Here is a 56,360-nt window from a genome sequence, read left to right as displayed (position 1 = left end):
TGCTGTAGATGGCCACGCCGCTGTAGCCCTTCTTGGTGATGGCGTCGCGGTAGAAGCAGTGGTGGCCGTCGGGGCGGAACATCGGATCGGTGAGCTGGTCCTCCTGCGCCTTGGTTTCCTGGATGCACAGAACGTCGGCGTCCTGGGCCCGGAACCAGTCGAGGAAGCCCTTGGTGGCGGCCGAGCGGATGCCATTGGCGTTGAAACTGATGATGCGCATGCGGATGAACCTACGGCGGGAAACCGGGCAAGCATACCGGTTGCCCGGCGGCCCGCGCAGCCCGCCGGATGGGCCCGGCAGGGCCTTCACACGGGGCCGGACGAGCGCGGAAAGCCCAGCTGGATTAGGATTTGTGCTCCAAATGAAGATGAATCGAGTTTTGATGAGCGACCACCGCCACCGTTTCCTGCAGCTGGCCCTGACCGCCGATGCCCTGCGCTTCGGCCAGTTCACCCTCAAGTCCGGCCGGCTGAGCCCCTATTTCTTCAACGCCGGTCGTTTCGACTCCGGCTCGCTGCTGTCCCAGCTGGGCGCCTGCTATTCGGACGCCATCGACGCCAGCGGCATCAAGTACGACGTGGTCTTCGGCCCGGCCTACAAGGGCATCCCGCTGGCCACCGCGATGGCCTGCGAGCTGGCCCAGCGTGGCCGCGACCTGCCGCTGTCGTTCAACCGCAAGGAAGTGAAGGACCACGGTGAGGGCGGCCAGCTGATCGGCGCCGACCTGACCGGCAAGCGCGTGCTGATCGTCGACGACGTGATCACCGCCGGCACCGCCATCCGCGAAGCCCTGGCCATCATCCGCGCTGCCGGCGGCATCCCGGCCGGCATCGTGGTGGCGCTGGACCGCCAGGAGATCGCCTCGGAAGCCGACCACCGCTCGGCGGCGCAGGCCGTGGCCGAGGAAGCCGGCATCCCGGTGATCGCCGTCGCAACTCTGGCCGATCTGCTTGATTTCGCCTCCGGAAACCCGGAACTTGTGGGCTACCGGCAGCCGCTGGAGGCCTATCGCGCCCAGTACGGCGTCCGTTCCGCACGCTGACCCAGGGGAAGGTCGCATGTTCCGAGTTCCTGCCATCGTTGCCGCCAGCCTGCTGCTGGCGCTGCCAGCCAGCCTGCTGGCCAAGCCGGATACGGCCGACAAGAAGCTGTACTGCTGGAACGAGGGCAACGAGCGGATCTGCAGCGATTCGCTGCCGGCCGATGCGGTCAACAACGCCCGCGAGGAGTTCAACGCCAACAGCGGCGTGCGCAATGCGCAGGTGCAGCGCGCGTTGACCGACGAGGAACGCGCCGCCGCGGCCACCGTGGCGGCGCAGGCCCAGCTGGACCTGATGGCGGCGCAGACCAAGCAGCGCACCGAGCAGGCCATGTTGTCGACCTATGGCAGCGAGGATGCACTGCGCAAGGTGTTCAACGAGCGCCAGGAGGTGCTCGACAACAATCTGAACACCGCCCGCTACAACGTCGCCAGCCTGCGCGATTCGCTGGTGACCCTGCTGGGGACGGCCGGTGATCGCGAGCTGGCCGGCGGCAAGGTGGCCGACAAGCAGGTCGAGGCGATCCGCCAGCGCCACGCCCAGCTGCAGGCGCAGCAGCGCCTGCAGGCCAGCTTCGAGCAGCAGCAGGTCACGCTGAAGGCCGAGATCGAGGCCAGCCTGCAACGCTACCGCGAGTTGAAGGGCATGGCCCCGGGCGGTTGAGGCCCCGGCAACAACGGAATTTATGCACTCTTTACGCGCCGGCCCCGTCCGGCGCGTAGTGCGTTTATGGGGTGCAGGACGACGATGGCGGCCTGAGGTGGAGGGGTTCCACCAGGACGCAATCCCATGTCCCCCTGGCTGTCGTTGTTCTGTGGCGTGCTGGTGCTGGTTGCCGCCGCCTATCTTCTTTATGTCGTGCTGCGGCCCGAGTCGTTCTGAGCGGAGCCTGCCATGACTGAGATGCTTGTGATTCTTGCCGCCAGCCTGCTGCTGGCCTGGCCGCTGGGCCTGTACCTGGCGCGCGTGATGCGTGGCACGCCGATGAAGGTCGACGTGCTGTTCCACTGGATCGAGAAACCGCTGTACCGGCTGTTCGGCGTGGATGCCGCGCGCTCGATGTCCTGGCGCGGCTACGTGCTGGCCTTCGTGCTGAGCAATGTGGTGGTGGCAGTGCTGACCCAGGCGGTGTTCATGACCCAGGCCTGGCTGCCGTTGAACCCGGACCAGATCCCGAACATGCGCTGGGACACCGCGCTGCACACGATGATCTCGTTCCTGACCAACACCAACCAGCAGCACTATTCGGGCCAGGCGCAGCTGTCCTACCTCTCGCAGATGACCGGCATCACCGGCCTGCAGGTGGTGACGCCGATGATGGGCCTGGCGCTGGCGGTGGCCACGCTGCGGGCGCTGTTCGCGCGTGCACCCCAGACCTCGGCCGGTGACGACCGCCAGGTGCCGGTGGGCAACTACTACGTGGACGTGGTGCGCCTGTGCGTGCGCTTCCTGCTGCCGCTGTGCCTGGTCTGGACCCTGCTGCTGACCAGCCAGGGCGTGCCCTCGACGATGGCCGGCGGACCGCAGGCCACGCCGATCGACGCCAGCGCCGGCATGGCCCTGCAGAAGCTGCCGCTGGGCCCGGTGGCGGCGATGGTCGCGGCCAAGCAGCTGGGCGCCAACGGTGGCGGCTGGTACGGCCCGAACAGCAGTTTCCCGCTGGAGAACCCGACCCCGGTGTCGAACATGCTGGAGGTGGTGGGCATCCTGCTGATCCCGCTGGCGGTGATCTTCATGATCGGTGCGTTCACCGGGCGACGCCGCTTCGGCGTCCTGGTGTTCAGCTGCATGCTGGGCATGTCGCTGCTCTCGACAGGCGCGATGATGTGGAGCGAGGGCCACAGCGCCAGCGCGGCCACGCCGCTGCTGATGGAAGGCAAGGAAGCGCGCTTCGGCGCCGATGGCACCGCGCTGTGGGCGGCGGTGACCACCCAGGTGTCGAACGGCTCGGTGAACGGCATGCACGATTCGCTGGCACCGCTGAGCGGTGGCATCGCGATGGTCAACATGCTGGTCAGCGCGATCTGGGGCGGCATCGGCTGCGGCCTGCAGCAGTTCATCGTCTACCTGCTGCTGGGCGTGTTCCTGGCCGGGCTGATGACCGGGCGTACGCCTGAGCTGTTCGGCCGCAAGCTGGAAACGCCGCAGGTGCGCCTGCTGGCCCTGCTGGCGCTGCTGCAGCCGATCACCCTGCTGCTGTTCACTGCGATCACGCTGGCCGTGCCCGGCCTGGCCGGCACCTCCAACCCGGGCTTCCACGGCATCAGCCAGGTGTTCTACGAGTACGTCTCGGCCTATGCCAACAACGGCTCGGGCTTCGAGGGCCTGGGCGATGCCACCGTGTGGTGGAACCTGAGCTGTTCGCTGGTGCTGCTGCTGGGCCGCTTCCCGCTGCTGATCATTCCGCTGGTGGTGGCCGCACAGCTGGCTGCCAAGCGCCAGGCGCCGGAATCGGCCGGCAGCCTGCAGATCGAAACCCCGACCTTCGCCCTGACCCTGGTCTCGGTGATCGTCATCCTGACCGTGCTGCAGTTCATGCCGGCCCTGGTCCTCGGCCCCGTCGCCGACCACCTGAGCATGGGACTGCACTAAGGACACCCTGATGAGTACCCACGCAAGTTCTTCCCGCAGTTCCCTTGCCCCGCGCCCTGCCCTGCTCGATGGCGCCGGCCTGCGCCGTGCGCTGGTCGAGGCGGTGCGCAAGCTCTCGCCGATGCACCTGGTGCGCAGCCCGGTGATGGCGGTGGTGATGGCCGGCACGCTGGTTGCTGCCATCGTCACCCTGACCGGCAACGCGCCGCTGGGCTTCGGCCTGGCGGTGACCGCGATCCTGCTGGTGACCGTGTTGTTCGGCAACTTCGCCGAAGCGGTGGCCGAGGCCCGCGGCCGCGGCCAGGCCGCCTCGCTGCGCCGCGCCCGCCAGGACCTGGTCGCACGTCGGCTGGCCGCCCCGCAGCCGGGTGCGGCCGAAACCCAGGTGGCCGCTGCCGAGCTGCGCCCGGGCGACCATGTGATCGTCAGTGCCGGCGAGCTGGTACCGGCCGATGGCGAGATCGTGCAGGGCCTGGCCACCATCAACGAAGCGGCGGTGACCGGTGAGTCGGCGCCGGTGCTGCGCGAGGCCGGCACCGACCGCTCCGGCGTGATCGGCGGCACCAAGGTGCTGTCCGACCAGATCATCGTGCGGGTGACCGCCGAGCCGGGCCACAGCTTCCTGGACCGGATGATCGCGCTGGTGGAAGGTGCCAACCGGCAGAAGACCCCCAACGAGATCGCGCTGACCCTGCTGCTGGCGGCGATGACGCTGACCTTCCTGGTGGTGGTGGCGACCCTGCCGGCGATCGGCGCCTACGTCGGCGTCAAGGTCGATCCGCTGCTGCTGATCGCGCTGCTGGTGTGCCTGATCCCGACCACCATCGGCGGCCTGCTGCCGGCGATTGGAATTGCCGGCATGAACCGTGCGCTGGCGGCCAACGTGCTGGCCAAGTCGGGCAAAGCAGTGGAAGTGGCCGGCGACGTCGACGTGCTGCTGCTGGACAAGACCGGCACCATCACCTACGGCGACCGCCAGGCCAGCCACTTCCACCCGCTGGCCGGCATCGATGCCAGCCAGCTGCGCGAAGCGGCGCTGCTGTCCTCGCTGGCCGACCCGACCCCGGAAGGCAAATCCATCGTGCGCCTGGCGCGCGAGCAGGGCTGCAGCACCGCCGAACCGGACCACGCCGAGTACCTGGCCTTCAGTGCGCAGACCCGCATGTCCGGCGTGGATCTTGCCCAGCCTGATCAGGAGCCCGGCCGGCAGATCCGCAAGGGCGCGCTGGATGCGATCCGCAACCATGTGCAGGGGCTGGGCGGCACGGTGCCGGCCGAGCTGGCCGGGCGCGTTGAGCAGGTGGCGCGCAACGGTGCCACCCCGCTGGTGGTGGCCGAGGGCCGCCATGTGCTGGGCGTGATCGAGCTGTCCGACGTGGTCAAGCACGGCATGCGCGAGAAGTTCGCGCAGCTGCGCGCGATGGGCATCCGCACGGTGATGATCACCGGTGACAACCCGCTGACCGCGGCCGCGATTGCCGCCGAAGCCGGCGTCGACGACTACATCGCCGAGGCACGCCCGGAAGACAAGCTGGCACGCATCCGCCAGGAACAGGCCGGCGGCCGCCTGGTGGCGATGGTCGGCGATGGCACCAACGATGCGCCTGCGCTGGCCCAGGCCGACATCGGCCTGGCGATGAACTCCGGCACGCAGGCGGCGAAGGAGGCCGGCAACATGGTCGACCTCGATTCGGACCCGGCCAAGCTGCTGGCGGTGGTGGAAGTGGGCAAGCAGCAGCTGATCACCCGCGGTGCGCTGACCACCTTCTCGCTGGCCAACGACGTGTCCAAGTACTTCGCGATCCTGCCGGCGCTGTTTGCCGCTGCGGTCCCGGCCATGGCCGCGTTGAACGTTATGCAGCTGTCGAGCCCGCGCAACGCGGTGCTGGCGGCGCTGATCTTCAACGCCCTGGTGATTCCCGCCCTGATCCCGCTCGCCCTGCGTGGCGTGCGCTTCCGCCCGGCCACGGCAACCGCGCTGCTGCGCCGGAACATGCTGGTGTACGGCCTCGGCGGCGTACTGCTGCCGTTCGCGGCGATCAAGCTGATCGACCTCCTTCTTGTCCTGGTATTCGGCGCATGAACCGTTCTGTCTCCACTTCTTCTTCCCTGCCCCGCGAACATCCGGCCGAAGCCCGCGTGGCGCGCCTGCAGGACGATGCCAGCTGGCGCCCGGCGATCGGCCTGGGCCTGGCCACCCTGCTGCTGGCCGGTGCGGTCTACGCCGGCATCGCCACCGGTTTTGCCGGCCTGAGCTACCCGACCCAGGCCGAAGGCAGCCTGCTGCGCGATGGCAGTGGCCAGGTGCGCGGCTCGGCGTGGCTGGCGCAGCCGTTCAGCGGCGATGGCTACTTCCAGGCGCGGCCGTCGGCGGCCAACTACGACCCGATGGCGGCGGCCGGTTCCAACCTGGCCCGCAGCAACCCGGCGCTGGCCGAGCGCGTGGCCGCCAGTACCGCAGCGGTGGCCGCGCGCGAAGGCGTGAGCCCGGCGCAGGTGCCGGCGGATCTGGTCACCCAGTCCGGCGGCGGCCTGGATCCGCAGCTGTCACCGGCTGCCGCGCAGGTGCAGGTGGCACGCGTGGCGCGTGCGCGCGGCCTGCCGGTGGAACGCGTGCAGGCGCTGCTGCAGGCGCATACCGAAGGCCGCCAGTGGGGCGTGTTCGGGCAGCCGCGGGTGAACGTGGTGACCTTGAACTTCGCCCTGGACCAGGCGGCGAAGGCACCGTGATGCCCGCCTGCACCGGCGGCGCGCACAATGGCAGCCATGACAGCAGCGGCGATGAATGATGCGCGTACCCGCCAGGCCGATGCCCTGGTGGAAGGCCTGCAGCGCGAGGCCGGCGGCAAGCTGACCGTGTTCCTCGGCGCGGCGCCGGGCGTGGGCAAGACCTACACCATGCTGACCCGCGCGCAGGAACAGCTGCGCCGTGGCGTGGACCTGGTGGTGGGGCTGGTCGAGACGCACGGCCGCGTGGATACCCAGGCCCTGCTGGAAGGCCTGCCGCAGCTGCCGCTGAAGGACGTGGCCTACCACGGCCACGCGCTGCTGGAGATGGACCTGGATGCGGTGCTGGAGCGCCATCCCGCACTGGTGCTGGTGGACGAACTGGCCCATCGCAATGCACCCGGCAGCCGCCACGAGCGACGCTGGCAGGACGTGATGGAGCTGCTGGACGCCGGCATCGACGTCTGGACCACGGTCAACATCCAGCACCTGGAAAGCCTCAACGATGTGGTGATGCGCATCACCGGCGTGCGGGTGAGCGAGACCGTGCCCGACGGCGTGCTCGACCGCCTGCACGACATCGTGCTGGTGGACCTGCCGCCGCGTGAGCTGATCGCGCGCCTGCAGCAGGGCAAGGTGTACGTGCCCGAGCAGGCCGCGCAGGCACTGCAGGCGTTCTTCTCGCCGGCCAACCTGACCGCGCTGCGCGAACTGGCGATGCAGGAAGCGGCCGACCGGGTCGACAGCAGCCTGCGCGAGACCCGCGCCGCCCGCGGCGAAGGCAACCTGCCGCTGCGCCGCGGCGTGCTGGTGGCCATCGATGGCGGTGGCCAGAGTGAATACCTGGTGCGGGTGGCGCGACGCATCGCCGAACGCCGCGATGCGCCGTGGACGGTGGTGACCGTGCAGGGCCGGCGCCAGGACGAGGCGACCCGGCGCGAGATCGATGCGGCCTTCGCGCTGGCCCGGCGGCTAGGCGGCGATGCCGAACTGCTGCATGGCTCGAGCATCGCCGATGCCCTGCTCGACCATGCCGCGCACAACGGTGTGTCGACCCTGGTGCTGGGCCGCACCCGCGAGCGGCCGCTGGCGCGGATGTTCAACCGCACGCTGACCCAGCAGCTGATCCAGCGCGGCGCGCACTACGAGATCACCATCATCAGCACGCCGCAGGCACGCGCACGCGCGCGCCGCGAAGGCCTGCTGCCACCGATGCGCGGGATCAGCCACGAGCCGCTGCAGGCGCTGGTCGCCACGGCGCTGGCCTGCGCGGTGGCGTGGCTGGGCGAACGCTGGGTGGGCATGGCCGACCTGTCGATGGTGTTCATCGTGGCGGTGGTGCTGGTGGCGGCACGCACCCGCGCCAGTGTGGCGGTGATGGCGGCGATCCTGTGCTTCCTGGCCTACAACTTCCTGTTCATCGCGCCGCGCTTCACCTTCGCCATCGGTGCACGGCAGGGCGTGATCACCGTGTTCCTGTTCCTGGCGGCGGCGCTCGTGGCCGGGCGCCTGGCCTCGCGCCTGCGCATGCAGGTGATTGCCCTGCGCGCGGCCAACCGCCATGCGCGTGCGCGCCAGCAGCTGGGCCGGCAGCTGGCCAGCGCGGCCGGCAACGGCGAGGTCGCGCAGGCCGGCAGGCAGGCGCTGGAACAGGCGATGGACGTGCCGGCGTGGCTGCGGATCGGCGCAGACACCGCCACCGGCGGCCGCGCGCAGCCCGGCGATACCGACCTGGCCGCCGCCGACTGGGCCCTGCGCCACGGCCAGCCCAGCGGCCGCTTCACCGACACGCTGGCCGGCGCGCAGTGGTGGTTCCTGCCGCTACTGGATGGCGAGGACCGCGCCGTGGGCGTGGCCGGCCTGTACCTGCCCGGTGCGCAGGCGCGCCTGCTGCCCGAGCAGCGCCAGCTGGCCGAAGCGATGGTCGATGACATCGCCCAGGCCGCACTGCGCACGCGGCTGGTGGCCGAACTGGAACAGGCCCATGTGAGCAACGAGACCGAACGGCTGCGCTCGGCCCTGCTGTCCTCGGTATCGCACGACCTGCGTTCGCCGCTGGCGGCGATGATCGGTTCGGCCGACAGCCTGGCCAGCTACGGCAGCGCGATGGACGTGGCCGACCGGCGTGCGCTGCTGGACACCATCCTGGTCGAAGGCGAGCGTCTGGACCGCTACATCCAGAACCTGCTGGACATGACCCGGCTCGGCCACGAAGGGCTGACCATCAACCGCGACTGGATCGGCGTGGACGAGCTGATCGGCTCGGCCGCGCGGCGCCTGCAGCGCTACCAGCCCAAGGTGCGGCTGGAACTGGATATTCCGTCCACGCTGGCGCCGATCTGGGTGCACCCGGCGCTGGTTGAACAGGCAGTGTTCAACGTGATGGAAAACGCCGCCAAATTCTCGCCGCCCGATGCACCGGTGCAGGTGCAGGCACGCGAACGGGACGGGCAGCTGCGCATCGACGTGATCGATGCCGGCCCCGGCATTCCCGATGACGAGCGCGCGCGCATCTTCGACATGTTCTACAGCGTCGAGCGCGGCGACCGCGGCCGCCACGGCACCGGCCTGGGCCTGACCATCTGCCAGGGCATGATCGGCGCCCACGGCGGCAGCGTGCAGGCGCTGCCCGGACGCGACGGTCGCGGTACCCTGATCCGCATCACCCTGCCCCTGCTCAAGCCAGCCGCCCACGATGAGCCCGACTCCGATTGATGCCAGCGTGCCGGCCGCGCGCGTGCTGGTGATCGACGATGAAACCCAGATCCGCCGGTTCCTGGACATCAGCCTGCGCGCGCAGGGCTACCAGGTGCGGCAGGCCGCCACCGGCCAGGAAGGACTGGAAATGGCCGCCAGCGAGGACATGGACCTGGTGATCCTGGATATCGGCCTGCCGGACATGGAAGGCCACGAGGTGCTGGCGCAGCTGCGGCAATGGAGCCAGGTGCCGGTGATCATGCTGACCGTGCGCGCCGGCGAGGACGAGAAGGTGCGGGCATTGGATACCGGCGCCAATGACTACGTGACCAAGCCGTTCGGCACGCAGGAACTGATGGCCCGGGTGCGGGCCCTGCTGCGTACCCGCAGCGTGCCCAGCGATGGCACCCCGCCGGTGTTCGATGATGGCCACCTGCACGTGGACCTGGTGCGCCGCGAAGTGGCGATCGATGGCGAGCCGGTGGCGCTGACGCGCAAGGAGTACGCGCTGTTGTCACTACTGCTGCGCAATGCCGGGCGGGTGGTGACCCAGCCGCAGATCCTGCAGGAGATCTGGGGACCGACCCACCAGCACGACACGCACTACCTGCGCATCCTGGTCGGCAAGCTGCGGCACAAGCTGGGCGATTCGGCGCTGGATTCGCGCTATCTGTTCACCGAACCGGGCGTGGGGTTGCGGTTCAAGGGGTAGATCCACGCCATGCGTGGATGCCGTCATTCTTGAACCTGGGGTCGGAGCCCGTTGCGCGGCAACGGGATCCGACCCCGGGGCCCCCCCCCGGCGCCCCCCCCCCCCCCGCGCCCGGGGGGGCGGGGCCCCCCCGGCCCCCACCACGATCGATCAGAAGCCCAGCGCGGTGTCGCCCAGCAGGCCCTGCAGCTGGCTGCGGAACAGCGCCTGGATGCGCTGCAGTGCAGCCTCGTCGTTGCCTTCGAAACGCAGCACCAGCACCGGGGTGGTGTTGGAGGCACGCACCAGGCCCCATCCGTCGGGATAGTCCACGCGCAGGCCATCGATGGTCGACAGGCGACCGCCGGCATACGGGTTGTCCTCGGACTGCGCCGCGGCCACCAGCATCGCCACCAGCGCATGCGGCGTCCCGGACGCCACCGGCACCTTCAGTTCCGGCGTGGACACCATGTCCGGCAGCTCCTCCAGCACCTCGTGCGGGGTCTCTTCGCGCTGGGCGAGGATTTCCAGCAGGCGGGCGGCGGCGTACAGGCCGTCATCGAAACCGAACCAGCGCTCCTTGAAGAAGAAGTGGCCGCTCATCTCGCCAGCCAGTTCGGCATCGGTCTCGCGCATCTTCGCCTTCATCAGCGAATGCCCGGTCTTCCACATCAGCGGGCTGCCACCGTTGCGCAGCACGTGGTCGGAGAGCTTGCCGGTGCACTTCACGTCGTAGATCACCATCGCGCCGGGGTTGCGCATCAGCACGTCGGCAGCGAACAGCATCAGCAGCCGGTCGGCATAGATGATCCTGCCTTCGCCGGTGACCACGCCCAGGCGGTCGCCATCGCCATCGAAGGCCACGCCGAGGTCGGCGCCGAAGCGCTTGACCGTCTGCACCAGGTCTTCGAGGTTGGCCGGTTCGCTGGGATCGGGGTGATGGTTGGGGAAGGTGCCGTCGACATCGCAGTACAGCGGGATGACCTCGGCGCCGATGGCTTCCAGCAGCTGCGGCGCGAACGCACCGGCCACGCCGTTGCCGGCGTCGGCCACCACCTTCAGCGGGCGGTCCAGCTGCACGTCGTCGGCGATGCGCTGGATGTAGTCGGCGGCGACCTCGCGCTGCTGGTAGTCGCCCGGCTCGGCGGCCTGGGCCAGGCGGCCTTCGCTGATGCGCTGGTACAGATCGGTGATCGCATCGCCGGACAGCGTTTCGCCGCCGATGACCACCTTGAAGCCGTTGTATTCGGGCGGGTTGTGGCTGCCGGTCACCGCCACGCAGGTGCCGGTGCGCAGGTGGAAGGCAGCGAAATAGACCAGCGGCGTCGGCGCCAGGCCGATGTCGATGACCGCACAGCCGGCGCGGCGCAGGCCTTCGGCCAGGCTGGCCGACAGCTCCGGCCCGGACAGGCGGCCGTCGCGGCCGATCACCACCTCGCGCAGCCCCTGCTCGAGGGCGACGGTGCCGATGGCCTGGCCGATCAGCGCGGCGTTGCGCGCGTTCAACTCGGTGCCCACCACGCCGCGGATGTCGTAGGCGCGGAAGATGTCGGCCGGCAGGTCCACCGGCGGCGGCGGCGGTACCGCGGGCGGCCCGCCGGCGGTGGCGTCGGCCGCATCGGTGGCCGGCACGACCGGCGTGGCCATCTGCAGGCTTTCGCGCAGGGTCGGGCCCTGGTCGGCCTCGACCGCGGCGCCCCGACGGATCGGCATCGGCAGCGACTTCGGCAGGCGGCCACGTCCCACCACCAGCAGCACGGCGATGAAGGCCAGCAGCAGCGCCACGATGGCACTGGGCAGGGCGCCCAGGCCCAGCGGGCCCGGTTCGATGTTCGGTACGCTGGCGGTCAGGCGCAGCGGGGTGCCCTTGATCGGCCGCGCCATCGCTTCGGCGCTGTCGGCCAGGCGGGCATCACCGTGCGCGACGATGTCGTGCGCGCCCTGGCGCAGGGACAGGAAGCCACTGGACGGCGCGCGCACCTGGTCCAGCGGGCCGGTCAGGCGCAGCAGGGGCTGCCGCACATAGACGACGGCCGGACCCAGCGCGCCCAGCTGCACCGGCGCCGCCAGGCCGAGGCGGTTGCCCCCGCCATCGCGGACCACGCGCAGCCCCGGCTTGCCGTCGGCCAGCACCGATTCCAGCAGCGCCAGGCGGGCGTAACCGAAGGTCGCGCCATCGGCGTAGGCATCGGCCAGTCCGGCCGTCAGCACGTCCACCTGCTCGACCCCGGACCAGCTTTCACGCAGGGCCTGCGCGGCCCCGGCGGCGTCGCCGGCCTGCAGCGACTGCTGCACGCGATCGCCCTTGAGGTGCTGCTGCAGCTGCTGCAGCTGGCCGGTTGCGGCCTGCTGCACGCCCTGCACCGCCTCGTCGCGGGCCTGCGCCAGGGTGTCCCCGTTGGCCTGCTGCCGCCACTGCTGCACGGCGCTCCAGCCGAACCAGCCGGCCAGCAGCAACAGCGCCCCCCCCAGCAACAGCGCATTGCGCCCCATTGACTGCTTCTGCTGTCCTTCCCCGCTGCCGCTCATCAGTCTCCCCCGTCAACGCACCCCGGTATGGCCGAATCCACCCGTTCCCCGCACGCTGTCGGTGAAAGTATCCACCACCTGCAGGCTGACACGGGCAATCGGTACGACAACCAGCTGGGCGATGCGGTCGCCCGGCTCGATGGTGAAGGCTTCGCGGCCGCGATTCCAGACGCTGATCAGCAGCGGGCCCTGGTAATCGGCATCGATCAGGCCGGTGCCGTTGCCCAGCACGATGCCATGGCGGTGGCCCAGGCCCGAGCGCGGCAGGATCACCGCGCACAGGTTCGGGTCGCCGATGTGGATGGCCAGGCCGCTGGGAACCAGCGCGGTATCGCCCGGCTGCAGGGTCAGCGCCGTTTCCAGCGCCGCGCGCAGGTCCATGCCCGCGCTGGCTTCGGTGGCATAGGCCGGCAGCGGCCAGCTGTCGCCGAAGCGCGGGTCGAGCAGCTTCACCTGCAAGGCCTGCAGAGGGGCCACCGGAGTGGATGTTGCCTGGGTCATGCCTGAAGCCTCCGCGCGATCAGCGCCAGCAGTTGTTCGGCCAGCTCGCGCTTGGAAGTAGCCGGGAATACCTGTTCGCCGTCCTGCCAGAAGGCCGTGGCGGCATTGTTGTCGCTCTCGAAACCGCCGCCGCTGATGCCCACCTGGTTGGCGATCACCAGGTCCAGGCGCTTGTCGATCAGCTTGCCACGCGCGTATTTCTCCACGTCGTGGGTTTCGGCGGCAAAGCCGACCACCAGCTTCAGCGACTGGGTCTGTGCGGCGACCTCGGCCAGGATGTCCGGCGTGCGCACCAGCTCGATCACCAGCGACTGGCTGTCGGCGGTCTTCTTCAGCTTCTGCGCGGCCACCTGGCGCGGAGTGTAGTCGGACACGGCGGCGGCGCCGATATAGATGTCGGCCGGCAGCGCCTTCAGCACGGCATCGCGCATCTGCGCGGCCGAACGTACGTCCACGCGGTGCACGCCGGGCGGCGTCGGCAGCTGCACCGGGCCACTGACCAGCACCACCTCGGCGCCGAGGGCGGCGGCGGCACCGGCCAGAGCGAAGCCCATCTTGCCGCTGCTGCGGTTGCCGACGTAGCGCACCGGGTCGATGTCTTCATAGGTCGGGCCGGCGCTGATCAGCAGGCGCAGGCCCTGCAGCGCGCGGGTTTCCGGCGTGGCGGCGGCAGCCGGGACACGGCCACCCAGGCCGGCCAGCGCGGCGACGATGTCGCCCGGCTCGGCCAGCCGGCCGGGACCGGATTCGCCCTCGGCCAGCGGCCCGTCGACCGGGCCGATGACCTGAGCGCCACGCTGGCGCAGCAGGCTGATGTTGGCCTGGGTGGCCGGGTGCAGCCACATGCGGTGGTTCATCGCCGGGCACACGGTGAGCGGCGCGGTGCTGGCCAGGCACAGGGTGCTGACCAGGTCATCGGCGTGGCCCTGGGCCAGGCGCGCCAGCAGATCGGCGGTACCCGGCGCGACCACGATGCGGTCGGCCCAGCGCGCCAGTTCGATGTGGCCCATGGCCTGTTCGGCGGCGCTGTCCCACAGGGTCGTGCGGGTGGGCTGGCCGGACAGGGCCTGGAAGCTGAGGGGGGTGACGAACTGCTGGGCTCCGGCGGTCATCGCCACCTGGACCAGCGCGCCGGCATCACGCAGGCGGCGGACCAGTTCCAGTGCCTTGTAGGCCGCGATTCCGCCGCCGACGCACAACAGCAGTTTCTGGCCTTCCAGCGCGCGGGCCGGCGCGGGGAGGGCGTTGGGAGAATCAGCCACCTGGAAATCCTGTGCAAACGAGGGCGCTAGCTTACCCGATGGCCGGTAACGTCCCGGTACACAGCGCACATAGCGCGCAGCTATCAGCAGATGGAACTCCGGCTACATCGTTTTCCGGGTTGTCCCCCCTTCGATTCGGAACTTTCCTATACCTCAGCCGGCCGCCGCTTCCTCAGAATCACGGTTGGCCCCCTCGGGTGCGCCATCTGGTTTTCCGAGGAGTGCACCGTGCATCCGCGCATCATCATCGCCGACGACCATCCGGTCGTACTGCACGGCATCCGCATCGTGCTCGAACGCCACCGCATGTGCGTGGCCGGCGCGGCTGCCGACGGCGCCGGCCTGCTGGACCTGGTCGCGCAGCAGCCCTGCCACGCAGTCCTGACCGACCTTTCCATGCCCGGCACCGGGCCCGATGGCCCCGAGCTGCTGGAGGCGCTGCGCCAGCAGCACCCCGCGTTGCCGGTGGTGGTGCTGACCGGCGCGCGCCACCCGGGGCTGCTGGATGGGCTGCTGCGCGATGGCGTGCAGGGGCTGGTGGACAAGAGCGCCGACTTCGCCGAACTGCCCCAGGCCCTGCGCGCAGTGATGGCCGGCAAGGTGTTCGTCTCCCACCAGCTGCGGCGCCTGCTGCAGTCGCGCGATCTGCTGTTCCCGAGACCGCAGGCGACGCTTTCGGCCCGGGAACAGCAGGTCGTGCAGCTGCTGGGCGAGGGCCTGAACGTCAATGCCATCGCCGAGCACGTCGGCCGCAGCGCCAAGACCATCAGCCGGCAGAAGGCCGAGGCCATGCGCAAGCTGGGCCTGGACAACAACCAGGAGTTGTACGACTACCTGCAGGCCCAGCGCGGCTGAGGGATCGGGACTCAACGGGCCGAGGCAGCGCGCCCAGGAGCGGCAAGGGCAAGGTCTGCCAGGGGCACCTCCGACCTTACCCGCCAGGGAACCCGCTCTTCACCGCCGTTGCGGTACGCGACGCCCACCAATACGCGGCCGTCCGGGCTGACCAGGGAGCCCTCCCAGCGGGTATCTGCAGGAAGCTCCACGGAGAGTGCCCGCAGCCAGTCCTGCAGACGACACACGCCATTGCTGCGCGTCCAGATCAGTGCCTGGCTCGAAAACGGTTCGGTTCCCAGCAGGATTCCGCCCTGCAGATCCATCCACACGATCGACATTGGCTCGGCGCGATTGATCCCTGCGGCCTGAAGCGACTGCTCCAAAGCGATCTCACCGATCTGGAGCGTGTCATCCGGCACGGGAGCAAGCGAGGAAGGATCGATTTCATCGTTTCGCCACCGTATCCGCATGGGCACCGCAGGATCGCCGGGTTCAGGCCCGTCGACAAAGAAAATGCCATGAACAACAGCCGGATCCACGTCGAAATGGGTAGGCCGCGTACCGTCGGCTCCTTCAGGCGCCGGAAGAATGCGAAACCCTTCCGCCTCGCTCCACAGGTACGGGCGCTCGTCATCCGGTGAGTGATAGAGGTGCTCCGCCCCACCAATCACTGTCCCATCAGCGTTCATGTCCCTGCCTTGGTGGGATTGACCGATCGGGGTAACCGCAACCAGTGCGCCATCAGGCAGCCAGCGGTGAACCTGCATCGCGGTCGAGATCCGGGTCTCCACCAGGATGATCTGACCGTCCCTGCTGATTGCCCAGGCCGAACTGTCTTCCGCTTCGTTCCGCGGTGCCAGCCAACGGTCGCCTTCCTGGCTGGACCATCGGAATGCCTGCGAGAAGCAGCATCCGCGGCGGCCAGTCCCCGCCAGTACGGCGCCATCGAAGCTTGCCGCCATGATGGCAACGTCGCCGCTGGCCAATGAGGGCAGTTCCTCGTACGTTGCAGCAGCGCCGCCTGCCCCGGCCGGACAAGGCAGCATCGAGGTTGAAAGGATGAGGGTCAGGAAAAGTTGCTTCATCAGGCCTCCTGGGCACACCAGTGAAGTCTAGGAACGGCGGCCGGTGGATCCATGAAATTTGTTGCAGATCGGCCTGTCAGGCATCGACTGACCCCTCTCATCCCGGTTTCCTGATTCCGCTGGTGGGGCCAAGCGTCCAAGCTTGAGGCCATGCCCATCCACGACTGGCCACCCGAGGAACGTCCCCGCGAGAAACTGCTGACGCGCGGGCCCACCGCCCTGTCCGATGCCGAACTGCTGGCCCTGTTCCTGGGCTCCGGCTTCGGCGGCCGCGATGCGGTGCAGACCGCGCGCGACCTGCTCGGCAGCCACGGTCCGCTGCGGGTGCTGCTGGACCGCCCCGCCGCCAAGCTGGCCCGCCTGCCCGGGTTGGGGCCGGCACGCAGCTGCACGCTGGTGGCCGGCCTGGAGCTGGCCCACCGCTATCTGGCTGCCGAACTGACCCACGGCGAGAGCGTGGGCGACAACCCGCTGGCGGTCGGCCGCTACCTGCAGCACCGGCTGCGCGGCCAGGCGCGCGAACTGTTCCTGGTGCTGTTCCTGGACAACCGGCACCGCCTGATCGCCTGCGAAGAACTGTTCGCCGGCACCATCAACACCGCCCCGGTCTACCCCCGCGAGGTGGTGCGGCGGGCCCTGCTGCACAACGCGGCGGCGGTGATCCTCAGCCACAACCACCCCTCGGGCGACCCCGAGCCGTCCGGGGCCGATGCGCGGATCACCGAGGAGCTGCAGCAGGCCCTGGCCCTGGTCGACATCCGCCTGCTGGACCACTTCATCATTGGCGAGGGGCGGCCGGTTTCATTTGCTGAACGCGGCCTGCTGCCGCAGCACCAGCCGCGGCTGTTCGGCTGAGCCCGCTGGCCCCACACGCGCGGCCGCCGGCGGTCGCGCGTCTTCACATGGGCAGGCCCCGGTCAGCGTACGCGCCGACATCTGCGCTAAAATGGGCGATTCCGCCGCTCATTCTCACAGCAGGCCTCGTGAAAAATCTCCTCCGCGCCCTGATCAGCCAAGGCATCGAAGCCTTGCGCGCCAATGGCACCCTGCCCGCCGACTCCCTGCCGCCGGACTTCGTGGTCGAGCGCCCGAAGACCCGCGACCACGGCGACTTCGCCACCAATGCCGCCATGCTGCTGGCCAAGGCCGCGCGCAGCAACCCGCGCGCACTGGCCCAGGCGCTGGTTGAAGCGCTGCCGCGCAGCGAGGACGTCAGCAAGGTCGAGATCGCCGGCCCTGGCTTCATCAACTTCCACCTGGCCCCGGCCGCGTACCAGCGCGAAGCCGCCTCGGTCATCAAGGAAGCCCACGACTACGGCCGCAACCTGTCCGGCAATGGCCGCACGGTGGGCGTGGAGTACGTGTCGGCCAACCCGACCGGTCCGCTGCATGTCGGCCATGGCCGCGCGGCGGCGATCGGCGACTGCGTGGCGCGCGTGCTCGATGCCAACGGCTGGAACGCCAAGCGCGAGTTCTACTACAACGATGCCGGCGTGCAGATCGAGAACCTGGCGCTGTCGGTGCAGGCGCGCATCAAGGGCATCGCCCCGGACCAGGACGGCTGGCCGGAAGGCGGCTACCGCGGTGAGTACATCGCCGACGTTGCCCGTGCCTACCTGGCCGGCGCCAGCGTCGACCTGGAAGGCACCATGGTGGTCGGCGCCAAGGATCCGGACGACATGACCGCGATCCGCCGCTTCGCCGTGGCCTACCTGCGCAACGAGCAGAACCTGGACCTGGCCGCGTTCGGCGTCGACTTCGACATCTACTTCCTGGAAAGCTCGCTGTATGCCGATGGCAAGGTGGCCGAAGCGGTCGCCAAGCTGCAGGCCTCGGGCCACACCTACGAGGAAGGCGGCGCACTGTGGCTGCGCAGCACCGACTTCGGTGACGACAAGGACCGCGTGATGCGCAAGTCCGACGGCACCTTCACCTACTTCGTGCCGGACGTGGCCTACCACCTGTCCAAGTGGCAGCGCGGCTACGAGCGCGCGATCACCGAGCTGGGCGCCGACCACCACGGTTCGCTGGCCCGCGTGCGCGCCGGCCTGCAGGCGATGGAAGTGGGCATCCCGCAGGGCTGGCCGGAATACGTGCTGCACCAGATGGTCACCGTCATGCGCGGCGGCGAGGAAGTGAAGCTGTCCAAGCGTGCGGGCAGCTACTTCACCCTGCGCGACCTGATCGAGGAAGCCGGCCGCGATGCCACCCGCTGGTTCCTGATCGCGCGCAAGCCCGATTCGCAGCTGACCTTCGACATCGACCTGGCCCGCCAGCAGAGCAACGACAACCCGGTGTTCTACGTGCAGTACGCGCACGCCCGCGTCTGCAGCCTGCTGCGCCAGGCGCAGGAGAAGGGCCTGGTGTACGACCAGGGCAACGGCCTGGGCAACCTCGGCCGCCTGGCCGACGACGCCTCGCTGCTGCTGATGAACGAAATCTCGCGGTACCCGGAAGTGGTCGAAGCGGCTGGCGTGGCGCTGGAACCGCATCTGGTGGCGCAGTACCTGCGTGAATTGGCGCACGCCTTCCACACGTGGTATCACGGGACGCCGGTGCTGGTGGACGACGCCACCGACCGCAATGCCAAGCTGACCCTGGCCTGCGCCGCGCGCCAGGTACTGGCCAATGGCCTCGACCTCCTGGGCGTCAGCGCCCCGGAAAAAATGTAAGTTTCAGGAGACGCAGTACACATGGCAGCACGACGCGGCAAAAGCCAGGCACGACGCAACAGCAGCAGCCAGGGCACACCCGGATGGGTGTGGCTGGTCGCTGGTGTGGCCATTGCCGCAGTGGTGTTCCTGGCGGCGCCGAACCTGTTCAAGGGCGAAGGCGATGGCTTCCTGCGCGCCGGTCCGCAGCCGAACCCGAACGCGCAGCCGGCCCCGGTTGCCGATGCCGACAGCGATGTCGGCAGCCAGCCGACGGAAGCACCGGCCACGCCGAAGCCCGCTGAACCGGCCAAGCCGGCGGCCACCCAGTACGACTTCTACACCCTGCTGCCGGGCAAGGAAGTCGAGATGTCCGACGCCGAACTGGCCGCCAGCACGCGTGCCGAGGAACTGCGCCGGGCCAAGGCCGAGGCGCAGCGCGCGCAGGCGGCCCTGGAAGGCAAGCCGGTTCCGGCGGCTGCTGCTGCAGCACCGGCAGCGACCACCAGCGTGGCCAGCACCACCCCGGCCACCAGCACGGCACGCCCGCTGCCAGCACCGCTGAGCGAACGCCCGGCGGCAGCCACGCCGTCGGCTTCGACGGCGGCACCGGCGGCCACCAGCACGGCGGCGACCACGCCGGCCGCGCGTGCGGAGGCTGCGCAGGCGGCTGCCGCGGCACCGGCCGCAGCGCCCGACAACACCCGCTACATCCTGCAGGCCGGCGCCTTCGGTGCTTCCGGCGATGCCGAGGCGACCAAGGCCAAGCTGGCGATGATGGGCCTGGCCGCGCGGGTGGAATCGGCGCAGATCAACGGCAAGACCGTGTACCGCGTGCGCATGGGGCCCTACGGCAGTGCCGGCGAGCTGTCCGAAGCCAAGCAGAAGCTGGATGGCACCGGGCTGCAGGCGATGGCGATCAAGGCGCAGTAAGTTGTTGCGGATGTGAATGAAAAAAGCCGGGCAATGCCCGGCTTTTTTGTGCTTCGTAGAGTCGAGCTTGCTCGACTGCCATTCGCAAGCCAGTCGAGCAAGCTCGACTCTACAAAAGCGATGCGACCCCGGTCAGCCTTCGCGGGCGACCTGGAAACCGGCGAACGACTGGCTCACCGGCATCAGTTCGAGGCGATTGATGTTCAGGTGCGGCGGCAGCGTGGCCACCCAGAAGATCTGCTCGGCGATGTCTTCGGCGGTCATCGGGTTGGCGCCGGTGTAGAGCTTGTCCGAGGCGGCCTGGTCGCCGTGGGTGCGGACCACGGTGAATTCGGTTTCGGCCATGCCCGGCTCGATCGTGGTCACGCGCACGCCGGTACCGTGCAGGTCCGAGCGCAGGCCCAGCGAGAACTGGCTGACGAAGGCCTTGGTGCCGCCATAGGCATTGCCGCCCGGGTACGGGTACACGCCAGCCACCGAGGAGATGTTGATGATCGCGCCCTTGCGCTCGACCAGCAGCGGCAGCAGGCGATGGGTCAGGGTCACCAGGGCGGTGATATTGGTGTCGATCATGGTGGTCCAGTCCGACAGCTTGGCGCTCTGCGCCGGCGCGGTGCCCTGGGCCAGGCCGGCGTTGTTCACCAGCAGGTCGATGTCACCGAAGGCCGGCGGCAGCGCCAGCAGCGCGGCTTCCATCGCCACCGGGTCGCGCACGTCGAACACGGCGGCGTGCACCACGTCCTTGCCATAGCGGTCGACCAGCGGCTGCAGGCGTTCGCCACGACGGCCGGTGGCGATCACTTTCCACCCGGCCTGGGCGAAGCGATGGACGGCGGCGGCGCCGAAGCCGGAGGTGGCGCCGGTAATCAGGACGGTGCGGGTCATGCAGACAACTCCGTGGGGAACCAGACCCCCCATTCTGGCACCGTCGGCCGGTGCCTGCGTTGCCCGATCAGGCCGCGATGGCCGGGCTGGGGGCCTTGCTGGGGTCAGAGCCCTTTGCCTGCGGCAAAGGGATCCGACCCCGGCGCGGGCCCCGGCAGGGTTCAGCGCAGGCGGAACACCCGTGCCTTGGGCAGGTCTTCGTCCACCTGCAGGAACCAGCGCCCGGCGATGCCCGGAATCACTTCGATCTGCGGCGCCTGCAGGGTCTTGCGCAGCTTCATCTGGCCCTTCATCACCTGCCACTGCTGGCCATTGTCGAGGGTGAAGACGGTGCCCGGCTCCCAGCCGGCGACATCGCCCACCACCCGAGCCGTGACCGGGCCTTCTTCCAGGCCCAGGTGCATGGCGGCCGGGGCCGGAACATTGGCGGGCACAGGTGCCGCCGGCTGGGCTGCCACGGCTGCCGGCGCCGGCGCCGCGCTTTCTGCCTCGCGCAGCACCCGGTTCAGTGCCTGCAGCTGTGCCGGGCTCAGCCCCACTTCGGCCAGCTGGGCCGCGTTGAGGCGCTGTTCGACCGGCACGAAGCGGTCTTGGGCGTCGGCGGCGAAGCTGCTGGCGACCAGCAGGGCGGACAGAAGGAACCGGCGCATCGGCGAAGTCTCAGCGGAAGTGCGCACACTTTGCTACGGCGGGATGACAGTCCGGTGACACGCACTGGGCCGGTACAATGGGCCATGATCAACAACGATGTACTGCGCAGCGTGCGCTACGCGCTGGACCTGGGCGACCACCACGTGGTGACCCTGTGCCAGATGGCCGACCCCGCCTTCGTGGTCGATAGCGGGCAGGTCAAGGCCTGGCTGCGGCGCGACGACGAGGCCGGCTTCGAAGCGATGAACGACGGCGCACTGGCGCACTTCCTGGATGGGCTGATCGTGCACCTGCGGGGTCGCGACGAAAGCCAGCCGCTGCGCGCGGTGGAAACCCGCATCGACAACAACCTGGTGCTGAAGAAGCTGCGCGTGGCCTTCCAGCTGCGCGACGTTGACCTGATGGAGATCTTCGCCAGCGTCGGCTTCAAGGTGTCCAAGTCCGAGCTCGGCGCGCTGTTCCGCCAGCCCGGCCACACCAATTACCGGCGCTGCCTGGACCAGATGCTGCGCAACTTCCTCAAGGGCCTGAGCCTGCGCGTGCGCGGCTGAGCACGGCCTCGACGAAGGCCCGCGCCGCCGGCGTGGGCAGGCGTTGCCAGGCCAGGTGCACGCGCCGGGTCGGGGTGGGCTGCAGCGGTATCCGCACCACCCCCTCGAAGCCCTGCGCGATCAGCACCGGCACGATGCCCACCGCCAGGCCATGGCGGACGAAGCGCTCGATCAGCTCCATCTGGTTGACCTCGAAACGCACCTGATGCGGCAGGCCCGCCGCGGCGAATGCATCGTCGGTCTGCCGGCGCGCGCCAGTGCCGCGCGCGAAATCCACCAGCGCCTCGTCCTGCAGCAGGGCCAGCGGCAACCGCGCCTGCCCGGCCAGCCGATGCGTCGGCGCCACCACCGCCACCAGATCCTCTTCCTGCAGCATCTGGTGGCAGACGCCATCCAGGCTGGCCGACGGTGCCAGCCCGACCAGGGCGACATCCAGTTCACGCGCCTGCACCTGCGCGATCAGGGTTTCACTCTTGTCCACGCGCAGCTGGAATTCCACCTGCGGGTAGGCCTGGCGGAAGGTGGCGAGGATGGCCACTACGTCGATGTCGGTGAGCGAGGAGATCTGCCCGATCGCCAGCGTGCCGCGCACCTCGCCGATCACCGCCGCCACGTCGGCGCGCAGGTGGCGCAGGCTGACCAGTACCTGCCGGGCATGCACCAGCAGCGCCTCGCCGGCCGGCGTGATCCGCACCTGCCGCGGCAGGCGTTCGAACAGCGGCGTGCCCAGTTCTGCTTCCAGGTGTGCGATCTGGTGGCTCAGCGCCGACTGCACCACATGGCAGCGCGCGGCGGCACGGGTGAAGTTGCCCTCCTCGGCCAGGGCCACGGCGAATTCAAGCTGCTTGAGGTTCATGCGGTCTGCCTCGGGCGTCCATCTGAATTTCAGATGCCAAGGATGATGATGATTCATTTCCATCATCACTGCAGCAGGAGGACACTGTGCTCCCCACGTTCTGGAATGCCCCGTGAGCCCGTCCCTCCCTCCCCTGCACCGCTGGCAGGTGCTGCTGATGTCGGTTGCCACCGGCGTGGCGGTGGCCAGCAATTACTACGCGCAGCCACTGCTGCACACCATCGCCGATGCCTTCGGTGTGCCGTTCGGCCAGATCGGGATGGTGGTGACCGCTGCCCAGCTGAGCTACGCCGCCGGCCTGATCCTGCTGGTGCCGCTGGGTGACCTGTTCGAACGCCGCCGCCTGATCGTGGTGATGAGCCTGCTCTCGGCCAGCGGGCTGGTCATCAGCGCGTGTGCGCCCTCGCTGGCCTGGCTGCTGGTGGGCACGGCCATCACCGGCCTGTTCTCGGTGGTGGCGCAGGTGCTGGTGCCGTTCGCCGCGACCCTGGCCGCGCCGGAGCATCGCGGCCGCGTGGTCGGCACGCTGATGAGCGGGCTGCTGCTGGGCATCCTGCTGGCACGCACCGTGGCCGGCCTGCTGTCCAGCCTGGGCGACTGGCGCCTGGTCTATGCCATCGCCGCCGCCGTGCTGGTGCTGACCGCACTGGCCCTGCAGCGCGGGCTGCCGCGCTTCCACCACACCGCCGGCCTGGGCTATTTCGCCCTGCTGCGGTCGATCGGCACCCTGTTCGTGCAGGAGCCGGTGCTGCGCCAGCGCACCCTGCTGGGCGCGTGCAGCTTCGCCATGTTCGCCATCTTCTGGACCCCGCTGGCCTTCCTGCTGGCACAGCCGCCGTACGAATACAGCGACGCCACCATCGGCCTGTTCGGCCTGGTTGGTGCCGCCGGCACCCTGGCGGCGGGGCTGGCCGGGCGCATGTCCGACCGTGGCCAGACCGGCCGCGCGACCGCCATCGCGCTGGTGATGCTGCTGCTGTCCTGGCTGCCGCTGGGCCTGTCGGCACATTCGCTGCTGGCCCTGCTGGTGGGCGTGGTGGTGCTGGACCTGGCCGCGCAGCTGCTGCACGTGAGCAACCAGAACCTGATCTATGCGCTGCAGCCGGCGGCACGCAACCGCCTCAACGCCGGCTACATGACCGGCTACTTCATCGGCGGTTCGCTGGGGTCGTTGCTGTCGGCGCAGGTCTACCAGCACTTCGGCTGGACCGGCGTGTGCGTGGCCGGCGCGGCGGTGGGCGTGTTGGCCCTGCTGCTGTGGCTGCCCGGCGCGTGGCGTGCACGCCAGGCAGCGGTGCCCAACTAGAAGCTGCCCTGCAGGGCCAGCTCCCAGCGCCCGCCGGCATTGCCGGGGAACAGCCGGCGCGCGGCATTGTCGGTGTCGTGCACGGTGGCACGCAGCTCCCACGCCGGCGCCAGCGTGGCGATGGCGCTGAGCTGGCCATGCAGGTAGTCCGGGCCCTGGGCGTCGGCCAGCCAGTAGTGGCCGACCGCCGCTTCCAGGCGGAAGCGTTCGTTCAAGGGCAGGCGTCCGCCGAGCTGCGCATAGGTGCCGCGATGGCCACCGGCCAGGGCATCGCTGGAATGGGCCAGCTGCAGCCACGCCCGCTGCTTCCAGCTGAGGGTGGCACCCAGTTCGGTCCAGTCCAGCGCGCGGCCGCTGCCCGGGTACAGGTAGCGGGTGACGTTGGCATCCAGGCTCCAGTCCTGCGCCACGGCACCGGACCAGCCGGCCACCAGATCGAATTCACTGCGCGCACCGATGTCCGGGGTGAACGATACGTTCGACCCCCACACGCTGGCATACAGGCCCGATGGCAGCGCCAGCTTCGCCCCGGCCTGCACCGCCGGGTCGCCACCGGTCTGCGAGCTGCCGCGCCACACGTAATCGCTGGTCACCGCCATGTTGCCGCTGGCCTGCACCTGCGCCTGCGCGCTGCCGATGCCGAGCAGGCCGGCCACCAGTGCGGCCACGGCCGCGCTCATCCCCTTGCTGTCCACTGCGTGGTATTCCTCGTCGAAGGCGGTCGTGCCGCCGGGACGGCAGTGTCGGCGCCGGGGCCGTAACGGATCGATGGCGCAGCGCCAGGGTTCGCGCAAATTCGACGTAAAGCACACGGGCCCGACGAAAGCGAAGGGGCTCGACGGTTGCCGGGGTATCATGGCGCCCTGTTAAAAGGAGCCCTGCGTGGACGCCATCCTGACCCCGGTATCGATCGGCGAGCTGATCGACAAGATCACCATCCTCGAGATCAAGGCCGAGCGCATCGACGATGCCGCCAAGCTGGCCAACGTACGCACCGAACTGGACGGCCTGCTGCCGTTGCTGCAGCAGCAGCTGCAGGCGCAGCCGGCGCTTGGCGCGCTGCGCACCCAGCTCAAGGCCATCAACGAACGCATGTGGGACATCCAGGACCAGCTGCGCGACAAGGAAGCAGCCCAGGTCTTCGATGATGCGTTCATCCAGCTGGCGCGCGGCGTCTACGGCACCAATGGCGAGCGCATCGTGGTGAAGAACGAGATCAACCGCGTGGCCGGCTCGGCGCTGGTGGAAGAGAAGCAGTACCAGGGCGAGTAAACCCCTGCGTCACCCGCACTCAAGCAGATGGCGGATGCGGAACAGCTCGCCATCGCTGTGGATGCCCAGCTTCTGGTAGGCGGCTTTCTTCTGCGTGCTGATGGTGCTCGCCGAGCGCTGGAAGCGGCGCGCCACTTCACCGGTGCTGCAGCCCTGCAGCACCAGCCGCAGGACTTCGCGTTCACGCCGGCTGAGCGGCGTCAGCGCCAGCGCCGGGGTGCGCCGCGTGCGCGAACGATTGAGCTGCGTGCGCAGTTCCGGCGGCACGAAGCGGCCACCGCGGGACACCGTATCCAGCGCGCGCAGCAGCATGTCCGGCGACGTCGCCTTGGACAGGAAGCCGCGCGCACCGGCCTGCATGGCCGTGGCCACCGTGCTGGCATTGCAGTGGGCCGACAGCACCAGTACCGGCAGGCGCGGCCAGCGCTGCGTCAGTTCGCGCAGCAGGGCCAGGCCATCGCCGAGGTCACCCAGCGGCAACGCATCGATCACCAGCAGATCCACCGCGTGCGGGTCCTGCTGCAGCAGTTCGAGCAGGGGCGCTTCGTCGGCGAAGCTGGCACAGACCTGCACGCCGCTGTGCTGGCTCAACAGCACTTCCAGGCCCAACCGCAGGACCGGGTGCGGATCCAGCAACGCCAACCGGCGCGGCCGATCGGGAAGCAGGGGAGAAAGCGCAGGTGGCATCTCGGCAAGCCCTGTTGGACAGGACTGTCATCCTGGGACTGCTCTGGCAGCAGCGGAATCCAATTTCTTGCAATGCAGCAAACGACATCCTGCGCAGTCACCCTGCGTTCCGGTTTGTCAGAACGCGACAGGCCCGGCAGTGCCGGGCCTGTTGTTCCACGTTCAGCGCGCGAACGCGCTGCGCTGCAGTTTACCAGCTGAAGCGCGGGCCGACGGTGTATTCCTTGTCGCCGTGGCGGTTCATCTTCAGCTCGCCGTTCAGGCCCCAATTCTGGTTCAGCTTGACCTGACCGCCCAGGCGGCCGTACCACTCGCCGTCCGGGTTGACGCCGTGCTTCTTCGAATAGTCTTCGTAACCGACCAGGCCGTAGACTTCGGCGTGCGGACCGAAGGCGGTGCGGATGCCGGCTTCAGCGCTGTAGCCGTTGAAGTCCAGACCGTGCTTCGGGTCGAACTTCTGGTAGGCGACGCGGGCGACGAAGTCGCTCGACGGGGCGATTTCGACGTTGTAGCCGGCACCGATCTTCCACTGGTCAACCTTCAGGTTGGTGTGGTCGATTTCCTGGCGGCTGTACTCACCGAAGGCATGGAAGTTCGGCAGGAAGCCGTAGGAGCCCTTGACGCCCCAACCGTCGGCCTTGACGCCATCAACGTCGGTCTTGGCGTAATCGGCTTCAGCGTAGTTGTAGGACAGGTTCTCGGCGGCCGAGGCAGTGAACGGCAGGGCAGCGGCCAGCGCCAGGGCAATCAGCGAATTCTTCATGGGGGACACCTTTACTTTCTTATGTTGTGCAGCAGCGCCAGGGCGCCATCGCATCGGGAATGTAAATTCTCCGTTATTCGCCACAACGCTCCCTGAAAACAACGACCTTCGCATTGCTGAATTTTTTGGCTTGATTCAGGCACTTTCAGGCATACGCGCGCGGTCGCGAACGCAGCTCTGGCGTGATCACCGCGTATTCACTGCACCGTTGTCGATTTCCCCCACGCCGGTTCGTCGGGTCATTGAAGGCCGTGCATGTGGCACGGCCCACCTCGGAGGCAAGCGATGAGTTACATCGATGGTTTCGTCCTGGCGGTGCCCACCGCCAACAAGGAAAAATTCCTCGCCCACGCGCGCAGCGGCGACGTGGTGTTCATCGAATACGGTGCCCTGCGCGTGGTCGAGTGCTGGGGCGATGACGTGCCGCACGGAAAGACCACCGACTTCTTCGGCGCGGTGAAGGCCACGGCGGATGAAACGGTGGTGTTCTCGTGGATCGAGTGGCCGGACAAGGCCACCCGCGATGCCGGCATGAAAAAGATGATGGAAGACCCGCGGCTGGACCCGGCGCAGAATCCGATGCCGTTCGACGGTGCGCGGATGATCTACGGCGGCTTCGTTCCGATCTACGAACTGACCGCCTGAGTACCGATGGCCCGGGCCGGGCGCGCGCGCTCAGCGCGCGTCCGTGTCCTCACTGCCCACTGCATGGCCGGCGCCCAGCGCGGCGCCGGCACCCAGGCCCAGGCCGCCCATGCCGCCGCCCATGCCCCCTCCACCGCCGCCGCGGCCGCCCTTGGCATCGCCGTCGTTGCGCGCTTTGCCGCTGCCACCTCCGCTGCCACCGGGCCGGGTCGGCCCCTGCGGCGGAATGCGCAGATCGCTTGGGATGGGTGCGAGGTCGAGGGCTTCGCGCACGAAGTCACGCAGCGACACCACCAGTTCGTGGGTGTGCACCGGTCGGCCCTGTGCCAGTTCTTCGGCCGCGCGCGCCGCCAGGCGCACCTGTTCGTCGGTGCCCAGCAGGAGGATGTCCGACAGGGCCGCTTCCACGGCATCGCGGATGCGCCGGGCGCGGTCCGAGCCGGGCTCGACGATGCCGTGTTCGGCTTCGCGCTGGCGCAGGTCACGGCGATGGGTGGGGTCCACGCCCAGCTCACCGGTGAACGAACCGCCCAGGGTCTTGTAGGCCGCCATCAGCGTGCGCAGGCGTTCGTTGATCTGCCGGTTCTCGCGCTCGCGGCGCTGCTGCAGGGTCTGCATCACCAGCAGGCGGATGCCCACGCCCAGCAGGGTGATGAGGACCAGGCCGGCCAGGGTGGAGAGCACGCCCTGCCAGGAACTGAAATCGATACCGCGCATGCCCGGGGCTCCAGCGGGAGGAACCTGCATCTTGCCGCAAAGCGTGCCCCTGAAATGCGAAAGGCCCTCCGCCCGGGGGGCGGAAGGGCCTTCTGTCACCGCGCGATTACTTGCGCTTGGCGACCTTGCGCACGGCCTTGGCCGGAGCCTTCTTGGCAGCGGCCTTCTTGGCGACGACCTTCTTGGCCGGTGCCTTCTTGGCGGCAACCTTCTTCGCGGCAACCTTCTTCAGCGGCGCAGCCTTCTTGGCGACGGCGACCTTCTTGCCGACAACCTTCTTGGCAGCAGCGGTCTTCTTGGTGGCAACCTTCTTGGTGGCTGCAACCTTCTTGCCGACGACCTTCTTGGCAGCGGCGGTCTTCTTGGTGGCGACCTTCTTGGTGGCGGCAACCTTCTTGCCGACAACCTTCTTCGCAGCCACGGCCTTCTTGCCGGCGACCTTCTTGGCAGCGACGGTCTTCTTGGCCACGGCCTTCTTGGCGGTGGCGACCTTCTTGCCGACAACCTTCTTGGCGGCCGCGGTCTTCTTGGCAACGGTCTTCTTGGCGACGGCAGCCTTCTTGGTGGCGGCCTTCTTCACGGTGGCGACCTTCTTGCCGGCAGCCTTGGTGGCGGCCTTGGTGGTCTTCTTGGCCGCAGCGGCCTTCTTGGTCACGGCCTTGCCGGCAGCAGCCTTCTTCTTGGCCACTTCCTTCTTCAGGGCAGCGGCTTCGGCCTTGGCGTTCTTCTTGGCTGCTTCCAGCTTCTGCTTCGCCTTGGCGACGGTCTTGCCGACCGACTTGGCAGCCTTGTCAGCCTTCTTGGCAACGGTCTTCTCGACCTTGGCCACAGCCTTCTTGGCCTTGGCAACGCGGGTACCGGCAGCCTTGGTGGCGCGCTTGACGGTCTTCTTGACCGACTTCACGGCGTCTTCGGCGGCGTGGGCGATGGTCTCGCCAACGTTGGCGGCGGTTTCTTTAACGTTCTCGACGGCGTCGGTCACGACCGACACACCATTACCGTTGCTCATGTTGCCCTCCTGGGGGCCTGGATTGTCAAAACGGGGCGATGCTATACCGACATTGTCCATCGTGGAACGGGGCGCACATATTCAATCGCACCGGATGCGACGAACCTGGTGTAGGCGAACACCAGCACCGGACCGAGCTGCATTCAGAAAACCCCTTTATTTAAGTGTTACGCGATGATCGGCGTGTGTTCGCAGCCCGCCTGCAGGCCACGGCGCATCGCAGACCAACAAGCTGCGTGCCAAGCGGCATCGCAACACCAGGATGCGCCGAACTGCGCAAGTATCGGAACGTGTCGGCACGCGGCGGAGGCACGCCTGCAGGATCGACATGCGCGTCGCGAGCCGGTGTTTTTTCATGGGCCATTTATCCGGACCGCGACACACTCATTCAGCTTGTTCTACCGTATAGCCCTACGGCCCCACTCCACTGCCTGCGAACCGACTCCCATGCGACCGCTTCCCACCCTGCTCACGCTCGCAATCGCTGCTGCCTTCGGCGGCTTCGTCGCCACCGGCATCAACGCCCACCTGGACAACCGCGCCGATGCGGCGCCGCTGCCGGCCGCGCTGCCGACCAGTGCCGCGTTGCCGGCGGCGGTGGCCGGGCAGGCCGTGCCGTCGCTGGCACCGATGCTGGAAAAGGCCATGCCGGCCGTGGTCAGCGTCAACACCAAGCAGGTGGTGCGGGTCCGCAATCCGTTCTTCAACGACCCGTTCTTCCGCCGCCTGTTCCCCGACGTGCCGCAGGAACGCATCAATGAATCGCTCGGTTCGGGCGTCATCATCGACGCCAGCGAAGGCCTGGTGCTGACCAACCACCACGTCATCGACAACGCCGACGACGTGCAGGTGACCCTGGCCGACGGGCGCACGGTGAAGGCCGAGTTCCTCGGCTCGGACCGCGATACCGACATCGCCCTGATCCGCATCCCGGCGCAGAACCTCACCGACATCAAGCTCGGCAACAGCGACCAACTGCGGGTGGGCGACTTCGTCGTGGCCATCGGCAACCCGTTCGGTTTCAGCCAGACGGTGACCTCGGGCATCGTCTCGGCGGTGGGCCGCACCGGCATCCGCGGGCTCGGCTACCAGAACTTCATCCAGACCGATGCGTCGATCAACCCGGGCAATTCCGGCGGCGCGCTGGTCAACCTGCAGGGCCAGCTGGTCGGCATCAACACCGCCAGCTTCAATCCGCAGGGCAGCATGGCCGGCAACATCGGCCTGGGCCTGGCCATCCCTTCCAACCTGGCGCGCAGCGTGGTCGACCAGCTGGTCAAGCATGGCGTGGTGGTGCGCGGCACGCTGGGCGTGGAAGCGCAGAACCTGAGTGCGCAGATCGCGCAGGGCCTGGGCCTGGGTGAAACGCGCGGTGCGCTGATCACCCGCGTGCTGGCCGGTTCGGCCGCCGCTGCCGCCGGGCTGAAGCCGGGCGACGTGGTGGTGTCGGCCAACGGCCAGCGCGTGGACAGCGCCGAAGCCCTGCACAACGTCGAAGGCCTGGCGGCGGTCGGCAGCGTGCTGGCGCTGGATGTGCGCCGCGAAGGCAAGGCGGTGCAGGTCAAGGCCACGCTGAAGGAACAGGCACGCTCGGTGACCGGCGACAGCCTGGACCCGCGCCTGACCGGCGCCACCTTCACCGACCTGCCCGAGTCGCTGCGCCAGTCCGGCGTGGGCGGCGTGCTGGTCAGCGAGGTCAAGCGCGGCAGCCGCGCGGCCAGCAACGGCCTGCAGCAGGGTGACATCATCAGCGAGGCCACGGTGGGCGAATTCGCCGACCTGGCCAGCTGGCGTGCCAACTTCCAGCAGCGCCCGGCCAACCTGGTGCTGCGCATCCTGCGCAACAATGGCCAGCAGCAGGGCCAGCTGGTGATGCGCTGATCGCCCCGCCGTAACACCCCCTATACCCGGCCGATGCTATTGCTGTACGCCCCATCGGCCGAACCCTTCGTTCGTCCCCCCATCGCAACAGGAGTGATTCGATGAGCCCCACCAATACCGAGAACCTGAAGGAACACCTGGGTGAAGCCGGTTCCCACCTGAAGCAGGCCGCCAGTGCTGCCGGCGGTGCGATCAAGGGCGCTTCCGGTGCTGCGACCGACGAACTGCGCATCGGCAAGGCCAACGTCAAGGCCGAACTGTCCGACAGCGCGCTGTCCGGCCTGGCCGCCGCCGAATTCGGTGGTGCCGCTGCCAAGGAACAGGTCGACGCACTGATGGACAAGGGCAAGGACCTGGTCGACAGCGCCGCCGAGCTGATCCGTGAGCGTCCGCTGGCGTCGTTCGGCGTGGCCTTCGCCGCCGGCTGGCTGATCGCCAAGCTGGCCAGCAGCAGCGACAAGTAAGCTGCGGCGTGAGCGAAGAGACCACGCAAGCACCCGATCCGGCGGCCACCCCGCCGCTGGACGAGAGCATCCGCCAAGTCGGCGCGGCCGGTAAGGCCGCCGCCGATTCGGCGAAGCATTCGCTGCGTTCGCTGCGGCGGTTGGCTTCGGCCGACTTCGCCCTGGCCCGCAGCGCATTCGGCCGCGCCCTGGCCTGGGCCGGGGTCGGCATCGTGTTCGGTGCCTCGGCCTGGCTGCTGATGGCCGCCACCCTCATCGCCCTGCTGCAGAGCTGGGGCCTGAGCTGGCTGCAGGCCCTGCTGATCACCTCGCTGCTCAGCCTGGCCGTCACCGGCTACGCCATCTGGCGGGTGTCCTACTTCTTCCACCACACCGGCATGCACGCCACGCGGCGCCAGTTGTCGAAGTTGGGCCTGTTCGACGAGCCCAGCGAAGACGACCCCGATGCCGAGGTGCAGATTCCGGAGGGCAAGCCATGAAGTTCGGCGCGCTGCAGCGGCGGGTGAAGCGCTGCGAACAGGTGATGGCCGTACGCATGGCCGAAACCGAGGACAACTGGACCGTGCTCAGCCAGGTCTGGCGGCAGGGCTGGTCGCCGCTGCGCATCATCACCGTCGGCCTGGCCGGCGGTTTCCTTGCCGGCAAGCTGGAAGTACCGGGCAAGGTCAACGGCGCACGCTGGCTGCAGATGATCGGTTCGGTATCCAACCTGTTTGCCAGCGGCCAGGCGGCATTTGCCGCCGCGATGGCCGCGCACGCGGCCGATACGGCGGATGAAGCTGCCGACCAGGCCGATGAAGCCGCCGAGCAGATGGCCCCGCAGGCCGCTGCCCGCCCGGCCCCGCGACCGGCAGCCGCCCCCGAACCGGAACTGCGCGAACCGCAGCCGGCCGAAGCGGCTACCGACGTCTCCGAACGTTGACTCGACACACCCGCCGCGTTGATCGCGGCGGGCGGATAATGGGCCTCCCTTCCCGGTCGGTGCGTCGATGAGCGAGTCCCTGCTGTCCCCTGTAGCCCCCGAACCGGAAAGCAAGACACCGCTGCCGCCGCCCTCGCGCCCGCGCGGGCCGATGTCGCTGGTGGTGCTGGCCACCCTGGCCGTTGCCTTCACCCTGTGGGCCGCGCAGGACATCATCCTGCCGGTGCTGCTGGCGATGTTCTTCGCCCTGGTCGGCAACCCGATCCTGCGCTTCCTGCGCCGGCTGTGGATCCCGCGCGCGATCGGTGCGCTGCTGATCCTCGGCACCGGCCTGGGGGTGACCGCCTCGCTCGGTGTGCAGCTGATCGGCCCGGCGATGGACTGGGCACAGGAAGCACCGCAGCAGCTGCGCAAGGTCGCCCGCCAGGTGCAGGACCTGACCAAGCCGGTGCAGCAGGCCAACCAGGCGGCGGAAAACTTCGCGCGCGTCGCCGGTGGCGAGAGCAGCCGCAGGATCCAGGTCATCCGCACGCAGCTGGACGACCCTTATCGTGTACTGACCCGGGCACCGAAGCTGGCCGCCTCGGTGCTGGCGGTGGTGCTGCTCACCCTGTTCTTCATGATCTATGGCGAGAGCCTGCAGCGCGCGGCCATCGCCCTGTTCCCCAACCGCCAGCAGCAGCGCTTCACCACCGACATCCTGCGTTCGATCGAACGCGAGGTCTCCCGTTACGTGCTCACCATCAGCGTCATCAACACGCTGGTGGGGCTGGTGTTTGCCGGCGTGCTGATGCTGCTCGGCATCGGCCTGCAGGAGGCGCTGCTGTGGGGCACGGTGGCCGCGCTGCTGAATTTCGCGCCGTACGTGGGCCCGCTGATCGGCGTGGCGACGATGCTGCTGATGGGCTTCGTCGAGTTCCGCGATCCGCTGCAGGCCCTGCTGCCGGCCGCCGCCTACCTGGGCCTGCATACGCTGGAAGGGCAGCTGGTGACCCCGATCGTACTGGGCCGGCAGATGAAGCTGTCGCCGCTGGTGCTGATCCTGGCCCTGATGGTGTTCGGCTGGGCGTGGGGCATGGTCGGCCTGCTGCTGTCGGTACCGCTGCTGGTCTGCATCAAGCTGGTGCTGGCGCGCCTGGAGGGCATGCAGGGCTGGGCGCGGCTGCTGGAATGAAAGCCCCGGCGGGCAGGCGTAGAATGGCCAGGTGAAATTTCCAGTCCAAGCCATCACCCTCGACCTCGACGACACGCTGTGGCCGTTCGCGCCGATCGGCGCCCGCATCGACGTGGTCCTGCACGAATGGATGTGCGAGCACAGCCCCGCCACCGCTGCCATGTACCCGGTGGCGGCGATGCGCGAACTGCGCGAGCGCTCCTTCCGCGACAACCCGCAGCTGCACTTCGACCTGAGCGCGCTGCGCCGGCTGACGATCCAGGAGGCACTGCAGAACAGCGGCGCCAGCCTGGACCTGCTGGAGCCGGCCTACGAAGTGTTCTATGCCGCGCGCAACCAGGTCGAATGCTACCCCGACGCACTGGAGGCCCTGGCGCGCATCGCCGCGCGGGTACCGGTGGCGGCGCTGAGCAACGGCAACGCCGACCTGGAACGGATCGGCCTGTCGCATCTTTTCGCCTTCCAGCTGGGCGCGCGCGAACATGGCGCGGCCAAGCCGGAGCCCAGCATCTTCCATGCCGCCTGCGACCGCCTGGGCGTGGCGCCGGCGCAGGTGCTGCACGTGGGCGACCATATCGAGATGGACGTGGCCGGGGCGATCACCGCCGGCCTGCGCGGCTGCTGGATCAACCGCGACGCTGCCACCTGGACCCATCCGCAGCTGCAGCCGGACCTGCAGTTCGACACCCTTACCGGCCTGGCCGACTGGTTGGACGCCAACCTCGATGCCGCCGACGAACACCGGAGTAACTGACGCATGAGCGAGATCACCGGCTTCACCGCCACCGCCACCGCCGCACTGCCGCTGCACGTGCTGGACCGCGAGCAGTACGCCAGCTGGAAGGCCGCGCAGCCGGCCGCCCAGCAGGCATGGCTGGACGCACAGGGCTTCACCGCCGCCGGCCACAGCGTGGCCCTGCTGCCGGGCGCGGACGGCCTGGCCGGTGCGGTGATCGGGGTCGGCGACCGTGCCGATGCGTACGCCTATGCGCATGCCCCGCACGCCCTGCCCGAAGGCAGCGTGTGGCAGCTGGCCACCGAGCTGCCGGCCGCCGAACAGGCGCTGCTGCAGCTGGGCTGGGGCCTGGGCAGCTACCGCTTCGACCGTTACCGCAAGCGCAACCGTGCACCGGCACAGCTGCTGGCCAGCCCGCCGGCGGAAGTGGCCGACCTGATCGCCGCCAGCCTGCGCGTGCGCGACTGGGTCAACACCCCGACCGAAGACATGGGCCCGCAGCAGCTGGAAGACGCCGCGCGTGCGCTGGCTGACGCCCACGGTGCGCAGGTCGAAGCGATCACCGGCGACGAACTGCTGAAGCAGAACTTCCCGGCCATCCACGCGGTGGGCCGTGCCTCGCACCGTGCACCGCGCCTGATCGTGTTGCGCTGGGGCAAGGACAGCGACCCGGCGCTGGCGCTGGTCGGCAAGGGCGTGTGCTTCGATACCGGCGGCCTGGACATCAAGCCGGCCGACGGCATGCGCAACATGAAGAAGGACATGGGCGGTGCCGCCCATGCGCTGGCCCTGGCCGGGCTGGTGATGGCCCAGCAGCTGCCGGTGCGCCTGACCCTGCTGATTTCGGCGGTGGAAAATGCAATCGGCCCCGATGCCTTCCGCCCGGGCGAGATCATCGCCACGCGCAAGGGACTGAGCGTCGAGATCGACAACACCGACGCCGAAGGCCGCCTGGTCCTGTGCGACGCGCTGACCTTCGCCGGCGAGCAGAAGCCCGACCTGGTGCTGGACTTCGCCACCCTGACCGGTGCCGCCCGCATTGCGCTGGGCCCGGACCTGCCGGCCCTGTTCAGCAACGACGACACCGTGGCCCAGCAGTGGCTGCAGGCCGGCGATGAAACCCGCGACCCGGTGTGGCGCATGCCGCTGTGGCGCCCGTACCTGCGTTACCTGAGCAGCGGCGTGGCCGACCTGGCCAATGCCGGCTCGCGCATGGCCGGCTCGGTGACCGCCGCGCTGTACCTGGAGCGTTTCCTGGAAAACGACCAGCGCTGGGCGCACCTGGACGTGTACGCCTGGAACGACGGCGAGCGCCCGGGCCGTCCGGCCGGTGGCGAAGCCCTGGCCCTGCGTTCGGCCTGGGCGATGCTGAAGGCGCGTTACGCCTGAGCCTGCGCGCTCCACGGTAGAGTCGACTGTCAGTCGACTATCGCGCGCAGCGCGGGATTCTCCACGGCCGATCGGAGAGCAGTCGACCAACGGTCGACTCTACCGCTGCCCCCGACGGGGCTGGCAAATCTGACGAAAAATTGAATTTCGGCCCCGGCCGGGTTCTGCGAGGATGTGCGGGTCGACCACCCACACGATCCGTGAAGGCAGGAACCCGACCATGTCGCTCTTCCGCTACACCCGCGCCGGCCAGACGCCCGGCGCACCGCGCACGCATTCCCCGTTGCCCTGGATCGCCCTGATCGCCCTGATCTTGGGCGGCGCGGCGCTGGCCTTCGCCTGGCTGGCCGGCTGGATCGGCAACCGCCTCACCGCGCAGCGCTTCACCGACACCATCGAAGCCACCGGCCCTGCCCATCCGGGCTTCCGCCGTGCGCACAGCAAGGGCATCTGCGTGAGCGGCTGGTTCGAACCCAGCGCGCAGGCGCCCACCCTGTCCAGCGCGCGGGTGTTCTCGCAGGCGCGCGTGCCGGTGATGGGCCGCCTGTCGATCGGTGGCGGCGACCCGTACGGCGCCGACAACACCGCGCGCGTGCGCAGCATGGCCGTGCAGATGGTCAGCGACGATGGCCAGGAATGGCGCATGGCGATGAACAGCTTCCCGTTCTTCGCCGTGCCCGACGCCGAGGCCGTCTACGAGCAGACCCGCGCCTCCATTCCCGACCCGGCCACCGGCAAGCCCGACCCGCAGAAGATGGCCGCCGTGCTGGCCAAATACCCCAGCGCGCAGGCCTTCCAGCAATGGGCGAAGACCGCGCCGTGGACCAGCAGCTGGGCCGATACCACCTACAACAGCGTCAACAGTTTCTGGTTCACCAACGCGCAGGGACAGAAGCGCGCGGTGCGCTGGCGCTGGCAGCCGCTGGCGCCGGTGGTGGAGATGGATGCGGAGACGCGCAAGCAGGCCAGCGTCGATTTCCTCAGCCAGGAACTGCAGCAGCGCCTGGCCAAGGGCCCGGTGCAGTGGAACCTGGTGGTCAGCACCGCCGCGCCCGGCGATGCCATCAACGATCCGTCGACGCCGTGGCCGGACTCGCGCGAGCAGGTGGTGGCCGGCGTGCTCAGCCTGGACCGCATGCAGCCGCAGGAGGAAGGCGCCTGCGGCCAGATCAACTTCGACCCGTTGATCCTGCCCAGCGGCGTGCGCGGCAGTGACGACCCGATCCTGGCCGCACGCTCGGCCGTGTACTCGCAGTCCTTCAACCGCCGCGAACGCGAACGCGCTGCCGGCAACGTCGAACAACCGAAGAAGGAGGCCGCACGATGAGTACCGGCAACGGCCACTTCAACCTGCTCGCGCGCATCCTGCACTGGACCATGGCGGTGATGATCCTGGCCATGCTGTTCGTCGGCGTGACCATGGTCGCCTCGCTGCACCTGCGGCCGATGCTGATCGACCTGCACCGCCCGCTGGGCATCGCCATCCTCGTGCTGATGCTGCTGCGGCTGTACAACCGCCTGCGCCACCGCCCGCCACCGCTGCCGGCCGACCTGCCGGCGTGGCAGGCGCTGGCGGCGAAGGCATCGCACTGGATGCTGTACGGGCTGATGCTGGCGATGCCGCTGATCGGCTGGGCGATGCTGTCGGCCGGCGGCTACCCGATCACCCTGTGGGGCGGCCTGCACCTGCCGCCGATCGTGCCGCACACCCCGGCGCTGTATGCCGCCCTGCGCAACGCGCACAGCCTGCTGGCGTATGTGTTGTTCGCCACGGTGCTGATGCACGTGGGCGCGGCGCTGTTCCACCTGTGGGTGCGCCGCGATGGCGTGTTCCAGGCGATGGCGCGCGGGAAGAATTGAGCAGGGCCTCGGATCGGTAGCGCCGGGCCACGCCCGGCGGATCGTTTCGTCGCACGTGCAGGCAAAGGTCAAAGGCGGCCGCTTCGCTCGCCGGGCATGGCCCGGCGCTACAACCAGCCCTTCTGCCGCGCCAGCCGGTACGCCTCGATGCGGTTGGCCACGCCCAGCTTGCCGATGCACTCGGACAGGTAATTGCGCACCGTGCCGTGCGACAGCCCCAGCTGCTCGGCGATCTCGCTGGCCGTGCGGCCCTCGCCTGCCAGGCGCAGCACGCGGCGCTCGCGATCGGTCAGTGGATCGGCCTGCGACCACGCGTCCATCGCCAGCTGCGGGTCGATCGCGCGGATGCCCTGCTGCACCTTGCGCAGCGCTTCGGCCAGGTTCTCCGCCGGCGCATCCTTCAACAGATAACCCAGCACCCCCGCTTCCAGCGCGCGGCGCAGGAAACCGGCGCGGGCGAAGGTGGTCACGATGACGACCTTGATCGGCAGTTCGTGGCGGGCGATGCGCTGGGCCAGCTCGAGACCGGTCAGGCCGGGCATCTCGATGTCGGTCACCAGGATGTCCGGCTGCAGCTGCTGCAGCATGCGCCAGGCGGTTTCGCCGTCGGCGGCACTGCCCAGCACCTCGATGTCCGGCTCCAGGCCCAGCAGCGCCGACAGCGCGCCGCGCACCATGGCCTGGTCCTCGGCCAGCAGGATGCGGATCATGCCGCACCGTCCTGTGCCAGCGAGGCCGGCGGGACCGGCGTGGTGGCCGCTGCCAGCGGCACGCGCACGCTCAACACGGTGCCCTCGCCCCTGCCCGACTGCAGCTGCAGCTGGCCACCCAGCGCGGCCACGCGCTCGCGCATGCCGCACAGGCCATTGCCTTCGGCCTGCAGGCCGCCCCGTCCGTCATCGCGTATCTGCATCACCAGCTGCCGTCCTTCCTGCATGAATTCCACCCGCGCCTGGGTCGCCTGCGCATGGCGCACGATATTGGTGGCCGCCTCGCGCAGCACCAGGGCCAAGCCGCGCTCCACCTCCACCGGCATCGGTGGCGGCACCGTGTAGTGCAGGTGCACCTGCTGGCATTCCAGCAGCAGCCGCGCCGAGGCCAGCTCGCCGGCCAGATCGCTGGCGCGGATGCCGGTGACCGCGCTGCGCACCTGCGCCAGTGCCTCGCGGGCGATGGCCTCGGCCTCGCCGATCTCCTGCCGCGCACGCGCGTCATCGCGGTCGTACAGCTTGCGCGCCAGTTCCAGCTTCAACGTGATCAGCGACAGCGTGTGGCCGAGCAGATCGTGCAGGTCGCGGCCGATGCGCTCGCGCTCGGCGGTGGTCGCCAGCCGCCGCACTTCCTCCTGCGACAGCTGCAGGGCCACGTCGCGCTGCTGGCTCAACGCCTCCACGTTCACCACCAGGCCGACGATGAAGGACACCGCCGGCATCCACACCAGCGCCTGCCATGGGTAGCCGAAGTACAGCGCGGCCGAGCAGAACACGATGTTCAACCCGGTCAGCTGCAGCAGGTACATCCACCAGCCGCTGCGCCCGCTCATGCGCATCAGCACGCAGCCGAACACGAAGTAGCTCAGGCCGGACGGGTACCAGGGCAGCAGCACCAGCGACAGCGCGACCATCGCCAGTGCATAGCGCGGGCCGTGGTGGCGCGGCGCCAGCATCACCCGTGCATACAGGAACAGGAACAGCGGATAGCTGGCCAGGGTGAGGAACAACCAGCGCAGGGTGAAGCCATTGCCCAGCGCGGGCGTCAGGAAGATCCACACCGACCACAGCAGGTGGATCGCCCCGCTCCACGGTGATTTGCCGCGCCGCAACTGGTCGGCCACGGCCGAATCCGGCGCGGGGCGCAGCAGGGAGGCAAGCCAGCTCGACGACACGGGCGGATCCAGGCGGGGACGTTCGCTGCCGATCATGCCAGTTCAGCCGACCCGGCGCAGGCGGCGACGCGCCAGCAGCAATGCCACCACGGTCACGCCCAGCAGCACCAGCAGATGCCCGGCGAGGCTGCCTGCCGCGGGCAGCCCGACCACCGGCAACGCCAGCTGCGCCAGGTGCCAGGTCGGCCACAGCGGCGCCATCGTCGAGAACAGCTTCGGCAGCGCCGACAGCGGCAGCCACAGGCCCGAGAGCAGGGCCAGCGGCAGGTACACCAGGTTGACCATCGCCGGTGCCGCGCTGGCACTGACATGGCTGCCGATCAGCAGGCCGATGGCGCACAGCGGCGGGGCCGCCAGCGCGGCCACGGCCAGCAGCTGCAGGATCTGCTGCACCTGCAGATGCACGCCACCCAGGGTACTGGCCGCGGTGACCAGCAGGCCGGCCACCAGCAGCGCGAACATCACCGCCATCGCCAGCCGTGCCAGCAACGGTGCCGCCGCCGGCATCGGCAGCGCGCGCTTCAGGGTCAGCAGGCCGCCTTCGCGGTCCAGTGCCAGCTGCACGCCGAAGCCGAACAGGGCCGGCGCCATCGCGCCGAACACGCAGTAGGTAGCCAGCAGATACAGCGGCGCGTGGCCACGCCCCAGCAGCACGCCGAACAACAGGTAGAACAGCACCGGGAACAGCAGCGACGGCACCGCGAAGGCCGGCGTGCGCCAGGCCCGGCGCAGCTCGGCCTGCAGCTCGGCGATGTAGGGGCGCAGGGCGGCACGCATGGACGCGCGCGGCGCAGCGAGGGTACGGGTCACGGTGTTCATGCGGCCTCCCGGGTCATGTCGAGGAAGGCGTCGGCCAGTGCCGCGCCCTGTACTTCCAGTTCCTGCAGCTGCGCATCGGCAGCCAGCAGGCGCGCCACCACCGGTTCGGCCGGGCTGGCCAGCAGCTGCAGGTGCGCACCGTCGCGCTGCACCTGCTGCACGCCCGGCCAGTGCTGCACGTCTTCCACCGCCACGCTGCTGCGGCAGCGGATGCGCCGCGGCCGGTCGGCCAGGCGCAGCTCGGCCAGCGGCGCATCGGCCAGCACGCGGCCCTGTTCCAGCACCACCACCTGCTGCGCCAGCGCTTCGGCTTCCTCCAGGTAGTGGGTGGTCAGCAGCACGCCGCAGCCTTCGGCCACCAGCTGCCGGATCGCCTGCCACATCACCTGCCGCGCCTGGATGTCCAGGCCGGTGGTGGGCTCATCCAGGAACAGCACGCGCGGGCGCCCACACAGCGCGATGGCGAACTGCACCGTGCGCTGCTGGCCACCGGACAGCTGCCCATAGCGGCGGCGGGCCAGCTCCTGCAGGCCGGCGCGCTGCAGGACCTCGGCCAGCGGCATCGGATCGGGATAGCAGGCGCTGGCCTGCGCCACCAGTTCATCCACCTGCAGCATCGGCGGCAGGCTGGTGCTCTGCAGCATCACGCCCAGCCCCACGCGGCTGGCGCGCTGCTGCGGATCACCACCAAGCAGTTCGACCTGCCCGGCATCGGCGCGGCGCAGGCCCAGCAGCACGCTGATCGCGGTACTCTTGCCAGCACCGTTGCGGCCCAGCAGGGCCAGGACCTGGCCGGCACGCACCTGCAGGTCGATGCCCTGCAGGGCGGCATGGCCGGCGTAATGCACCTGCACCTGGTGCAGGCGGGCCAGCGGGGCCGTAGTGGGAGATGCGGTCGGATCCATGGGTGCGGTACCGGTAGCGGGGACGTTGCCATCCTGTGCCGCCCCGGTCACGTTTCGCAGTGGCCGCCGTCAGCTACATCGGGTGACAGCTGTCACTGCCATCCTGCCCCGTGCCACCTGCATGCTGTGCCACACGCTTTGCCACCGGAACCGCTGCTGTCGCCCTTCCGGCCACTCCGCCCGAACGCCTGTGATGGAACGCAATGAACGCTTCTGCCGAGCTGTTGAAGGAACTCCGTATCGACCGCAAGAGCCCGCCGCCGTCCTCCGGGGATGGCCCGGGCGGCCGCCGCTGGCTGTGGATCGCGCTGATGGTGATCGTGCTGCTGTTGGCCGGCGGTGCCTTCTTCCTGTTCGGCCGCGAGCCGACGGTGGAGGTGGAAACCGCACCGGCAGTAGCGATCCAGCAGGGCAATGCCAGCAGCTCGGTACTCGATGCCAGCGGCTACGTGGTGGCCCGGCGCATGGCCACGGTGTCGGCCAAGATCACCGGCAAGGTGCGCGAAGTGATGATCGAGGAAGGCATGCGGGTAGAGGCCGGCCAGGTCATGGCCACGCTGGACCCGATCGATGCCGATGCACAGCGCAGCCTCTCCGCCTCGCAGGTGCAGGCCGCACGTGCACAGGTGGCCGGCCTGCAGGCGCAGCAGCGCCAGGCCGCCGCCGAAGCCAGCCGCCTGCAGGCGCTGGTCGGCCAGCAGCTGGTCTCGCGTTCGCAGTACGACCAGGCCGTGGCCCAGCGTGACAGCCTCCGCGCACAGCTCGATACCGCGCAGCGCAACGTCAAGGTGGCCAGCGACCAGCTCGCCATCGCCGACCTCGGCGTGGACAACAACATCGTGCGCGCGCCGTTCTCCGGCGTGGTCACCGCCAAGGCCGCGCAGCCGGGCGAGATCGTCTCGCCGCTGTCGGCCGGTGGCGGCTTCACCCGTACCGGCATCGGCACCATCGTCGACATGGAGTCGCTGGAGATCGAGGTGGAAGTGGGCGAAGCCTTCATCGGCCGCGTGCAGCCGAAGATGCCGGTGGAAGCCACGCTCAACGCCTACCCGGACTGGAAGATCCCCGGCGAGGTGATCGCCATCATCCCCACCGCCGACCGCGGCAAGGCCACGGTGAAGGTGCGCGTGGCGCTGAAGGTGAAGGACCCGCGCATCGTGCCGGAGATGGGCGTGCGGGTCAGTTTCCTGGAACAGGCGCAGCCGCAGGCCACCGCCAGCAAGCCGCAGGGCGTGCGCGTGCCGGCCACGGCGGTGGTCGAGCGCGACGGTGCCAGCGTGGCCTTCGTGCTGGGCGATGCCGACCGCGTGCAGCAGCGCGCCGTGCAGGCCGGCCAGGCGATGGGCAAGGACCGCCAGCTGCTGAAGGGCGTGAGTGCGGGTGAAAGCGTGGTGGTCAGCCCACCGGACACCCTGCGCGATGGCGCCAGGGTTCGACTGAAACAAGCGCAGTAACGGCCTGGCGCCCGCGTGGCGCCGCCGGCAGCACCGTTCGATGCATGCCCTCCGGCCCGTGGCCGGCGCGCGTTCCCGTGTCCCACCCTTCGTGGAGAACCCCGATGTCGACCCTGGTTTCACTGCGCAACATCACCAAGACCTACCAACGCGGCCCGGAAAAAGTGCAGGTGCTGCATGGCATCGACCTGGACATCGCCAGCGGCGACTTCGTCGCGCTGATGGGCCCGTCCGGTTCGGGCAAGACCACCCTGCTCAACCTGATCGGCGGCCTGGACAACCCCAGTGGCGGCGAGATCAGCATCGAAGGCGAGCGCATCGACCAGATGAGCGGCGGCCAGCTCTCGACCTGGCGCAGCCACCACGTCGGCTTCGTGTTCCAGTTCTACAACCTGATGCCGATGCTGACCGCGCAGAAGAACGTGGAGCTGCCGCTGCTGCTGACCCACCTCAGCGCCGCACAGCGCAGGCGCAATGCCGAGATCGCGCTGACCCTGGTCGGCCTGGCCGACCGCCGCAGCCACCGCCCCAACGAACTGTCCGGCGGCCAGCAGCAGCGCGTGGCGATTGCCCGAGCCATCGTCTCCGACCCGACCTTCCTGATCTGCGACGAACCGACCGGCGACCTCGACCGGCAGTCGGCCGAGGAGATCCTGGGCCTGCTGCAGCAGCTCAACCGCGAACACGGCAAGACCATCATCATGGTCACCCATGACCCGAAGGCCGCCGAGTACGCTACCCACACGGTGCACCTGGACAAGGGCGAGCTGGCCGACGCCCCGCTGGCCCACTGACGGAGGCCCCGGCGATGAAATACTTTTCCCTGGTCTGGGCCCAGCTGTTCCGCAGCCGCACCCGGACCCTGCTGACCCTGCTTTCAGTGGTCGCGGCGTTCCTGCTGTTCGGCATGCTCGATTCGGTACGCGTGGCGTTCAACTCCGGCGGCAGCGTGGAAGGTGCCAACCGCCTGGTCACCGCCTCGCGCCTGTCGATCACCCAGTCGCTGCCGATCCGCCTGGAAACGCAGATCCGCCAGGTCGACGGCGTGCGCGACGTGGCCTATGGCATGTGGTTCGGCGGCATCTACCAGGACCCGAAGAACTTCTTCCCGAACTTCTCGGTGTCGCCCAACTACTTCGACGTCTACCGCGAACTGCAGATCGACCCGGCGCAGCTGGAAGACTGGAAGCAGACCCGCAGCGGCGCCATCGTCGGCGAGACCCTGGCCAACCAGTTCGGCTGGAAGATCGGCGACACCATTCCGCTGCAGGCCACGATCTTCCCGCGCGGCGGCAGCAATGACTGGCCGCTGGAACTGAAAGGCATCTTCCGCTCGAAGGACCGCGCGCAGGCAAGCAACGAAGAACGCCAGCTGATGATGAACTGGAAATACTTCGACGAATCCAACGATTACATCAAGAACCAGGTGAGCTGGTACACGATCACCCTGGACAACCCCGACCATGCCTCGCGGGTCGCGCAGGCCATCGATGCGATCTCGGCCAACTCCGACCACGAGACCAAGACCCAGACCGAATCGGCGTTCCAGCAGGCCTTCGTCAAGCAGTTCGCGGATATCGGCATGATCGTCACCTCGATCATGGGCGCGGTGTTCTTCACCCTGCTGCTGCTGACCGGCAACACCATGGCGCAAGCCGTGCGCGAGCGCATTCCCGAGCTGGCCACGCTGAAGACGCTGGGCTTCAAGGACAGCACCGTGCTGACGCTGGTGATGGTCGAGTCGGTGCTGCTGATCGGCCTCGGCGGCCTGATCGGCATGGGCCTGGCCGCGCTGGTGCTGCCGGCGATCGCACCGAAGAGCATGGGCATGCTGCCACCGCACGTACCCACCCCCACCTGGCTGGTGGGCATCGGCCTGATCGTGGTGATCGGCGTCGTGGTCGGGCTGCTGCCCGCGCTGCGCGCCAAGCGCCTGAAGATCGTCGATGCGCTGGCCGGCCGCTGAGGAGGATTCCCGATGAACAGGATCAAGAAGTGGTTGGGCAATGCACTGACCGTGCTGCTGCTGGCGGTGGGCCTGGTGCTGTGGATCGGCCTGCCGTGGGTCGGTGTGCTGGCCGTGGCGGTGCTGGTGGCGCTGTGGCTGCTGCTGACCCGCAGCGGGCGACTGGCGCTGGCGGCCACCCGTATCGGCATCGCCAGCCTGCCGCAGCGCTGGGGCGCCTCCTCGGTGATCGTGGTCGGCATTGCCGGCGTGGTCGGCGTGCTGGTGGCGATGCTGGCCATGGGCGAGGGCTTCCAGGCCACGCTCAACAACACCGGCGATGACACCACCGCCATCGTGCTGCGTGGCGGTTCGCAGGCCGAGACCAATTCGGTCATCACCCGCGAGCAGGTGCCAATGCTGTCCACCCTGCCCGGCATCAGCCGCGATAGCGAAGGCCGGCCGCTGCTGTCACCGGAGCTGTCACAGGTGGTGAACCTCGTGTCCAAGGCCGACGGTACCGACGTCAACGCGCAGTTCCGCGGCGTCGGCCCACAGGCGTGGGCGGTGCATGACAAGGTGAAGATCGTGCAGGGGCGCAAGTTCGGCACCGGCCTGCGCGAGATCGTGGTCGGCCAGGGCGCGCAGGGACAGTTCCGCGATCTGGACGTCGGCAAGACACTGACCCTGGGCAACCAAGCCTGGACCGTGGTCGGCGTGTTCGCCTCGGGTGATGCGCACGATTCGGAAATGTGGACCGATGCCGATACGCTGGCCACCACCTACCAGCGCAGTGCGTGGCAGTCGATCAGCGTGCGCACCGATGGCAAGCCTGGCTTCGAACAGTTCAAGGCGGCCGTGGCGGCCGATCCGCGCCTGAAGCTGGACGTCGAAACCACGCGCGCGTACTACAGCAAGCAGGGCGGTGGCCTGACCAAGCTGATCGACATCCTTGGAAAGGTGATCGGCACGATCATGGCGGTGGGCGCGGTGTTCGGGGCGCTCAACACGATGTACGCCGCAGTCGCGACGCGTGCACGCGAGATCGCCACCATGCGCGCGATCGGGTTCCGCGGCCTGCCGGTGGTGACCGCAGTGATGCTGGAAACCATGCTGCTGGCCTTGCTGGGCGGATTGCTGGGCTGTGCGGTGGCCTGGCTGCTGTTCAACGGTTACAGCGTGTCCACCATCGGCAGCAATTTCAGCGCGGTGGTGTTCAAGTTCCATGTGTCGCCGGAGCTGCTGTGGAATGGCCTGAAGTGGGCGCTGGGCATCGGCCTGGTCGGTGGCCTGTTCCCGGCACTGCGCGCCGCGCGCCTGCCGATCACTACGGCGTTGCGCGAGACCTGACCAACGCGCCGGTGTGTGGAGTGATGGATCTGGAGGGCGAAGCGAAGGCTTCGCCCTTTTTTTGTGGGCACGTCATCCACGCATGGCGTGGATCTACTGATGTGACGTCATCCACGCATGGCGTGGATCTACTGATGTGGCGTCATCCACGCACGGCGTGGATGAACGTTCGCACACTCCGTGCATTACAGATCGCGCGACTGCCGCCGTTATCGGTGCCTCTGCGCATCGGAAACACCTCGCGCGTGACGCTGCGCACAGCACCCCTGTGGATTGTTGGTTGCGATTCATGTTCGGCGCGATGTAACACGCAGGGACAAACAGTTACGAATGAAAACACTCTAGAATCCCGCCCCCCACGTTGGTTTGCAGTACCCCACGCGCCCATAGAACGGGCGCATGTTTTTTTCTGAAACACGAGATTTCACGGATGTCCCTGAAGACCACCCCGCTGCGCAACGCGATCGTCATCGCGCTGGCCGCCAGCTGCACCACCCCCGCCTTCGCACAGGATGCGGGCGACAACACCACCAACCTCGACCGCATCGAAATCACCGGCTCGCGCATCCGCCAGGCCAGTGTCGAGACCGCCCAGCCGGTGGTCGCGCTCAACCGCGCCGAGATCGAGAAGAAGGGCTACGTCAACGTCGCCGACATCCTGCAGGACGTGACCGCTGCCGGTTCGCCGAGCATGAGCCGCGCTTCGTCGCTGACCTCCTCGCGCGACTTCGGTGGCATGTATGTCAGCCTGCGCAACCTGGGCCCGGAACGCAGCCTGGTGCTGATCGACGGCCGCCGCATGGGCGTCAGCGCCGGTGGCTATTCCGACCTCGCTTCGATTCCCTCGGCCATCGTCGAGCGCGTGGAAGTGCTGACCGACGGTGCGTCGGCACTGTACGGCTCGGACGCCATCGCCGGTGTGGTCAACATCATCACCCGCAAGAATTTCGACGGTGGCGAAGCCAGCGTCTACGTCGGCCAGTACGGCGAAGGTGACGGCCAGAAGCGCTCCTACAGCGCCACCTTCGGCAAGACCTTCGACCGCGGCTGGTTCAGCGTGGGTGCCGAGCGCACCAAGGAAGACGAAGTGATGGGCGGCGCGCGTGAGTTCACCCGCTACGTCAACGGCCCGCGTCATCCGAACGATGGCCTCAACGGCACCACGCCGTGGGGCAGCGTCACCGTCGGCGGCAAGCCGGTGACCGTCGGCCCGGGCGGCGACCCGACCGATGCAGCCAACTTCCACACGCTGAACCCGGCCGATGGTGCCAACACCAAGACCAACATGAGCCTGCTGACCGGCCTGGAGCGCACTTCGGTGTTCGCCAACGGTGGCTTCTCAATCACCGACAACCTGCGCATCGTCGCCGATGCCCTGTACAGCAAGCGCGAATCGAGCAAGCACCTGGCCGGTTACCCGTACTCGGTGACTGCCGCACAGGCGCGCAGCGGCACCCGCGCCGCCCTGTCCAAGGACAGCGCATTCAACCTGTGGGGCCAGGACGTGCTGTTCTCGCACCGCACCGAAGAAATGCTGCGTGGCACCGAGAACAACATGGAGACCAAGCGCGGCAGCCTGGGTCTGGAAGGCAGCTTCGACACCGGTTCGCGCTACTGGGACTGGAACGTCAACTACACCTACAACCGCAATGAAGGCGAGCGCATCGGCACGGGCAGCATGTACCAGCCCAACGTCAACCAGGCCGTCGGCCCGTCCTTCATCAAGGATGGCGTGGCGTACTGCGGCACGCCGGATGCGGTGATTGCCGGCTGCGTGCCGTGGAATCCGGCCGCGCCGATGGGCTACACCGGCCCGGGCTCGCTGAGCAACCAGGACGTGCAGGACTACCTGTTCGCCCGCTTCGTGGACAAGAGCCAGACCACCACCAAGGTGGCCAGCGCCAACATCTCCGGCTCGCTGTTCACCCTGCCGGCCGGCGACGTGCTGACCGCGATGGGCTTCGAGCACCGTACCGAAGAAGCACGCTACACCCCGGACCTGATGGTGCAGAACGGCCAGATCGCCGGCACCAGCGGCAAGCCGACCCAGGGCGACTACTCGCTGAGCGAGGTCTACCTGGAACTGCAGGTGCCGCTGCTGGCCGACATGGCGTTCGCCCGTGAGCTGTCGCTGGATGTTGCCGGTCGTTACTCGGATTACAACAACTTCGGTTCGACCACCAACAGCAAGTTCGGCGTGAAGTGGAAGCCGATCGACAGCCTGCTGGTGCGCGCCACCTACGGCACCGGCTTCCGTGCGCCGACCGTGGACGATCTGTACGGCGGCACCGTCAGCAGCCGTGACTCGTTCACCGACCCGTGCGATACCTCGTTCGGCACCGCCGCCACCAGCGCCGCGGTTGCCGCACGCTGCAAGGCCCTGAACGTGCCGGCCAACTTCCGCCAGCTCAACAGCGACGGCAGCGTGGCCAGCAAGCCGGGCCAGCAGGCCACCACCGATTTCAACTCGGGTTCCAACCCGGAGCTGAAGCCGGAAACCGCCAAGACCTGGACCGTCGGCCTGGTCTACAGCCCGGACTTCGTGCAGGGCTTGGACGTCAGCCTGGACTGGTGGAAGATCCGCATCGACAACGCCATCGTCGGCGAGTCGGCCACCAGCATCCTGGAACAGTGCTACGTGCAGGGTTCGGACGCGGCCTGCGGTCGCTTCACCCGCGGCAGCAACGGCCAGGTCAACGCGCTGGACCGCTCGCTGGTCAACGCCGGCTACCGCGAGACCGCCGGCTATGACATCAGCGCGCGCTACCGCCTGCCGGAAACCACGTTCGGCAAGTTCGCCGTCACCTGGAACACCACCTACACCGATTACCTGGAACAGCGTAACGACAACGCCGTCACCACGCCGGTGGAACAGCTGACCAGCTGGGGCGGCAACTTCCGCGTGCGCTCGACCTTCAACCTGGACTGGCAGTACGGCAACCTGGGCATCGGCTGGACCGCGCGTTACTACTCCAGCATGAAGGAGAAGTGCTCCTACATGGATGAGTGCAACCTGCCGGACTTCAGCTCGGCCTACACCGATGCCTCGCCGACCAACAAGGTGGGCTCGAACACCTTCCACGACCTGCAGGTGCGTTACAGCCTGCCGTGGAATGGCACCGTGTCGCTGGGCCTGAACAACGTGTTCGACCACCAGGGTCCGGTGATGTACAGCCAGCCGAACAGCAGCTTCGTCTACTACGGCGGCTTCGACATCGGTCGTTTCATGTACATGAAGTACCAGCAGCGCTTCTAAGCCTGCACCCGCGTTCCCGTTCCGGCCAACTCTCTCCTGGCCGGAGATGGAAGCAGAACGGCGCCCCTCGGGGCGCCGTTCTTTTTTTCCGGAACCGAGGTCGGATCCCTTCGCAACGCGAAGGGCTCTGACCCCTTTCTCAGCTCAGCCCGGGGGTCAGAGCCCACCGCGTTGCGGAGGGATCCGACCCCTCGCCGCCCGCATCGCCCGCACGTTCTCGCCGACGAACAACACCAGCCCGGCCCAGATCACCGCAAAGCCAATCGCCTTGCCGGTGTCGAACGCCTCGTGGAAGAAGAACACGCCCAGCAGCAGCTGCAGGCTCGGTGCGATGTACTGCAGGATGCCGACCAGCGACAGCGGAATGCGCTTCACCCCGTAGGCGAAGCCGATCAGCGGCACTGCAGTGACCACGCCACCGAACACCAGCAGCAGATCGTTGCGCCAGCCCCAGCCGTGGAAGAACGCGCCGCCATGACCGTTCTCGGCCCACACCGCAAACGCCAGCGCGGGCAGGAACAGGTACAGGCTCTCCACGCCCAGCCCGGCCACCGGATCGACCGACACCAGCTTGCGCAGCAGCCCGTACAGGCCGAACGAACACGCCAGGCCCAGCGCGATCCACGGCGGCGTGCCGGCATCGATGGTCAGCCAGGCCACGCCCACCGCGGCCATCGCCACCGCGATCCACTGCACGCGGCGCAGGCGCTCCTTCAGTACCAGCACGCCCAGCAACACATTCACCAGCGGGTTGATGAAGTAGCCCAGGCTGGTTTCGATCACATGCCCGGCGTTGACCGCCCAGATGTACAGGCCCCAGTTGAAGGCAATGGTCAGGCTGGATACCGCCAGGATCGGCAGCGCGCGCGGCTGCGCGGCGATCTTCCGCCACCAGCCCAGGCGCGCGGTCAGCAGCAGCCACGCCACCACCAGCACCGTGGACCAGATGATGCGGTGGGCAATGATCTGGAACGACGGCACCTCGTTGAGCAGATGCCAGTACACCGGCACCAGCCCCCACAGCACGAAGGTGGACGCGGTAACCCATAGACCGCGGCGTTGTTCCTGTTCGTCCATGCTCACTTCTTCCAGGTCCTTGCCATGGTCAGCACCACCACGCCCAGCAGGATGACCGCCATCGCGAGGAAATCGCGCCAGCCGAACTGCTCGCCATTCAGTGCCGCGCCCAGCAGCACCGCGATGACCGGATTGACGTAGGCGTAGCTGCCGGCCAGCGCCGGGCGCACGTTGTGCAGCAGCCAGACATAGGCGGTGAACGCCACGATGGAACCGAACACGCACAGGTAGGCCATGGCCAGCAGGCCGCCCGTGTCGGGCAGCGTAGTCGGGCGCTCGCCCACCGCCAGGCCGATCAGCACCAGCAGCACGCCACCGCAGATCATCTGCCCGGCAGCGGTCATGAACGGACCGGGCAGATCCAGGCCGCGCGCCCACACCGAACCGAATGCCCAGCCGACCGGTGCGATCAGGAGCAGCACCAGCCCGGTGGGCGACGCCGTGAGGCTGCTGCCCGCATTGAGCCAGACCACGCCGATGAAACCGACCGCGATGCCCAGCCATTCGCCGCGGCTGGCGTGCTGGCCGCGAAACGCGGAGAACAGCGCCATCCACAACGGCACCGAGGCCACTGCCGTTGCGGCCAACCCGGAAGACACTTCGCGCTCGGCCAGCACCACCATGCCATTGCCCAGCACCAGCATGGTCACGCCCATGATGACCAGGTTGCGCCACTGCCGCAGGCTCGGCCGCGGCATCTTCCAGAACAGGCGCAGGGCCAGGTACATCAGGCCGCCGGCGATGATGAAGCGGCTGCCGGAGACCATGGTGAGCGGCAGCGCGCCGCCGTGCAGGGCCTTGGCGATGCCCAGGTAGGTCGAGCCCCAGACCACGTAGACCAGCAGCAGGGCCAGCGCGACAAGGCCACCCCGGGGGGCAGCCGCAGAAGCAACAGGGGAAGCCGACATGACGCACCAGCAGGCAGGGGAAAAGGGATTCTAGAAGGTTCGGGTGACGGAGCAACCCCGCTTCCGGCAGTCGCGCAGGCCTTGCAGGACTTTACTGAACTCGCAGCGCACGACATCGCGTACGACGATCTAGCTATGGTCCCCCCTGCGGGCCGCTGTCACCCTGTGCGGTCCCCATGCCCTGCCCGCCCTCCGGCACCCGGCGTTGACGTGGGATGCAGTAACTAGGAGGCTGGCTGGCAGCGCCCCACGCGCGCCCCTGGCACCGATCTTTCCCGCATGGAAGCACCGCATCGAGGATCCTCACCCAGATGAGCACCACGTCCCAACCTGCTGTCCCCAGCACCGACGGCGCCGCGCTGCGCCGCTCGATCTCCAATACCCTCAAAGGCTCCGCCGGCAACCTGGTGGAGTGGTATGACGTCTACGTGTACTCGGTGTTCGCCGTGTACTTCGAGTCGCAGTTCTTCTCGCCCGAAGACAAGAACTCCACCATGTACGTGTGGGCGATCTTCGCCGCCACGTTCCTGATGCGCCCGATCGGCGCCTGGTTCTTCGGCCGCTTCGCCGACCGCCATGGCCGTCGCCTGGCGCTCACCGTGTCGGTCACCCTGATGGCCGTCTGCTCCTTCCTCATCGCGATCACGCCCACCGCGGCCAGCATCGGCATCTGGGCGGCGATCATCCTGCTGTTCGCACGCCTGCTGCAGGGCTTCGCCACCGGCGGCGAGTACGGCGCCAGCGCCACCTACATGTCCGAGGCCGCCATTCCCGGCCGCCGTGGCTTCCTGTCCTCGTTCCACTACGTCACCCTGGTCGGCGGCCACGTGCTGGCGCAGCTCACCCTGTTCCTGATGCTGAACTTCTGGGGCAAGCCGGAAATCTCCGAGTTCGGCTGGCGCATCGCGTTCGGCATCGGTGGCATCGCCGCGGTCGTGGTGTTCTGGCTGCGCCGGGGCATGGACGAGACGATGGAAGAATCGTCGATCGAGGCCGCGCGCGAAGGCAAGGCGAAGAAGTCCGGTTCGATGTACGAGCTGATCGTGCACCAGTGGCGCCCGCTGCTGCTGTGCTTCCTGATCACCGCCGGCGGCACGATTGCCTTCTACACCTACTCGGTGAACGGCCCGAAGATGATCCAGAGCGCGTTTGCCGCCGATGATCCGATGACCGCCACCCTGGTCAACCTGGGCGTGCTGACGTTCCTGATGGTGCTGCAGCCGGTCGGTGGCTGGCTGTCGGACATCATCGGCCGCAAGAGCCTGCTGGTGTTCTTCGGCGCCGGCGGCGTGCTGTACAGCTGGTACCTGATCACCCAGCTGCCGCACCAGCACGATGCCACCCTCGCCTTCCTCACCCTGGCGCTAGCCTTTGTCATCCTCACCGGTTACACGTCCATCAACGCCGTGGTGAAGGCCGAACTGTTCCCCACCCACATCCGTGCACTGGGCGTGGGCCTGGGCTATGCGCTGGCCAACTCGCTGTTCGGTGGTACCGCCCCGCTGCTGTACCAGGGCGCGCTGAAGACCGGCCACGTCGACTGGTTCGCCATCTACGTCACCGCCACGATCGCGGTATCGTTGGTGGTCTATGTCTTCTTCCTCACCAACAAGGGCCCGAACTGGCTCGACGGCACCCGCAAGTAAGGGCGTCGTACTGATCGCAGCCACCGGTGCAATGCCGGTGGCTGCAGCGTCTCCGGCGTCGCCGCTGATGTGGATCGCGGCGGCGCTTGCCGCAGCCACGGCACTGGCCTGGCTGCTGCGCCGCCCCAGCGCGCAGGCCACATGGCCGCGCATCGGCTTCGGGGTGGCCTTGCTGGTGTTCTCTGCCGCATTGGTGCTGCAGCTGGCGGTCGACCTGGGCAGTGGCCACAGCTCGATGGCGATGAGTACCCACCCGCGCGGCGGGCAACTGCACCCGATGGGCATGCGCACGATGGTGGTGTGCTATCTGGCCGTGCTCGCCGCCAGTGGCTGGGGCGCGTGGGCGCTGCTGCGCCGGCGCCGATGAGCGCGGCTGGGTAGAGTCGACTGTTAGTCGACTGCTCTCCCTAACGAGGCATGAAACCCGCGCTTCGCGCATAGTCGACTAACAGTCGACTCTACCTCCGTCGTCGCACCGGATTGCCGGCCAGCGGCCGGCACTACCCTCAACGGCGGGCGGCGTCGCTCTTCTCGCGGGCGCCGTGGAATTCCGACTCCTTCTCCCACTGCGGCCAGCGGCGGCTGTTGGCCAGCTCGGCGCCCAGGTCGTAGACCAGCAGGGTATCGGCGGCATGGCCGGCCGGGTCCCAGCTCGGGGTCCAGGCGTCGCAGGCCTGGTGGTAGCAGTCGGCGAAGTACTTCTCGCGCAGCGCGCGGCCAGCCTCGACGCCGCCGTCCAGCTTGTCCAGGCCCGGGCCGATGGTGATGGCCGGCACGCCCAGGCGGGCGAAGGCGAAGTGATCAGCGCGGTAGAAGAAGCCCGCTTCCAGGTTCGGGTCGGGGCTGTAGCTGCGGCCGCGGGCCTTGGCCACGCGCTCCAGGTCGCCTTCCAGCGACACCCGGCCCTTGCCCCACGAGGCGATGTCACGGGTCGCGCCATCCGGGCTGAACATTTCGATGTTCAGCACCGCGGCGGTCTTTTCCAGCGGCGCCAGCGGGTGTGCGGCGTAGTAGCTGGCACCCAGCAGGCCCTTCTCTTCGGCCGTCAGGGCGACGAAGTACAGGCTGCGCTGCGGCTGCGGGCCGGCAGCAAACACGCGGCCCAGTTCCAGTACGGTGGCCACGCCGGTCGCGTTGTCGATGGCGCCATGGCGGATGCGGTCACCCTTGGCGTCGGGCTGGCCGATACCGAAGGCATCCCAGTGCGCGGAGAAGATCACGGCCTCATCGCCATGCTCGCCGCCGGGCAGCTTGGCCACCACGTTGCGGGTCACCACCGGCTCGCGCTTGATCGCGAAATCCACGCTCAGCTTCGCGTTGTCCAGCACCACCGGACGGAAGTCGGCCTGCATGGCCTTGCGCTTCTCGGCGTCGAAATCCAGGCCGGCGTCGGCGAAGATCGCCTCGGCCAGCTCGCGCTGCATCCAGCCACGCAGCGGCGTGTGCTGGGCCATCGCTTCGGCCTGGCCGCGCTCGATGTCGAACAGCGGCGAGGTGCCCGAGCTCTTCACCGTGGCCCAGCCGTAGGCGGCCGGCGCGGTCTCGTGCACGATCAGGACACCCTCGGCACCGCGGCGCGCGGCTTCCTCGAACTTGTAGGTCCAGCGGCCGTAGTAGGTCACCGCCTTGCCGTCGAACGCACCCGGCGCATCGGCTTCGAAGTCGGCGTCGTTGATCAGCACCACGGCAATCTTGCCGTGCAGATCCACGTCCTTGTAATCGTTCCAGTGGCGTTCCGGTGCGTCGATGCCATAGCCGACGAACACCAGCGGTGCGTTGTTGATCTGCACGCGCTTGCGCGGCTGCAGGCTCTGCAGGGTCACGTCCACGCCATTGGCCAGCGTGCGCTTGCCCTTCTTCAGCTGCAGGCTGGCCTTGGCCGGGCCGTCCAGCTGCGCGCGCACCAGCGGCACCTTCTGCACCCAGCTGCCATCGGGGCCGCCGGGCTGCAGGCCGTAGCTGCGGAACTGCTCGATCAGATACTGCACGGTGCGCTCTTCGCCCTCGCTGGCCGGTGCGCGGCCTTCGAATTCGTCGGACGCCAGCACCTGCACGTGACGCGACAGTGCCTGCGGATCGATGCCGCCACCGGGCAGGTCGTTGGCCGCATGGGCCAGGCCCCCGACGAAGAGGCAGGACGACAGCAGCAACACACGCATCGGATTCACGGCAATACCACGGCAGGAAGGGGAGTCACCAGAGTGTAACGTGGTCGTGACACCGCCGCGCAGGCCTACGGGTCAGCGGGATGCGCGGTCCAGCCAGCAGGCCAGGCCCTGCGCGTTCAGCTCGATGTCCATCGCCAGCACCTCGGCTACCGCGGCCTGATCCAGCGCGCAGCCATGCTGCTGCGCACGCTCCAGGTACAGCGCCTGCAGCGCGGCCAGCAGGCAACGGTGGCGGTCCGGGCGCCCATCGCACTGGCGGCCGATCGTCGCCATCGCATCGATCTGCTCGAACAGGTCGTCGGCCAGTTTCTGCACCTGCTGCACGCGACCATAGTGAGTGAGGTACATCGCCTGCGGGCCATAGCCCAGCATGCGCTGGATCGACACCTTCATCGCCTCCGGATCGAACTGCACCGGTGAGGACGTGGGGAAGATGAAGGCACCCTGCGCGCTGTCCAGCTCGCGGTAGGAGATGCCGAAGGTATCGCCGGTGAACCAGCTGCGGCTGCGCGCATCCCACACGCAGTAGTGATGCAGCGCATGCCCCGGCGTGTGCAGCAACAGCAGTTCACGGCCGGCCAGGTCGATGCGGTGACCATCTTCAGCCACCACCACGCGGGCCTCGGGAATCGCTTCGATGCGGCCATAGCTGCGTGCGATTTCCTCGGCGCCGTAGACCGCCGTGGCACCGGCAATCAGCCGGGTCGGGTCGATCATGTGCGGCGCGCCGCGCGGGTGCAGCACGGCCTTTGCGTTGGGCAGCTGCTGCATCAGCAGGCCGGCGCCACCGGCATGGTCCAGGTGCACGTGGGTCAGCAGCAGCCAGTCCACCGCCTCCACGCCCAGCCCGGCATCGGCCAGCGCCTGCAGCATGGCCGGTACGGACAGGCCGGTGCCGCAATCGACGAAGGCCGCACGGCCGTTCTCGACGATGAGGTAGGCAGCGTCGAAGTCGGGACGCTGAAAACCGGTATCGATGGTGTGGATGCTGGGATCGGCGGTCATCGGCACGCACCTGGCAGGATCAGGAACAGACCCCCATGGTAGGCGCGGGCGTGGGGCCGGTTCGATGCGGCTTTGGTCGGGTAGTGCCGGCCGCTGGCCGGTTCGTGGCCGGTTCGTGGCCGGATCGGCGGCGGTAGAGTCGACTGTCAGTCGACTTCGCGCGCAGCGCGCGATTTGGCGATGCCCGACAGGAGAGCAGTCGACCAACGGTCGACTCTACCGTTGCAGCCAGCGCGGCCGCAGCAGCAGGGCCAGCACCAGCACCGCCAGGAACGCCCCATAGGCGTACAGCACCGCCAGCACCTGCGGCCAGATCGGGCCGGCGCCGGGCTGCACCCGACCGATGTGGTAGCCCCACAGCATCGAGCCGATGCTCAGGGCGAAGGCCAGCGCCAGGGTGGTGGTATCGAACAGGCGCCGCCGCGCAGTGCGCGGCTGGCGCGGAAACAGCCAGTACAGGCTGCCCAGCAACAGGAACCAGGGCAGGAACAGCAGCAGCGACAACCAGGCCATCGCAGACTCCATGTCATCGCGCCGGGGGCGCGTGGGCATCATGCCATGGGTGCAATGCCGTGGTCGTGGGGGGGGGGGGGGGGGGGGGGGGGGGGGGGGGGGGGGGGGGGGGGGG

Annotated in this window: 54 protein-coding genes (1 of these 54 running past the window's edge); 32 read left to right on the top strand and 22 right to left on the bottom strand. The window is 68.6% G+C overall.

The window, feature by feature from the left end:
* Positions 1-220, bottom strand: the start of a protein-coding gene (locus IAE56_RS05325) for an exodeoxyribonuclease III (protein WP_108758432.1). 581 nt of this gene lie to the left of the window's left edge; 220 of the gene's 801 nt are visible here — the first part of the coding sequence; the start codon lies at positions 218-220; the stop codon falls past the left edge of the window.
* A gap of 163 nt (positions 221-383) precedes the next feature.
* Between IAE56_RS05325 and pyrE the strand changes: the two genes are divergently transcribed.
* The 8 genes from pyrE to IAE56_RS05285 all read left to right on the top strand — a co-directional run bounded on the left by pyrE (position 384) and on the right by IAE56_RS05285 (position 9,769).
* Positions 384-1,043 (top strand): orotate phosphoribosyltransferase, encoded by a 660-nt coding sequence (pyrE, locus tag IAE56_RS05320; RefSeq protein ID WP_108767480.1) that lies wholly within the window; start codon positions 384-386, stop codon positions 1,041-1,043.
* Positions 1,044-1,059: 16 nt separating this feature from the next.
* Entirely contained in the window at positions 1,060-1,704 is a 645-nt protein-coding gene (locus tag IAE56_RS05315; RefSeq protein ID WP_200751752.1) for a hypothetical protein, read from the top strand.
* A gap of 126 nt (positions 1,705-1,830) precedes the next feature.
* On the top strand, positions 1,831-1,923 hold the full coding sequence (locus tag IAE56_RS05310) for a potassium-transporting ATPase subunit F (protein ID WP_079225483.1): 93 nt from the start codon (positions 1,831-1,833) through the stop codon (positions 1,921-1,923).
* Between the two features lie 12 nt (positions 1,924-1,935).
* Positions 1,936-3,633 (top strand): potassium-transporting ATPase subunit KdpA, encoded by a 1,698-nt coding sequence (gene kdpA / locus IAE56_RS05305; protein ID WP_200751751.1) that lies wholly within the window; start codon positions 1,936-1,938, stop codon positions 3,631-3,633.
* Between the two features lie 10 nt (positions 3,634-3,643).
* Complete coding sequence (gene kdpB, locus IAE56_RS05300) at positions 3,644-5,716, top strand: potassium-transporting ATPase subunit KdpB (protein WP_200751750.1); 2,073 nt, start codon at positions 3,644-3,646, stop codon at positions 5,714-5,716.
* Positions 5,713-6,363: a potassium-transporting ATPase subunit KdpC gene (gene kdpC, locus IAE56_RS05295; RefSeq protein ID WP_200751749.1), complete on the top strand. Its 651-nt coding sequence runs from the start codon at positions 5,713-5,715 to the stop codon at positions 6,361-6,363. The genes kdpB and kdpC overlap by 4 nt, the downstream gene beginning before the upstream one ends.
* 51 nt (positions 6,364-6,414) lie before the next feature.
* Complete coding sequence (locus IAE56_RS05290) at positions 6,415-9,075, top strand: sensor histidine kinase KdpD (protein ID WP_200751748.1); 2,661 nt, start codon at positions 6,415-6,417, stop codon at positions 9,073-9,075.
* On the top strand, positions 9,056-9,769 hold the full coding sequence (locus tag IAE56_RS05285; protein WP_108767474.1) for a response regulator transcription factor: 714 nt from the start codon (positions 9,056-9,058) through the stop codon (positions 9,767-9,769). The genes IAE56_RS05290 and IAE56_RS05285 overlap by 20 nt, the downstream gene beginning before the upstream one ends.
* Before the next feature lie 150 nt (positions 9,770-9,919).
* Here IAE56_RS05285 and IAE56_RS05280 read toward each other — a convergent pair whose 3' ends face one another.
* Genes IAE56_RS05280 through coaBC form a run of 3 tightly spaced genes read right to left on the bottom strand, consistent with a single transcriptional unit; the run spans position 9,920 to position 14,040 of the window.
* Positions 9,920-12,277, bottom strand: coding sequence for a phosphomannomutase/phosphoglucomutase (locus IAE56_RS05280; RefSeq protein WP_200751747.1), 2,358 nt, complete (start codon positions 12,275-12,277; stop codon positions 9,920-9,922).
* A gap of 12 nt (positions 12,278-12,289) precedes the next feature.
* A complete protein-coding gene (gene dut, locus IAE56_RS05275; RefSeq protein WP_079224983.1) occupies positions 12,290-12,778 on the bottom strand; it encodes a dUTP diphosphatase in 489 nt (162 codons plus the stop codon).
* Positions 12,775-14,040, bottom strand: a complete 1,266-nt coding sequence (gene coaBC / locus IAE56_RS05270; RefSeq protein WP_200751746.1) for a bifunctional phosphopantothenoylcysteine decarboxylase/phosphopantothenate--cysteine ligase CoaBC — start codon at positions 14,038-14,040, stop codon at positions 12,775-12,777. The genes dut and coaBC overlap by 4 nt, the downstream gene beginning before the upstream one ends.
* A gap of 228 nt (positions 14,041-14,268) precedes the next feature.
* Between coaBC and IAE56_RS05265 the strand changes: the two genes are divergently transcribed.
* Positions 14,269-14,895 (top strand): response regulator transcription factor, encoded by a 627-nt coding sequence (locus IAE56_RS05265; protein ID WP_200751745.1) that lies wholly within the window; start codon positions 14,269-14,271, stop codon positions 14,893-14,895.
* A gap of 11 nt (positions 14,896-14,906) precedes the next feature.
* Here IAE56_RS05265 and IAE56_RS05260 read toward each other — a convergent pair whose 3' ends face one another.
* A complete protein-coding gene (locus IAE56_RS05260; protein ID WP_200751744.1) occupies positions 14,907-15,962 on the bottom strand; it encodes a hypothetical protein in 1,056 nt (351 codons plus the stop codon).
* 150 nt (positions 15,963-16,112) lie between these two features.
* Between IAE56_RS05260 and radC the strand changes: the two genes are divergently transcribed.
* The 3 genes from radC to IAE56_RS05245 all read left to right on the top strand — a co-directional run bounded on the left by radC (position 16,113) and on the right by IAE56_RS05245 (position 19,546).
* Positions 16,113-16,817, top strand: coding sequence for a DNA repair protein RadC (gene radC / locus IAE56_RS05255; RefSeq protein WP_200751743.1), 705 nt, complete (start codon positions 16,113-16,115; stop codon positions 16,815-16,817).
* 128 nt (positions 16,818-16,945) lie between these two features.
* The gene (gene argS, locus IAE56_RS05250) at positions 16,946-18,634 is read left to right on the top strand and encodes an arginine--tRNA ligase (protein ID WP_079224978.1); all 1,689 of its coding nucleotides are present in this window, start codon (positions 16,946-16,948) and stop codon (positions 18,632-18,634) included.
* Positions 18,635-18,655: 21 nt separating this feature from the next.
* On the top strand, positions 18,656-19,546 hold the full coding sequence (locus tag IAE56_RS05245) for an SPOR domain-containing protein (protein ID WP_108767470.1): 891 nt from the start codon (positions 18,656-18,658) through the stop codon (positions 19,544-19,546).
* 132 nt (positions 19,547-19,678) lie between these two features.
* Here IAE56_RS05245 and IAE56_RS05240 read toward each other — a convergent pair whose 3' ends face one another.
* Together IAE56_RS05240 and IAE56_RS05235 are read right to left on the bottom strand one after the other, a co-directional pair.
* On the bottom strand, positions 19,679-20,431 hold the full coding sequence (locus tag IAE56_RS05240; protein WP_108767469.1) for an SDR family NAD(P)-dependent oxidoreductase: 753 nt from the start codon (positions 20,429-20,431) through the stop codon (positions 19,679-19,681).
* 161 nt (positions 20,432-20,592) lie between these two features.
* Entirely contained in the window at positions 20,593-21,081 is a 489-nt protein-coding gene (locus tag IAE56_RS05235; protein ID WP_200751742.1) for a hypothetical protein, read from the bottom strand.
* 84 nt (positions 21,082-21,165) lie between these two features.
* On the opposite strand from IAE56_RS05235, the gene IAE56_RS05230 reads away from it, so the two are divergent.
* Complete coding sequence (locus tag IAE56_RS05230; RefSeq protein ID WP_200751741.1) at positions 21,166-21,633, top strand: DUF1456 family protein; 468 nt, start codon at positions 21,166-21,168, stop codon at positions 21,631-21,633.
* Here IAE56_RS05230 and IAE56_RS05225 read toward each other — a convergent pair.
* The gene (locus IAE56_RS05225) at positions 21,602-22,489 is read right to left on the bottom strand and encodes a LysR family transcriptional regulator (RefSeq protein ID WP_200751740.1); all 888 of its coding nucleotides are present in this window, start codon (positions 22,487-22,489) and stop codon (positions 21,602-21,604) included. The two genes, IAE56_RS05230 and IAE56_RS05225, sit on opposite strands and share 32 nt — an antisense overlap.
* A 112-nt stretch (positions 22,490-22,601) precedes the next feature.
* Here IAE56_RS05225 and IAE56_RS05220 point away from each other — a divergent pair, with 112 nt between their 5' ends.
* On the top strand, positions 22,602-23,795 hold the full coding sequence (locus IAE56_RS05220; protein WP_200751739.1) for an MFS transporter: 1,194 nt from the start codon (positions 22,602-22,604) through the stop codon (positions 23,793-23,795).
* On the opposite strand, the gene IAE56_RS05215 is transcribed toward IAE56_RS05220, so the two are convergent.
* Entirely contained in the window at positions 23,792-24,490 is a 699-nt protein-coding gene (locus tag IAE56_RS05215) for a TorF family putative porin (RefSeq protein ID WP_325167165.1), read from the bottom strand. The two genes, IAE56_RS05220 and IAE56_RS05215, sit on opposite strands and share 4 nt — an antisense overlap.
* A gap of 187 nt (positions 24,491-24,677) precedes the next feature.
* Here IAE56_RS05215 and IAE56_RS05210 point away from each other — a divergent pair, with 187 nt between their 5' ends.
* Complete coding sequence (locus IAE56_RS05210; protein WP_079224964.1) at positions 24,678-25,067, top strand: DUF6165 family protein; 390 nt, start codon at positions 24,678-24,680, stop codon at positions 25,065-25,067.
* 9 nt (positions 25,068-25,076) lie between these two features.
* On the opposite strand, the gene IAE56_RS05205 is transcribed toward IAE56_RS05210, so the two are convergent.
* Both IAE56_RS05205 and IAE56_RS05200 read right to left on the bottom strand, forming a co-directional pair.
* A complete protein-coding gene (locus IAE56_RS05205) occupies positions 25,077-25,754 on the bottom strand; it encodes a response regulator transcription factor (protein WP_200751738.1) in 678 nt (225 codons plus the stop codon).
* 190 nt (positions 25,755-25,944) lie between these two features.
* On the bottom strand, positions 25,945-26,517 hold the full coding sequence (locus IAE56_RS05200; protein WP_200751737.1) for an Ax21 family protein: 573 nt from the start codon (positions 26,515-26,517) through the stop codon (positions 25,945-25,947).
* Between the two features lie 285 nt (positions 26,518-26,802).
* Between IAE56_RS05200 and IAE56_RS05195 the strand changes: the two genes are divergently transcribed.
* On the top strand, positions 26,803-27,162 hold the full coding sequence (locus IAE56_RS05195) for a DUF1428 domain-containing protein (protein ID WP_200751736.1): 360 nt from the start codon (positions 26,803-26,805) through the stop codon (positions 27,160-27,162).
* A 30-nt stretch (positions 27,163-27,192) separates the two neighbouring features.
* On the opposite strand, the gene IAE56_RS05190 is transcribed toward IAE56_RS05195, so the two are convergent.
* Both IAE56_RS05190 and IAE56_RS05185 read right to left on the bottom strand, forming a co-directional pair.
* Positions 27,193-27,879, bottom strand: coding sequence for a hypothetical protein (locus tag IAE56_RS05190; RefSeq protein WP_200751735.1), 687 nt, complete (start codon positions 27,877-27,879; stop codon positions 27,193-27,195).
* 106 nt (positions 27,880-27,985) lie between these two features.
* Positions 27,986-28,888 (bottom strand): histone, encoded by a 903-nt coding sequence (locus IAE56_RS05185; RefSeq protein ID WP_200751734.1) that lies wholly within the window; start codon positions 28,886-28,888, stop codon positions 27,986-27,988.
* A 447-nt stretch (positions 28,889-29,335) separates the two neighbouring features.
* Between IAE56_RS05185 and IAE56_RS05180 the strand changes: the two genes are divergently transcribed.
* The 9 genes from IAE56_RS05180 to IAE56_RS05140 all read left to right on the top strand — a co-directional run bounded on the left by IAE56_RS05180 (position 29,336) and on the right by IAE56_RS05140 (position 37,314).
* The gene (locus IAE56_RS05180; RefSeq protein WP_108767458.1) at positions 29,336-30,769 is read left to right on the top strand and encodes a Do family serine endopeptidase; all 1,434 of its coding nucleotides are present in this window, start codon (positions 29,336-29,338) and stop codon (positions 30,767-30,769) included.
* 101 nt (positions 30,770-30,870) lie between these two features.
* On the top strand, positions 30,871-31,233 hold the full coding sequence (locus IAE56_RS05175; RefSeq protein WP_108767457.1) for a hypothetical protein: 363 nt from the start codon (positions 30,871-30,873) through the stop codon (positions 31,231-31,233).
* Positions 31,234-31,241: 8 nt separating this feature from the next.
* Entirely contained in the window at positions 31,242-31,712 is a 471-nt protein-coding gene (locus IAE56_RS05170) for a phage holin family protein (RefSeq protein ID WP_164074170.1), read from the top strand.
* Positions 31,709-32,155 carry a protein sip-5 gene (locus IAE56_RS05165; RefSeq protein ID WP_200751733.1) on the top strand — a complete coding sequence of 149 codons (447 nt, stop codon included), beginning with the start codon at positions 31,709-31,711 and terminating at the stop codon, positions 32,153-32,155. Before IAE56_RS05170 ends, IAE56_RS05165 begins: the two co-directional genes overlap by 4 nt.
* A gap of 67 nt (positions 32,156-32,222) precedes the next feature.
* Positions 32,223-33,329: an AI-2E family transporter gene (locus IAE56_RS05160; RefSeq protein ID WP_200751732.1), complete on the top strand. Its 1,107-nt coding sequence runs from the start codon at positions 32,223-32,225 to the stop codon at positions 33,327-33,329.
* A gap of 31 nt (positions 33,330-33,360) precedes the next feature.
* Positions 33,361-34,083, top strand: a complete 723-nt coding sequence (locus IAE56_RS05155; RefSeq protein WP_164074173.1) for an HAD family hydrolase — start codon at positions 33,361-33,363, stop codon at positions 34,081-34,083.
* 3 nt (positions 34,084-34,086) lie between these two features.
* The gene (locus tag IAE56_RS05150) at positions 34,087-35,454 is read left to right on the top strand and encodes a M17 family metallopeptidase (RefSeq protein ID WP_164074174.1); all 1,368 of its coding nucleotides are present in this window, start codon (positions 34,087-34,089) and stop codon (positions 35,452-35,454) included.
* A gap of 220 nt (positions 35,455-35,674) precedes the next feature.
* Positions 35,675-36,781, top strand: a complete 1,107-nt coding sequence (locus IAE56_RS05145) for a catalase family peroxidase (protein ID WP_200751731.1) — start codon at positions 35,675-35,677, stop codon at positions 36,779-36,781.
* Positions 36,778-37,314 (top strand): cytochrome b, encoded by a 537-nt coding sequence (locus IAE56_RS05140; protein WP_200751730.1) that lies wholly within the window; start codon positions 36,778-36,780, stop codon positions 37,312-37,314. Before IAE56_RS05145 ends, IAE56_RS05140 begins: the two co-directional genes overlap by 4 nt.
* 107 nt (positions 37,315-37,421) lie before the next feature.
* Here the strand turns inward: IAE56_RS05140 and IAE56_RS05135 are convergent, their stop codons facing one another.
* The 4 genes from IAE56_RS05135 to IAE56_RS05120 are packed head-to-tail and all read right to left on the bottom strand — an operon-like array spanning position 37,422 to position 40,923.
* Entirely contained in the window at positions 37,422-38,024 is a 603-nt protein-coding gene (locus IAE56_RS05135) for a response regulator transcription factor (protein ID WP_164073676.1), read from the bottom strand.
* The gene (locus IAE56_RS05130) at positions 38,021-39,235 is read right to left on the bottom strand and encodes a sensor histidine kinase (protein ID WP_200751729.1); all 1,215 of its coding nucleotides are present in this window, start codon (positions 39,233-39,235) and stop codon (positions 38,021-38,023) included. Before IAE56_RS05130 ends, IAE56_RS05135 begins: the two co-directional genes overlap by 4 nt.
* 6 nt (positions 39,236-39,241) lie before the next feature.
* Positions 39,242-40,018 (bottom strand): ABC transporter permease, encoded by a 777-nt coding sequence (locus IAE56_RS05125; protein ID WP_200751728.1) that lies wholly within the window; start codon positions 40,016-40,018, stop codon positions 39,242-39,244.
* Positions 40,015-40,923: an ABC transporter ATP-binding protein gene (locus IAE56_RS05120; RefSeq protein ID WP_200751727.1), complete on the bottom strand. Its 909-nt coding sequence runs from the start codon at positions 40,921-40,923 to the stop codon at positions 40,015-40,017. Before IAE56_RS05120 ends, IAE56_RS05125 begins: the two co-directional genes overlap by 4 nt.
* Before the next feature lie 203 nt (positions 40,924-41,126).
* On the opposite strand from IAE56_RS05120, the gene IAE56_RS05115 reads away from it, so the two are divergent.
* The 5 genes from IAE56_RS05115 to IAE56_RS05095 all read left to right on the top strand — a co-directional run bounded on the left by IAE56_RS05115 (position 41,127) and on the right by IAE56_RS05095 (position 48,928).
* A complete protein-coding gene (locus IAE56_RS05115) occupies positions 41,127-42,377 on the top strand; it encodes an efflux RND transporter periplasmic adaptor subunit (RefSeq protein WP_200751726.1) in 1,251 nt (416 codons plus the stop codon).
* Positions 42,378-42,481: 104 nt separating this feature from the next.
* The gene (locus tag IAE56_RS05110) at positions 42,482-43,171 is read left to right on the top strand and encodes an ABC transporter ATP-binding protein (protein ID WP_049412548.1); all 690 of its coding nucleotides are present in this window, start codon (positions 42,482-42,484) and stop codon (positions 43,169-43,171) included.
* A 14-nt stretch (positions 43,172-43,185) separates the two neighbouring features.
* A complete protein-coding gene (locus IAE56_RS05105; protein ID WP_200751725.1) occupies positions 43,186-44,343 on the top strand; it encodes an FtsX-like permease family protein in 1,158 nt (385 codons plus the stop codon).
* Between the two features lie 12 nt (positions 44,344-44,355).
* Positions 44,356-45,672, top strand: coding sequence for an ABC transporter permease (locus IAE56_RS05100; protein ID WP_108767443.1), 1,317 nt, complete (start codon positions 44,356-44,358; stop codon positions 45,670-45,672).
* A 430-nt stretch (positions 45,673-46,102) separates the two neighbouring features.
* Entirely contained in the window at positions 46,103-48,928 is a 2,826-nt protein-coding gene (locus IAE56_RS05095) for a TonB-dependent receptor (protein WP_200751724.1), read from the top strand.
* Positions 48,929-49,084: 156 nt separating this feature from the next.
* On the opposite strand, the gene rarD is transcribed toward IAE56_RS05095, so the two are convergent.
* Positions 49,085-50,011 (bottom strand): EamA family transporter RarD, encoded by a 927-nt coding sequence (gene rarD / locus IAE56_RS05090; RefSeq protein ID WP_200751723.1) that lies wholly within the window; start codon positions 50,009-50,011, stop codon positions 49,085-49,087.
* Positions 50,008-50,913, bottom strand: coding sequence for a drug/metabolite exporter YedA (gene yedA / locus IAE56_RS05085; protein WP_200751722.1), 906 nt, complete (start codon positions 50,911-50,913; stop codon positions 50,008-50,010). Before yedA ends, rarD begins: the two co-directional genes overlap by 4 nt.
* A gap of 311 nt (positions 50,914-51,224) precedes the next feature.
* On the opposite strand from yedA, the gene IAE56_RS05080 reads away from it, so the two are divergent.
* Positions 51,225-52,559: an MFS transporter gene (locus IAE56_RS05080; protein ID WP_200751721.1), complete on the top strand. Its 1,335-nt coding sequence runs from the start codon at positions 51,225-51,227 to the stop codon at positions 52,557-52,559.
* 31 nt (positions 52,560-52,590) lie between these two features.
* A complete protein-coding gene (locus IAE56_RS05075; RefSeq protein WP_234455894.1) occupies positions 52,591-52,926 on the top strand; it encodes a hypothetical protein in 336 nt (111 codons plus the stop codon).
* A 139-nt stretch (positions 52,927-53,065) separates the two neighbouring features.
* Here the strand turns inward: IAE56_RS05075 and IAE56_RS05070 are convergent, their stop codons facing one another.
* The 3 genes from IAE56_RS05070 to IAE56_RS05060 all read right to left on the bottom strand — a co-directional run bounded on the left by IAE56_RS05070 (position 53,066) and on the right by IAE56_RS05060 (position 56,245).
* Entirely contained in the window at positions 53,066-54,718 is a 1,653-nt protein-coding gene (locus IAE56_RS05070; protein ID WP_200751755.1) for a M28 family metallopeptidase, read from the bottom strand.
* Between the two features lie 81 nt (positions 54,719-54,799).
* Positions 54,800-55,732, bottom strand: coding sequence for an MBL fold metallo-hydrolase (locus IAE56_RS05065; protein ID WP_200751720.1), 933 nt, complete (start codon positions 55,730-55,732; stop codon positions 54,800-54,802).
* A gap of 216 nt (positions 55,733-55,948) precedes the next feature.
* Positions 55,949-56,245, bottom strand: a complete 297-nt coding sequence (locus IAE56_RS05060; RefSeq protein ID WP_200751719.1) for a hypothetical protein — start codon at positions 56,243-56,245, stop codon at positions 55,949-55,951.
* Positions 56,246-56,360: the final 115 nt, after the last annotated feature.

The sequence above is a fragment of the Stenotrophomonas sp. S41 genome (assembly GCF_016624625.1).
Lineage (GTDB): Bacteria > Pseudomonadota > Gammaproteobacteria > Xanthomonadales > Xanthomonadaceae > Stenotrophomonas.
Note: the sequence above shows the minus strand (reverse complement) of the source record. Positions and strands in the feature narration are given on the sequence as shown.

Coding starts and splice junctions, on each gene's coding strand:
- pyrE (WP_108767480.1), top strand. CDS start 384: ATGAGCGACCACCGCCACCGTTTCCTGCAGCTGGCCCTGACCGCCGAT.
- IAE56_RS05315 (WP_200751752.1), top strand. CDS start 1,060: ATGTTCCGAGTTCCTGCCATCGTTGCCGCCAGCCTGCTGCTGGCGCTG.
- IAE56_RS05310 (WP_079225483.1), top strand. CDS start 1,831: ATGTCCCCCTGGCTGTCGTTGTTCTGTGGCGTGCTGGTGCTGGTTGCC.
- kdpA (WP_200751751.1), top strand. CDS start 1,936: ATGACTGAGATGCTTGTGATTCTTGCCGCCAGCCTGCTGCTGGCCTGG.
- kdpB (WP_200751750.1), top strand. CDS start 3,644: ATGAGTACCCACGCAAGTTCTTCCCGCAGTTCCCTTGCCCCGCGCCCT.
- kdpC (WP_200751749.1), top strand. CDS start 5,713: ATGAACCGTTCTGTCTCCACTTCTTCTTCCCTGCCCCGCGAACATCCG.
- IAE56_RS05290 (WP_200751748.1), top strand. CDS start 6,415: ATGAATGATGCGCGTACCCGCCAGGCCGATGCCCTGGTGGAAGGCCTG.
- IAE56_RS05285 (WP_108767474.1), top strand. CDS start 9,056: ATGAGCCCGACTCCGATTGATGCCAGCGTGCCGGCCGCGCGCGTGCTG.
- IAE56_RS05280 (WP_200751747.1), bottom strand. CDS start 12,277: ATGAGCGGCAGCGGGGAAGGACAGCAGAAGCAGTCAATGGGGCGCAAT.
- dut (WP_079224983.1), bottom strand. CDS start 12,778: ATGACCCAGGCAACATCCACTCCGGTGGCCCCTCTGCAGGCCTTGCAG.
- IAE56_RS05260 (WP_200751744.1), bottom strand. CDS start 15,962: ATGAAGCAACTTTTCCTGACCCTCATCCTTTCAACCTCGATGCTGCCT.
- radC (WP_200751743.1), top strand. CDS start 16,113: ATGCCCATCCACGACTGGCCACCCGAGGAACGTCCCCGCGAGAAACTG.
- IAE56_RS05245 (WP_108767470.1), top strand. CDS start 18,656: ATGGCAGCACGACGCGGCAAAAGCCAGGCACGACGCAACAGCAGCAGC.
- IAE56_RS05240 (WP_108767469.1), bottom strand. CDS start 20,431: ATGACCCGCACCGTCCTGATTACCGGCGCCACCTCCGGCTTCGGCGCC.
- IAE56_RS05235 (WP_200751742.1), bottom strand. CDS start 21,081: ATGCGCCGGTTCCTTCTGTCCGCCCTGCTGGTCGCCAGCAGCTTCGCC.
- IAE56_RS05230 (WP_200751741.1), top strand. CDS start 21,166: ATGATCAACAACGATGTACTGCGCAGCGTGCGCTACGCGCTGGACCTG.
- IAE56_RS05225 (WP_200751740.1), bottom strand. CDS start 22,489: ATGAACCTCAAGCAGCTTGAATTCGCCGTGGCCCTGGCCGAGGAGGGC.
- IAE56_RS05205 (WP_200751738.1), bottom strand. CDS start 25,754: ATGCCACCTGCGCTTTCTCCCCTGCTTCCCGATCGGCCGCGCCGGTTG.
- IAE56_RS05200 (WP_200751737.1), bottom strand. CDS start 26,517: ATGAAGAATTCGCTGATTGCCCTGGCGCTGGCCGCTGCCCTGCCGTTC.
- IAE56_RS05195 (WP_200751736.1), top strand. CDS start 26,803: ATGAGTTACATCGATGGTTTCGTCCTGGCGGTGCCCACCGCCAACAAG.
- IAE56_RS05190 (WP_200751735.1), bottom strand. CDS start 27,879: ATGCGCGGTATCGATTTCAGTTCCTGGCAGGGCGTGCTCTCCACCCTG.
- IAE56_RS05185 (WP_200751734.1), bottom strand. CDS start 28,888: ATGAGCAACGGTAATGGTGTGTCGGTCGTGACCGACGCCGTCGAGAAC.
- IAE56_RS05180 (WP_108767458.1), top strand. CDS start 29,336: ATGCGACCGCTTCCCACCCTGCTCACGCTCGCAATCGCTGCTGCCTTC.
- IAE56_RS05175 (WP_108767457.1), top strand. CDS start 30,871: ATGAGCCCCACCAATACCGAGAACCTGAAGGAACACCTGGGTGAAGCC.
- IAE56_RS05165 (WP_200751733.1), top strand. CDS start 31,709: ATGAAGTTCGGCGCGCTGCAGCGGCGGGTGAAGCGCTGCGAACAGGTG.
- IAE56_RS05160 (WP_200751732.1), top strand. CDS start 32,223: ATGAGCGAGTCCCTGCTGTCCCCTGTAGCCCCCGAACCGGAAAGCAAG.
- IAE56_RS05150 (WP_164074174.1), top strand. CDS start 34,087: ATGAGCGAGATCACCGGCTTCACCGCCACCGCCACCGCCGCACTGCCG.
- IAE56_RS05145 (WP_200751731.1), top strand. CDS start 35,675: ATGTCGCTCTTCCGCTACACCCGCGCCGGCCAGACGCCCGGCGCACCG.
- IAE56_RS05140 (WP_200751730.1), top strand. CDS start 36,778: ATGAGTACCGGCAACGGCCACTTCAACCTGCTCGCGCGCATCCTGCAC.
- IAE56_RS05135 (WP_164073676.1), bottom strand. CDS start 38,024: ATGATCCGCATCCTGCTGGCCGAGGACCAGGCCATGGTGCGCGGCGCG.
- IAE56_RS05130 (WP_200751729.1), bottom strand. CDS start 39,235: ATGATCGGCAGCGAACGTCCCCGCCTGGATCCGCCCGTGTCGTCGAGC.
- IAE56_RS05125 (WP_200751728.1), bottom strand. CDS start 40,018: ATGAACACCGTGACCCGTACCCTCGCTGCGCCGCGCGCGTCCATGCGT.
- IAE56_RS05120 (WP_200751727.1), bottom strand. CDS start 40,923: ATGGATCCGACCGCATCTCCCACTACGGCCCCGCTGGCCCGCCTGCAC.
- IAE56_RS05115 (WP_200751726.1), top strand. CDS start 41,127: ATGAACGCTTCTGCCGAGCTGTTGAAGGAACTCCGTATCGACCGCAAG.
- IAE56_RS05110 (WP_049412548.1), top strand. CDS start 42,482: ATGTCGACCCTGGTTTCACTGCGCAACATCACCAAGACCTACCAACGC.
- IAE56_RS05105 (WP_200751725.1), top strand. CDS start 43,186: ATGAAATACTTTTCCCTGGTCTGGGCCCAGCTGTTCCGCAGCCGCACC.
- IAE56_RS05100 (WP_108767443.1), top strand. CDS start 44,356: ATGAACAGGATCAAGAAGTGGTTGGGCAATGCACTGACCGTGCTGCTG.
- IAE56_RS05095 (WP_200751724.1), top strand. CDS start 46,103: ATGTCCCTGAAGACCACCCCGCTGCGCAACGCGATCGTCATCGCGCTG.
- yedA (WP_200751722.1), bottom strand. CDS start 50,913: ATGTCGGCTTCCCCTGTTGCTTCTGCGGCTGCCCCCCGGGGTGGCCTT.
- IAE56_RS05080 (WP_200751721.1), top strand. CDS start 51,225: ATGAGCACCACGTCCCAACCTGCTGTCCCCAGCACCGACGGCGCCGCG.
- IAE56_RS05075 (WP_234455894.1), top strand. CDS start 52,591: ATGCCGGTGGCTGCAGCGTCTCCGGCGTCGCCGCTGATGTGGATCGCG.
- IAE56_RS05070 (WP_200751755.1), bottom strand. CDS start 54,718: ATGCGTGTGTTGCTGCTGTCGTCCTGCCTCTTCGTCGGGGGCCTGGCC.
- IAE56_RS05065 (WP_200751720.1), bottom strand. CDS start 55,732: ATGACCGCCGATCCCAGCATCCACACCATCGATACCGGTTTTCAGCGT.
- IAE56_RS05060 (WP_200751719.1), bottom strand. CDS start 56,245: ATGGCCTGGTTGTCGCTGCTGCTGTTCCTGCCCTGGTTCCTGTTGCTG.